This is a genomic window from Paenarthrobacter ilicis, assembly GCF_016907545.1.
Lineage (GTDB): Bacteria > Actinomycetota > Actinomycetes > Actinomycetales > Micrococcaceae > Arthrobacter > Arthrobacter ilicis.
This window is the reverse complement of record NZ_JAFBCD010000001.1, coordinates 1,316,466-1,374,136: the sequence shown is the minus strand read 5'-3', so window position 1 is coordinate 1,374,136 and position 57,671 is coordinate 1,316,466. Positions and strand designations below refer to the sequence as shown.

Sequence of the window (57,671 nt, the reverse complement as noted above, 5' to 3'; positions counted from 1 at the left end):
GCGCCAAAATGGTACCCACCGCAGTGATGAGCACACTGACGCCCAGAGATTGCAGGACCATGGGTCCCTTGAAGATCGTGGCGTAGGCCTCCAGCGTGGGCCTCTCCGGCCAGAGGACGAAGCCGCCGGCTTTGACCAGTTGTTCGGTATCGGCCAGGGAGGTCGACACCACCAACAGGATGGGCGTCAGGATGGAGATGCTGAAAACAATCAGAACCACTGCTTTGACTGTTTGATACAGCGCTGACGGTTTTTCCTTCCACACCGGACGCTTGGGGTTGTACGTCAACTCCCGCTGTTTCCTGCCTGTCAGAAGTGTTGCCATGGGGTTCTCCTTGGAGTTGGCCGCGTGGGTTGGCGTTGCATTCAGCGCACCTGCTTCGCGAAGATGCCGTCCTCGCCAAAGCGGTGGGCAAGTTTGTTGGCTCCGTAGATCAACAGGGCGCTCACCACTCCCTTGGCCAAGCCTGCGGCAGCTCCCGAACTCCAGCCGCCGCCCACCACGCCCGTGTAATAGGTAAAGGTGTCCAGCACTTCAGCCGCCCCGGCTCCGACGGCATCGCGCTGCAGGATGAACTGCTCGAATCCCACCGAGAGAATGTCCCCGATGCGCAGGATCAGGAGCAGGACAATGACGGGGCGAAGGCCCGGAAGGGTGATGTGCCACATCCTGCGCCAGCGGCCGGCACCATCTGCCGCCGCGGCCTCGTAGAGGGAAGCGTCGATGCTCGCCAAAGCGGCCAAGAAGATGATCATGGCCCAGCCGGCGTCCTTCCAGATCATCTGGACCACCACCATCACCGGGAAAGACTCCGGGTTGGTCATGAACGGGATGGGATCCATCCCCCAGCCACGCAGGAGGTTGTTCACGAATCCGGCGCCGCCCAGCATCTGCTGGAAGAAGGCAATCACCAGGACCCATGACAGGAAGTGCGGCAGGTAGGCGATGCTCTGGAAGATCCTGCGGACCCGGGCGCTCACCAACGAGTCCACAATCAGCGCCAGGACCAGCGGCACCGGAAACAGGAACACCAGTTGCCAGGCCGCGAGGTAGAGGGTGTTCCAGAATGCGTGGATGAAGTCCGGATTGCCGAAGAGCTCCACGAAGTTCTGCCAGCCCACCCACAGGCTGTCGCCGATCCCCAGATACGGCTGGTAGTCCTGGAAAGCGATGACGTTGCCCAGGATGGGGATGTAAAAAAAGAGCAACAGGAACGCCAGCCCCGGGACCATCATCAGGAGCATCTGCTTGTCGCGCCGGAGCCGGGCACGGAAACTCTGCTGCGGGGGTTTGTTCGCCTTACCCTTCTTGCCCCGGGCGGCAGCGCGCCGTTGCGCCGTCGCCGTGACGCGGTGGGCTGCCGGGAGCGCCGGAGCCTGTTCCGTCGTCGTGTTCATACTGTCTCCTCAAGTGTTGAGCCGTTCACTGTGTGATTCAGGCCACGCTCGTTAACCGTTTAACAAAGATAAAGGTGAAGGCCGGTTAATGCAATAACTTGATCGAAAGTGCTCGCTGGAGTCACCAGTTGTCACTTTCGCGGCGCCGGGGTGGGATGTGCTTCGAGTCAGTGTGCGCGCAAGGCCCGGATTCTTGGGCTAAACCGTGGGATCGCCGCGGACGTTCCCGCCGGGCGCACCCGTAAGACCCGGAGCACACGGCGGAAAGGGGTGCGAGGTCACCGCCGAAGGGGTGCGGACGGCGGGAAAGGGTGCGGACGGCGGGAAAGGGTGCGGGGTTGGCCGCAGGGTCAGTGCGGCCCGTGTCCCCGACGGTGGCCGTGGCCCAAGAGTCCGCCTGGCAGTTCACCGACTGCGACCTTGGTGGCCGTCACGGTGTCGCCGTTCTTCACGCCACCCACGCGTACGGTGTCTCCAGTTTTGAGGTCGGCAACGGTTGCCGATGGCAGGGTCGGCTTGCCCTTGCCCTGCCGCTGCCCGGAAGCGTCCGCCGGCAGTTTGAGGATGCGGGTGTCACCGTTGATGACATAGCGCTGCGTGAATCCATCCGCGCTCTTCACGGTCAGGTCCGTGGCGTTCACGGATTCGATGGTGCCGGCCTGCGTCAGGATGGTCCGGAAACTCCCGTCCGCCTGCTTCACCACGTGCTCGCCGTGGATTGACTGGCCACGGCCCTCAGCGGGGTTGGCTTTGGCGGACGACGACGGGGCAGCACTGGGCAAGGTTGTGGAGCCCGACGGCGACGGGCTGGGCTGGGTGCCCGCCCACACGGCGGCGGCACCGCCACCGGTCAATGCCAGGGCGATCGCACCTGCGATCAGGCCCTGCCGAAGGCTTGGTGCAAGAGTGGCCATGCATCCATCCTGCGCCTGCAACCGGGCAGACCACAACAGGTACTTACACAACACAACAAGAGCAGGCCGCAGTGATCACTGCGGCCTGCTCCGATGGAGAGGGTTCAGCCCTGGACACCCAGCTTCTCAAGGATGAGTTCGCGGACACGTCCGGCATCGGCCTGGCCACGGGTGGCCTTCATGACACCGCCAACGATTGCGCCAATGGCCTGGACCTTGCCGCCACGGATCTTCTCAGCAACGTCCGGCTGTGCGGCGAGGGCGGCGTCGATGGCTTCCAGCAGGGGGCCGTCGTCGGACACCACGGCCAAGCCGCGCTTCTCGATGATCTCTTCCGGGGTTCCCTCGCCGGCGAGCACGCCATCCAGGACCTGGGTTGCCATCTTGTTGTTGATCTTGCCGTTTTCAACCAGCTTGTTCAGCTCCACGATGACCTGCGGGGTGACACCCAGTTCAGCGGGATCGACGTCCGCAACCTTGGCGCGGCCAACGATCTCGCCCATCCACCACTTGCGGGCGACGTCCGCCGACGCACCGGCTGCGATGGTCTCTTCGATGGAATCCATGACGCCGGCATTGACGACATCGCGGAATTCCAGGTCCGAGTAGCCCCAGGATTCCTTGAGTCGCTTGCGGCGCTCGGCCGGCGGCTCGGGAAGTGTTGCGCGGAGCTCTTCCACCCATTCGCGGGAAGCGACAACGGGAACCAGGTCCGGCTCCGGGAAGTAGCGGTAATCGTCAGCGTCGGACTTGGGCCGGCCCGACGTCGTCGAACGTGTGTCCTCGTGCCAGTGGCGCGTTTCCTGGATGACCGGCTCGCCGGAATCCAGAACGGCGGCGTGCCGCTGGATTTCGTAACGGACGGCGTGCTCGACGGCGCGCAGCGAGTTGACGTTCTTGGTTTCGGACCGGATGCCGAACCGTTCCCGGCCGTGCGGGCGCAGGGACACGTTGGCGTCGCAACGGACGTTGCCGCGCTCCATCTTGGCATCGGACACGCCGAGGTTCTTGACGATCTCGCGGATGGCTGCGACGTAGGCCTTGGCGAGCTCAGGCGCACGGCTTCCGGCACCCTCGATCGGCTTGGTCACGATTTCCACCAGCGGAACGCCGGAACGGTTGTAATCCACCAGGGAGTAGTCGGCGCCCTGGATACGACCCGCAGCGCCACCCATGTGGGTGAGCTTCCCGGCGTCTTCCTCCATGTGGGCGCGCTCGATCTCCACGCGGAACACCGTGCCGTCCTCCAGCTCGATGTCGATGTAGCCGTCGTAAGCGATCGGCTCGTCGTACTGCGAGGTCTGGAAGTTCTTGGGGGTGTCCGGGTAGAAGTAGTTCTTCCGGGCAAAGCGGCAGGACTCGGCGATCTTGCAATTCAGGGCAAGGCCGATCTTGATGGACGACTCCACTGCGGTCTTGTTGACCACCGGCAGAACTCCGGGCATGCCCAGGTCAACCTCGTTGACGTTGGTGTTCGGCTCGTCACCGAAGACGTTGGGCGCTGAGGAGAACATCTTGGTCTTGGTGTTGAGCTCCACGTGAACCTCAAACCCCAGGACGGGATCGTACTTCTCCATGGCCTCTTCGAAGCTCAGGGTTGCGTCGACGGACATTAGTTGGAACCTCCGGCGGTGTTGGATACTGCACCAAGAGCAGGTGCCTTGGAGAGCAGCGGGCCGCCCCACTTCTCTTCCAGCATGGATTCGAGGACGGCGCCCGCACGGTAAAGCCGTGCATCTTCGCGGGCCGGGGCCAGCAACTGGATGCCGACCGGCAAGCCGTCTTCGTCGGCCAGGCCGCCGGGCAACGACAGGCCGGGGATGCCGGCAAGGTTGGCGGGAATGGTGGCGACATCGTTCAGGTACATAGCCAGGGGATCGTCCAGCTTCTCCCCCAGCTTGAACGCCGTGGTGGGCGCCGTGGGCGAGATCAGGACGTCGGCCTGGGCAAACGCGGCGTCGAAGTCGCGCTGGATCAGGGTGCGGACCTTCTGGGCCGAACCGTAGTAGGCGTCGTAGTACCCAGCGCTCAGGGCATAGGTGCCCAGGATGATGCGGCGCTTGGCTTCGTCACCGAAGCCTGCGGCGCGGGTGGCGGCCATGACGCGTTCGATGGTCATGGGGCCGTCCTTGGGCAGGACACGCAAACCGAAGCGCACGCCGTCGAACTTGGCCAGGTTGCTGGACACCTCAGACGGCATGATCAGGTAGTAGGCACCCAGGGCGTACTTCAGGTTGGGGCAGGAAACCTCAACGATTTCCGCACCGGCATCCTTGAGGAGTTCAAGGGACTCGTTGAACCGGTTCTCGACGCCGGCCTGGTAGCCCTCGCCGTGCAGTTCCTTGATGATGCCGATTTTCATGCCCGCAACGTTGCCCACCCGCGCCGCAGCGACGAGGTTGGTGAACGGATCGGTCAAGGACGTGGAGTCGAAGGGATCGTGCCCGCCAATGACTTCCTGCAGCAGGGCAGAGTCCAGCACCGTGCGGGAAACCGGGCCGATCTGGTCCAGCGACGACGCCATGGCAATGGCACCGTAACGGGACACAGCACCGTATGTCGGCTTCATGCCGACGGTTCCAGTGACGGCACCCGGCTGGCGGATGGAGCCGCCGGTGTCCGTGCCAAGGGCCAGCGGAGCCTCGAAGGCTGCGACGGCGGCAGCGGAGCCACCGCCCGAACCGCCCGGAATGCGGTCCAGGTCCCACGGGTTGCGGGTGGGGCCGTAGGCCGAGTGCTCCGTGGAGGAACCCATGGCGAATTCGTCCAGGTTGGTCTTGCCCAGGATAGGCATTTTGGCCGCGCGCAGCTTCTTCACCACGGTGGCGTCGTACGGGCTGTGCCAGCCCTCGAGGATCTTCGAACCGGCCGTGGTGGGCTGGCCGATGGTGACGATCAGGTCCTTCACGGCGATGGGCACGCCGGCGAGCGCGTGCAGCTCTTCGGCGGCGGAACCTCCAGCGGCGCGTGCAGAGTCAACCTCGGCGGCAACAGCCAGGGCTTCTTCGCTGTTGACGTGCAGGAAGGCATTCACCTGACCATCCACCAGGGCGATGCGGTCAAGGTGCGCCTGTGTCACCTCGACGGCGGATACCTCGCGGGCGGCCAGCTTGGCCGCGAGGTCAGCAGCGGAGTGCCGGATGAGTTCGTTGTTCAGCTCAGTCATGGTGATTAGTCCTCATCCAGGATTGCCGGGACCTTGAAACGGTTCTCGTAAGCATCCGGAGCACCGGACAACGCCTGCTCGGCCGTGAACGTGTGGCCCACAACGTCTTCGCGGAACACGTTGGTCAACGGAATCGGGTGCGACGTGGCGGGCACGTCCTCCCCCGCGGCTTCGCTGACGGACTTCACCGAATCGACGATGACGGCGAGCTCGCCGGCCATCCTGTCCAGTTCTTCGGCACTCATTTCAATGTGAGCCAGACGCGCAAGATGCGCGACGTCGTCACGGTTGATCGCAGCCATGGATCTCCCCTGCAAAGTTCAAATGGTTTTCCGAACCAGTCTACTTGCCTTGCGTCGGCGCGCTGACGGTCCCGCCGCCGTCGCCAGTCCTCCCGGCGGTTGCCTCCTGGCCGAACTCCACTGGTTGGTCGCGGCCCGTATCCAGTGGTTGGTCGCGGCCGGTCAGGGTCTTGAACACGGTCCATGCCACAGCGGTGACGGGGACAGCAAGCAGTGCCCCGACGATCCCGGCGATCATGGTCCCCGCAGCCAGAGCCAAGAGGATCGCCAGGCCGTGGATGCTCAGGACGCGGCCCATCAGGACGGGTTGGAGGAGGTGGTGCTCCAGCTGGTTGGCCCCGATCACCACGGCCAGGACAATGAGCGCCGTCACCGGACCGTTGGAGATCAGTGCGACGGCCACCGCGAGCGTGCCCGCTGCCGTGGCTCCAATGATGGGAATGAACCCGCCGATGAACACGAATACTCCCAACGGCAGTGCCAACGGAACGCCGAGGATCGCCAGGGCAACGCCCACGATGATTCCATCGGTGGCCGCGACGATCGCTGTTCCGCGGACGTAACCGCCCAGCACCACGGCACTGTTGTCCATGGCCCGGTGAGCCGTGGATTGCCGGCTGACCGGCAGGAAACCGATCAGGAAATTCCGGATCTTTTGTCCATCTTTGAGGAAGAAGAACAGGATCACGGCCATGAGCACCATGCCGGCCAGGATCTCGCCGAGGGTCCGGGCACCCGTCAGTGCCTCCGTGCCGAAGGAACTGGAGAGGAAGAAATGCTGGACGGATTCGCGGGTCGCGTCGATCTGGGCGTCGCTGACGGGAACCGGCCCGGAGTTCAGGAATTCGTGCAAACGGTCGACGCCGGCAATCGCCTTCGCGGTGAGGTCTTTGGATTGCGCCCGGATGAGGAAAACGATGCCGGTGACGATGCCGCCGAAAACGGCCAGGATGCCCACGAACGACGCCAGAACGGCGAGCGCCCGGGGCCAGCCGTGGAGTGTCAGCCAACGCACCAGCGGGGCGATGGCGGCGGCAAGTATCAGTGCAAGAGTCAGGGGTATCAGTACCAGGGGAACCCGGGTCAACGCCCATACCGTGGCCCACGCCAAAGCGCCCACCATGAGTACTTGCAGGGATCGGATGCTGGCCCGGCCCAGGCTGTCAGCCCACACTGGCGGAAGTCCGGAGCGAAGATCAGGCATGGCGGACTCCTTTTCAGCGCCTGCGCAGGTGCGCGGCGTTCAATTCAGCCAGTTGTTGGTCAGTCAGGGTTTCGAAGCTGCGGGCTTCGCGTTTGTCGCTCCTGGAGAAGCGGATGAACATGAGGATGATGAGCGGCAGGTCAACTGCTTCGCAGATGAACCACAGGGCGTCCCCGGCCAGTTGCTGGTCCCGCAGGGCATCCGGGAACCACGCCAGCGGGGATGCTGTGCTCATGACGTTGTCCAGGACTTCCCCGTTGAGTCGCAGGAGGATTCCCGGGACTGCGTCCACCAGGAGTTCGATGAAGACAAACACGAATTCCAGCGTGATGAATGCGCTGGAACGCTGGAAATCAGCCTCTTCCACGATGGGAAGCGCCATGAGCAGGCCAACCAGGGGAACAAGAATCGTCACCAGTGCACTGGCGGTGGGGTCAGTCCGCAAGGTGTGGAATGCCGGCGTCAGGAAGGTGGAAAAGAGCGCCAGACCAATAAGCGGCGCGGCAAGTGAGTTACTGAAGAAGCGAAGTGCTGGATGGGCAAGGACGGACTTCAGCCGGCCTGCGCCTGCGGCAGGCAGTGCGGCCCGCGCCAGGGAGATGGGCCGGCCCATTCCGATCAGGAGGGGAACCACAAAGAGCAACAGGGAGACTTTCACGGTGAACGCCCACCGGAGTTCGCCACCGTAAACCCCTGTGAACCCGCAGGTGAGGATTGCCAGCGATCCCAAGCCCAGGAGGTAGAACGCGGTGGTCCGCCACCACGGCCACCGGTGGCCGGAGTGTGATGCCCGCCGGAGGCCCAACGCGTAGAGCACGCCGAAAACCACGATCATGCTCACGGCTGCCCAGTCGATCTGCCAGGCACTGAAAAGGACGTCAAGGGGCGGCACAGAGCCATGGTAGGCCCCAGCGGCGTCCTTGGGAATTTCCCAGATTTGGTCCGTAGCATGGTGCATTTGGTTCCCTAGGAAAGGCCAGCCTTGTGATCGGTCGCCACCAGAGCCCCGATGCCAGCTCCCCGGATGGCAGTCCAGCCCGCTACCCCGGACAGGGGAATCTGGTAGAGGGAAGCGCAGCGTCTCCCGCCCGGAGACGTCCACGCTGGCTCCGCATCGGCGTGATTGTGGTTGCCGCTGTGGTGCTGGGCGTCCTGTGCTTCGGGGGCTACTGGTTGTGGCGCCTTCAGTCGAACATCTCCACCACGTCCTTGGGCGCCGGCGGCCAGCGGACAGAAGGCCCTGTTGATGACCGGAAGGACCGCTTGCAGATCCTGGTGCTGGGCAGCGACACCCGCAGCGGGAAAAACGGCCAGTACGGCGGCGAGGACCAGTCCGCGGGCTACGGGCAGTCCGATGTGATGATGCTGGTGGATATCTCCGCGGACAACAACAACGTCAACGTGATCAGCTTCCCCCGGGACCTGTTGGTGGATGTTCCCGCGTGCAAGGACCAGTCAACCAACCAGCAACATGCGGAACGCCAGGACGCCATGATCAACAGTGCCATGGCGGAAGCCGGCATTGGCTGTGCCGTGGACACCGTCAACAAGCTGACCGGTTTTGAAGTGGACCACTTCATGATGGCCGACTTCAACGCCGTGAAGGAACTGTCCACTGCGGTGGGCGGGGTGGATGTGTGCGTCAATGCCGCCGTCTACGATCCCGACTCGGGCCTGCGCCTCCCCAAGGGGACGTCCGAGGTTGAGGGCGACCAAGCCCTGGCGTTCCTCCGGACCCGGCACGCCTTTGCCGACGGCGGCGATTTGGGCCGTATCCAGGCCCAGCAGTCCTTCCTTGGCTCCCTGACCAGGAAATTGAAGTCTGAGGGAACCCTGGGCGATCCCCAGAAGCTCCTGGGCATCGCGGACACCATGACCAAGAACCTCACGGTCGACACCGGGCTGGCTTCAGTGCCCTCTTTGCTGACCATCGCGGACCGCCTGAAGAACATCGACCCCGCCAAGGTCAACTTCATCACGGTTCCCACGGTGCCTGCGCCGTCGGATCCGAACCGGCTGGCGTTGGAAGAGCCCGCAGCCTCCAACCTGATCTCCGCACTCCGGAACAGCGCCGACCTGTCACAGGCCGGAACGCCATCGCAAGCGCCCCAGAGTCCCGCCGCCACGCCTGCCTATGACAAAGCCCTCCAGCCCATCAGCGTTGCCAACGGCACTGGCGTCACCGGCCGGGCCAACGATATTGCTGCCACACTCACCACGGCCGGCTATACCCAGACTGCACGCATCCAGGGCCAGACCCGTGCGCAGACCATGGTGTACTACCAGGCCGGATTCGAGGATGTAGCGGCCGATGTTGCCGCCATGTTCGGATTGCCGGCATCCAGCGTGCAGGAAGTGACCACCATCCAGGGTGTCCAGCTGTACGCCGGGGAGGACTTCGCTACCGGCGACAAACCAACTCCGGCCCCGGTGACGGTGCCCGCACAAACGGCAAATGACCAGACCTGCCAGGCTACTAACCCGCTGGGCTGACCATTTGCCGTTCTTGAGGCGGAACGTTTAGCCGATGCCGATGGCCCCGGTCAGGACACCCACAGCCAGCATCACCAGGGAGATGACCGCGGTGCGCCACAGGACCTTCTTGTGGTGGTCGCCCAGTTCAACCTTGGCCAGTGAAACCAGCAACAGGATGGCGGGGACCAGTGGGCTCTGCAGGTGGAACGGCTGGCCGGTGATGGAAGCACGGGCCATGTCCGCTGCGCCGACGCCGTAGTGGGCGGCCGTTTCGCTGAGGACGGGAAGTACGCCGAAGTAGAACGCATCGTTGCTCATGAAGAACGTCATGGGGATGCTGAGCACGCCGGTGATGATGGCCATGAACGGGCCCATGTCCGCGGGAATGATCTGGACGAGCCACTCGGACATTGCCTTGACCATGCCGGTGCCGTTCAGCACGCCCGTGAGGACTGCTGCTGCCATGACCATGCTGACAACCGCCACGATCGACGGTGCGTGGGCGATCAACTGGGCGCCCTGGTCCTTGACCTTGGGGAAGTTCACCAGCAGTGCGATCGCGGAACCGACCATGAAGACGAACGGCAAGGGAACAATGTTGGCTACCAACGTGACCATGACGGCAACCGTGAGTGCCAGGTTGAACCAGAACAGCTTGGGACGCAGCGTGGCGCGGTTGGGGTCCAGGGCGGTATCGGCCATGGCGGCATCGTGGTCGTCCACGAGTTCTTCGGTGCGTTCAAGAACAACGACGCCGGCGCCTCCACCCGTGACGGGCTTGCCGCTGGTGCGGGTTGAGCCGGTGCGGCTTACGCCGGAACCACTGCGGCCGGTGCCCGAGCCGCCGCGGCCGCTGCCGCCGTCGAACGAGTCTGCAGGATCGGCAACCTCGCCCCAGATCTCCGGGGCAACGGCGCGGAGGCGGTTGCGCTCCTGGAGGCCCAGCAGCCAGGAGAAGACCAGGACCACTATGAGGCCCACGATCAAGGACGGGATCATGGGAACAAAGACGTCGTTTACATCGAGTTTGAGGGCGGTGGCGGCGCGGGCCGTGGGGCCGCCCCACGGAAGGATGTTCATGGTTCCGTTGGCCAGGCCTGCAACGCAGGTGAGGACCACGGGGCTCATCTTGAGGCGCAGGTAGACCGGGAGCATCGCAGCGGTGGTGAGGATGAAGGTGGTGGAACCGTCGCCGTCCAAGGAAACGGCAGCAGCCAGGATGGCGGTGCCCAGGACAACCTTGGCGGGGTCGTTGCCGAGCTTGCGGAGGATGAACTTCACCAGTGGATCAAAGAGCCCAACGTCGATCATCAATCCGAAGTAGATGATCGCGAACATGAGCAGGGCTGCCGTTGACGTCATGGACTTCATGGATTCCATGACCATGGGCCCGATGCCGAGGCCTGCCCCGGCGAAGAGTCCAAAGACGGTGGGGACGATGATCAGCGCCAGAACCGGCGTCAACTTTTTGGTCATGATCAGGACCATGAATACCGCAATCATTGCGAATCCAAGCAAAACCAGCATGGCCGGCTCCTTTACTACTGTGAAGGGCACCACATCGATGTGATGCGCACTACAGACAATAGGGTGGCCCCGGTCACTCGAAGGGGTTTCGAGGAATTGTTGGAAGTAGTGCTCGTTACGAACGTTCTGCGCATTGTGCTCAGTGCTTCAATGGAGCTGGAGGAAAGGAGCAACGGTGCCACAGAACAGAAGGATGGGTGTGCGTTTTTCCACCCAGACACTCCTGCTCCAACTGGCTGTGGTCCTGTTGGTGGTTCTCCTCAGCGGCGCCGTCCATGCCTGGCTGGTGTACCAAAGGATCGGCGATGAAGCCGAAAACCAGGCCCTCACCCTGGCCCGGACCGTGGCGGCAGACCCCGATATCAGGACCGACGTGGAAGCCATCAGCAGGGAAGAAGGCACTCCGCCGCCCGAGGTACTGTCCGCCGGGCCGCTGCAGGCTGCCGCCGAGGCCGTGCGCACCAGGACGGGCGCCCTTTTTGTGGTGATCACGGATGAGACCGGGCTGCGTCTGGCACACCCGGACCTGGCCCGCTTGGGCGAAAGGGTCAGTACGGATCCTTCGGTAGCCCTGGCCGGGAAGGAAATCACCACCCGCAACACCGGAACGCTGGGGCCATCAGCCGGCGCAAAAGTCCCCGTTTACGCGCCCGACGCATCCGGGACCATCACCGGCGAAATCAGCGTGGGTTACTCCGTGGAGTCCCTCAGCAACAGCCTGGCCAGGGATATTGTGCCCATCGCGGTGACCGCAGCCGGTGCCCTGCTTGCCGGTGTCCTGGCCTCCTTCCTCCTGCGACGCAGGCTGCAACGGCTCACGTTGGGACTTGAACCCGAAGAAATCAGTACGCTGGTCCATGATCAGGTGGCTGTCCTGCAAGGTGTGGACGACGGCGTGATCGGCATTTCCGCCGATGGCAGGATCTCGGTCTACAATGCTGCGGCGTCGCGCATGCTGGACCTTCCCGATGCCACCGGGCAGGACTGGGATTCCGCAAACGTACCGGCCAAGCTCAAACAGTTCACCCAACCAGCCGCCCGCGACGCCGAGCCGATCGAGATCGTTGCCGGTGGACGGGTCCTGGTGGCCAGCGCCCGCAAAGCCTGGCACCGGAAAGAGGACCTGGGCTGGGTGGTGATGCTCCGGGACAGGACCGAGTTGCAGGAGCTGACCCAGCAACTGGACGCTGTGGGGACCATGTCCACTGCATTGCGCGCCCAACGCCACGAGTTCGCCAACCAGCTCCACACCATTGCCGGGTTCATAAGCATTGGCCAATACGATTCCGCCAAAGAGTACCTGGCCAGGATCTCAGCCACCGGTCCCCTGAAATTCCCCGTGGAGCAGGCCGAGCTCCTGCAGGACGCCTACCTCCAGGCCTTCGTGGGGGCCAAAGGCGTGGAAGCCTCGGAACGTGGAGTGAGCATCCGCATCGGACCGGAGACACTGGTGCGCGGACACGTGGCCGATCCCCAGGACGTAACCACCGTGCTGGGCAACCTGATCGACAACGCCGTCAGTGCCGCCGTCGCCGGTTCATCTCCTGACCGGTGGGTGGAACTGGAACTCCTGGACGACGCCGGAAGCCTGCACATTGTGGTGGGCGACTCCGGAGACGGGCTGGGTGCCGCGGACCCGGAGGATATCTTCACGGAAGGCTTCACGACGGCGGAACAACCGGTACGCTCGGGTGCTGGACAAGGATTGGGGCTGGCTTTGGTACGGCAGCTGGCGCGTCGACGCGGCGGTGATGTGCGGGTGCTCGAAGGCGGCAGCCAGGGTGGCCCCGGGGCGGTGTTCATGGCAACCATTCCGGGGGTCATGGATGCAACCCAACCGGCAGAAACCGGCCCAACCAGCAGGGAGGATTCCAGTGCCTGAAGACTTACGGGTATTGATTGTTGATGACGATTTCCATGTGGCCCGGCTTCATGCCGCCTACGTGGATTCCGTTGCCGGTTTCATGGCCTTGGCACCCGCGGGCTCCGTATCCCAGGCCCTGCAGGCAATCCACAGCCTCCGCCCGGACCTGGTGTTGCTGGATGTATACCTGCCCGATGGTTCCGGCCTTGACCTGCTGGGGCAGCTGGACGTGGACGCCGTGATGTTGACCGCGGCCTCCGACGCTCATTCCATCCGGGTGGCCCTGCGCCGCGGCGCCCTGGGTTACATGCTCAAACCCTTTACCGCCGAAACCCTGTCCCAGCAGTTGCGGTCCTACGCCCGGTACCGAAGGATTTTGGGCCAGCAGCCCGCCATTGACCAGGGCACCATTGAACGGGCCAAGCGTTCCCTGATCCCGGGCGATGTTGCCCCGTCCGCCAAACCCCGTTCCGCCACGGAAGCCGCCGTCCTGGAATCGCTGCTCCCCGGCGAGCAGTATTCCGCCGCCGAGGTAGCCGAGCGGGTGGGCGTTTCCCGGGCCACGGCGCAACGGTACTTGTCCTCGCTGGCCGACGATGGCGCCGTCGAAATCCAGCTCAGGTACGGGACCACCGGCCGCCCGGAACACCGCTATGGCATTCCGGGCTGACTCCCGATTGGATGATTAGGCAGGCTTGTGCGCCACCAACTCGATTTCCACCAGCATCTGAGGGTCCAGGAACGGCAGGACGTGAACCAACGACAGGGTGGGACGGATATCGCCGAAGACCTCGCCGTGGGCGCGGCCGGCGTCTTCCCACTTGCTGATATCGGTCAGGTAGAGCTTGGACTGCACAACGTCCTCGTAGGAGAAGCCGGCGTCTTTGAGGACCGTGCCGAGTTTTTCCAGGATGAACGCGGTCTGCGAGTAGAAATCATCGCCCACAATTCCGTTCTCGCCGGATGCCGCGGTGGCGGAAATGTAAAGAGTGTTGTCCACCTGGACTGCGCGGGAGTATCCCAACGTCTGTTCCCAGACCGAGCCCGAACCGAATGTCTTGCGCATGCCGCGCCTTTCCTGTCGCCGTACCCCGCCTGCTGGCCGGGCTTTACGAGGAAACTTTATGGCTGCGCGAGCTCCAGCCGATAAACGAACAGCTTTATGTCGGTTCCGGGAACGAACCAATCCCGGTGCGGTGCCCGGTCAAAGCCCGTGCGCGCGTACAAGGCATTGGCGCTTTCCCACGTGGCACCGGTGGTCAGGGACACGGCGCTGATGCCGTCCATGGCCTTGGCCTGGTCAACTACGGCCTGCACCAAAGCACGGCCCGCGCCGGAGCGCTGAACAGCCGGGTCAACCACCAGGGTTCGCAGTTCCAGCTCGTCCTCGAGCCCGATGTCCGAGAAGCCGCCACCCGCCGGTGCAGCCGTGACGGAGCCGATGACCTGGCCATTGCGCTCAGCCACCAGGATGTCCGCGTGCTCAGCCCTGCCGGCAACATCCTGCAGCTTCTGGAGGTAGGGGTGGTCGGCGGCGCCGTAGTACCCCGCTGTGACGTAGGAATCCTGCGTTATCCGGGCAACGGCGTCGTAGTCTTCCGGCAAGGCGGGACGGACAGTAATCGGCGAAAGCACCTGTTAATGTTAGTCGCTCCGCCGGTGCGGGAGCCGCCAAACGGGCCTTTCCGTGATGGAACTATCAGAAACGCCCGACGCCGGCCCGCACCTTGTGAGCCTCTGTTGCCGGCCGCTTGTGTTGCCCTGCGTGGCGTGTGGTTGAGCCGGATTGCGCGGGGTGTCCCCCGGTTTCGTGCTGTTGCGGGCATATGTCGGCCTGCTGGAGAACCGCTCCGGAGCCGTGTTTGAGTTGGCCCACACCGCTGCTTTGCCGTCCTGGAATCCTGCCCCTGAAACGAGGAACCATCATGACCACGCCGTCCCGCCAGCTTCACCTCAACGCCTTTCTCATGAGCACCGGCCATCACGAGGCATCATGGCGGCTTCCCGAAAGCGACCCCCTGGCAGTGACCAAAGTGGAACATTACAAGCACCTTGCGCGCACGGCGGAGAGGGGAAAACTGGATTCCATCTTCTTTGCCGACTCCCCTGTCCTTTACGGTGAGGTGGGCCGGCGCCCCGCCGGAAAGCTGGAGCCAACGGTGTTGCTGACGGCCCTGGCCGGCGCCACCGAACGGATCGGGCTGATTGCCACCGCCTCCACCACCTACAACGACCCCTTCAACCTGGCCCGGCGCTTCGCATCCGTGGACTGGGTCAGTGGTGGACGGGCCGGCTGGAATGTGGTGACCACGGCCGGCCTTGATGCCGCCAGGAACTTCGGCGTCGAGGACCAACCCGCCCACGCTGTCCGCTACGAGCGCGCCGCCGAATTCATTGAGGTGGCGGAGAAGCTGTGGGACAGCTGGGATGACGATGCGATCCTTGCCGACAAGGCGGAAGGTGTGTGGGGCGACGACACCAAAATCCGGGTGATCGATCACGCCGGAAAGCACTTCCGGGTGCGAGGCCCGTTGAACGTCCCCCGCTCCCCGCAAGGACGCCCACTGATTGTGCAGGCAGGATCTTCGGAGGACGGCAAAGACCTGGCCGCCCGCTACGCCGAGGCTGTGTTCACGGCGCATCAGACCTTGGCCGGGGCCCGGGAGTTCTACGCTGATCTGAAAGCCCGGACTGCAGCTGTGGGCCGCGACCCCGAGGGCATCAAGATTTTGCCGGGGATCGTACCCGTGATCGGCTCCACGGAGGGCGAGGCCCTTGCCCTGGAGCGCGAATTGGATGAGTTGATCAGGCCCGAGTACGCCCGCGATCAACTCGCCAAAACCCTGCGGCTTTCGCCGGACGATCTTCCGTTGGACCGGCAATTGCCCGCGGATCTTCCTTCCGAGGACCAGATCGAGGGCGCCAAGAGCCGCTACACCCTGATTGTGGAACTGGCACGAAGCGAGAAGCTGACCGTCCGGCAGCTCATCGGCCGGCTGGGCGGGGGCCGTGGCCACAGGACCTTCACCGGCACTCCGGAGCAGGTGGCCGACGCCATCGAAGAATGGTTTGTTGGCGGGGCCGCTGACGGCTTCAACATCATGCCGCCCGTGCTGCCCTCAGGCTTGGACATCTTCGTTGACCAAGTGGTGCCTGTTCTCCAGGCGCGCGGGCTGTTCCGGACCGAATACACGGCCAGCACCCTTCGGGGGCACTACGGATTGCCCCGGCCTGAAAACCAGTACGCGGACGCCGACGTGCAGGAGCTGACGTCGATCGGATCAGCCATCTAGCGTTTGGGCCAGGCCCACGACGGACCCTCCAGGGCACCGAGGCCCTCGATTCTGGTTTCGCCGGTGTCCTTATAGAGCTGGTGCTCGTACGCCGATCCACTCTTTCGGAGCTCCGTGAGCAAGGCCTCGGAGTGGGTCACCACAATCATCTGGCTGGTGGCACTGGCCTGGACGATCAGTCCGGCCAGTGCCGGCATCAGGTCAACGTGGAGGCTGGTTTCCGGTTCATTGAGCACCATCAGTTCCGGGGGCCGCGGCGTCAGCAACGCTGCGGTCAGGAGGAGGAACCTCAAGGTCCCGTCGGAAAGCTCGGCAGCCTTCATGGGCCGCAGCATGCCAGGCTGCAGCAACTCCACGCTGAAGCGCCCGTCAGCAATAGCCACATCCAAACGACTCCCAGGAAACGCATGGCGGACAGCGGCATCCAGCTGGCGCTCGAAGCCCACCTCCCGGATGGTCTGCAGCGCCGCCGCAAGGTCCTGCCCGCTGTGGTGCATCACCGGCGTGCGGGTGCCGATCCGGGCCTGTCGGGCCGGGGCATCAACGTCGGTCCGGAAGTGATCATAGAAGCGCCATGAACGCACGGCGTCACGGACCCGCATCACCTCCGGTGCGCGATCCTGGTCCGATACCTCGGTGAGCATGCTCTGGTATGTGTCCAGCCTTCGCGACAGCTCGGTCCACTCTCCATCGGGTCCGCGCAGCTTGGCCAGGGCCCCTTTGCGGTCCACCAACAAGGATCCCGGCCTCGCCACAGGGCCGGAGAAGATCTGCTCGCGCTTGATTTCCGGGTCCAGGCTGAAGGCGGACGCCCGCGGCCTTCCGGTATCGGGGTCGTAGCCTGCACTGCCTGAAGCGGGCAGACCCAGATCCACCAGGTAGCCGAAGTCGTCGCCGGAGTACCCCAGTTTAAGATTGACCGGCGCGCGCCGGACAGTGCCCTGCACCGGTGCTTGTCCGCCGCGCATACCCCTGCTGATCGATTCCGGTCCGGCCCACAACGTGGAAGACAAGCCTCCGTCCCTGGCCAACGAGCCCACCACATTGGCAGAGCCCGCACCGGCGCACTCGGACAGCAGGCGGAGAGCACGGTACAGGGAGGATTTGCCACTGCCATTGGCCCCCGTCACCACATCCAGACCGTGAAGTTCCATGGTCAGGTCCCGGATGGATCGGAAGTTGGCGATGGCCAGCGTACGGATCATGGGTAATTCACTGTCCTGGGTAAGTCCGTCCTGGAGATGTCACGGTCATGGATTTTTCACAAGGGGAACTTGCCGGACAACTCCAACGTTCCGGCACACATCCACGACGCCAGCCGGTCATCGGAAGCCGGTCCGCCGTCGAGGGGGCTCCTCAACCGGGGACGGCGCACCCAACAACCGGCTTCTTCGGCGATCAGGGCTCCTGCGGCAAAATCATGCTCGTTCAAGCCACGCTCACCGTAGGCGTCAAAGGTGCCGTCAGCTACCAGGCAAAGATCCAACGCCGCGGAACCCAGCCGCCGCACATCGGCAAAACCCTCCATCAACTCAGCCAGCCCAGCGGACTGGCTGGCCCGTGTTGCCGGGTCATAGCTGAAGCCCGTGGCCAGGAGAAGGCCGGTACGTCCGGAAACCGGGCCGGAAAGCCGGGTCCGTACCCCCCGCGTTTCGAGCCATGCACCGTGTCCGCGCGCGGCGGAGTAGGTGCGTCCCAGCGCCGGAGCGTCCACGACGCCGGCCAGCCAGACGCCGTCGGCATCCGCTACCGCAACCGACGTCGCGTAGTAGGCGATGTTCCGGATGAAGTTCGTGGTGCCATCCAACGGGTCAATGGACCACCTGTAGCCTGACGGAACGGACGGACGGGTAGTCCCGTGCTCCTCCCCCGTGATGGCGTCGTGCGGCCGGGCAGCCAGAAGCGCCTCCCGGACAGCGTTCTCGGCAGCAACGTCGAAGGCTGTGACCCAGTCCCCGGCTTCGCCCTTGTTGGTGGTCTCCAGCCCCTCGCCACCGGTACCTGTGGCGGACCGTCCGGCGAGGACAGCAGCACCGGCCGCCGCTGCTGTTGTGGCGATGGCGAGCAGTTCCAGCGGATCCGTCACGTGGTTTCTGCTTCCTCTGGGGATTCCTCGGTGATTGCTGCGGCGGTGTCTGGTGCGGCCGGTCCGTTGGCCAGGAGTTCCCGGAAACCATCCTCGTCCAGAACGGGGACGCCCAGTTGCTCCGCCTTGTCCAGCTTGGTGCCGGCGCTTTCACCAGCCACCAGGTAGCTGGTGTTCTTGGAGACAGACCCGGAAGCCTTGCCTCCCCGGATGATGATGGCTTCCTTGGCCTCGTCCCGGCTGTAGTTGGGCAGCGTCCCGGTGACCACGACGGTAAGGCCTTCGAGTGTCCGCGGCACGGACGTATCGCGTTCGTCTTCCATCCGGACCCCGGCCGCCGCCCAGCTGTCCACGATTTCGTTGTGCCAGTCCACCGCGAACCATTCCTTGAGCGCCACCGCGATGGTGGGGCCAACGCCATCCACATGTGCCATTTGCTCTTCCGTGGCGTTCCGGATGGCGTCCATGCTGCCAAAGGCCGTTGCCAAGGCCCGTGAAGCTGTTGGTCCAACGTGCCGAATGGACAACGCCACCAGCACCCGCCACAAGGGTTGCTTCTTCGCCTTTTCCAGCTCCGCAAACAGCTTCTCGGTGGTTGCCGTGGGTTTGGACGGCGACTTTGCCGAGCCCTTGGTATAGAAGTACGGCACCAGCTCATGCTGGCCCGTGCCCACGCCCTTGGACTTCTTTTCCCGGCGGATCAGGACATTGGACAGATCCTCGCGTGTGAGGCTGAACAGCCCGGCCTCGCTGGTCAAAGGCGGCACTTCCGGCTCAGCGGGCTGCGTCAAGGCAACCGCGGCCTCCCATCCGAGGGCCTCAATGTCGAACGCTCCCCTGCTGGCCACGTGGAACACACGCTCGCGCAACTGGGAGGGGCAGGACTTTGCGTTGGGGCAGCGGATGTCCACGTCGCTTTCCTTGGCCGGAGCCAGGGGCGTACCGCAACTGGGGCACTCGGTAGGCATCACAAACTCGCGGACCGGCGGCTCCTGCTTGTCCCGCAATGCCAGCACCGGACCCACGATTTCCGGGATGACGTCTCCAGCCTTCCGAAGGATCACGATGTCGCCGATCATCACGCCCTTGGCCTTCACCACCTCCTGGTTGTGGAGAGTGGCCATCCCAACCGTGGAACCGGCAACCTTCACCGGCTCCATCAGGCCAAAGGGGGTAACCCTTCCCGTACGGCCAACGTTGACCGCAATGTCCAGCAGCTTGGTGTGGACCTCTTCCGGCGGGTACTTGTAGGCGGCCGCCCACCGGGGAACGCGGGAGGTGTAGCCGAGGGCCCGCTGGGTGGCGAAGTCATCGATCTTCACCACAATCCCATCGATTTCGTGGGTGAGGTTGTGCCGTCGCTTGCCGTAATCGGCAATGAATTCCAGGACACCTTCAAAGGAATCCAGCACCTTGAGGTAGGGACTGACGGGCAGTCCCCAGCCTTCAAGGAGTTTGTAGGTTTCCGATTGGCTCTTGGCGTCCAGGCCTTCCCGGGCACCGATGCCGTGCACGTACATGCTCAGGGGGCGTTTGGCTGTTTCTGCCGGATCCTTTTGGCGCAGGGACCCGGCAGCAGCGTTGCGCGGGTTGGCCAGCGGCGCCTTGCCGGCCTCCACCAATGTCTCGTTGAAGGCCACGAATGCCTTGGAAGGAATGAAGACCTCGCCCCGGATTTCAACTTCGGAGGGGTAGCCGCTGCCGTGGAGCTCCCGGGGGATCTCCTTGATGGTCAATACGTTGTGGGTGATGTCCTCGCCGGTAGTGCCGTCCCCACGGGTGGCGGCGCGGACCAGCTTGCCGTCCCTGTAGAGCAGGTTTACTGCAAGACCATCGATCTTCAGCTCAGTGAGCCATGAGATCTCCGGAACCCTGTCCCCCAGCTTTGCCACCGAAGCCTCAGCCTTGCGGACCCATGCTTCGAGTTCGTCCAGCGAGAAGACGTCATCCAGGCTGTACATGCGCTGTAGATGGGCAACCGCGGCGAAGGCGGAGGAGACTTCCCCGCCGACTTCCTGCGTGGGAGAGTCATTGGACACCAGTTCCGGGTGCAGGGCTTCCATCTCTTCGAGGCGCCGGTACAGTTCATCGAACTCGGCGTCGGAGACCGTTGGGGAATCCTCTTGGTAATACGCATACCTGTACTTGCGGACAAGATCCGCCAGATGCTCGTACTCGTCCCGCAGGGATTCCGAGGGAGGCGTGCCCTCCTCCGCTTTAACCGCTTGGGCGGCATCCTGCGTTGTGGTGTCTACCGGATCCGGATTCTCTGGTGTGCTCACAGTTCTATCTTGCCGTAAGCCACCGACATTAAAGCCCTGCTAGTGCGAGGAGAGCCGGTTCTTGCTCCACAAAGCGAAAGCCAGGCCGCCGAGCCCCACCAGGAGGACACCGCCCAGGATGCCGAACAAACCCATGAGGTTGGGGCCATTGAAGGAACTGGGGACCATGGCAGCGGCCTGGGTTTCCCTGCCCTTGTCCACGGGAGTGTTCCAGTTGGACGACGCCGATGGCTGCGGGCTGGCTGTGCTTGTGGAGCTCGCGGAAGGAGTGGCCGATCGCGTCGGATCCGCGGGGGTGCTCTCCGTTGCGGGCTCCGGAGCCACTACGTCGGGCGCCGGCTCTTCGGCCACCTTCGGCTGCGCGGGAGCCTGCTGTGGTGGAGCCTGCCGTTCGGGTACGGGCTGTTCCTTGGCCGGTTCCGGGGCTGCGGGCGCCGGAGCCTCCGGGACGGGCGGCGCCTGCTGTTCCCGGGTCCGGGTGGGCTTGGGGGCCGGCTTCTGGTCCGGTTCAGGAGCCAGCGAAGGCTGTGTGGGCAGGGGGTTCTGCGCTCCCTCGGTGGGGAGGCAGGAGACCTTGCCATCGCACGGAGCAGCCTGGACAGCAGTGGCCGGTGCCAGGATCAAACCGGCGGCCAGTAAAAGGGCAGGGACAGCAGAATGTCGCATCAGAGAACCTCAGCCCGGGCGTTGGGGTGCCCGAAGTTTGGGGGATGTTTGATAAAAATCCTCCTACATCCCCCGCGCCCCGGCAAATTCAGCTGCGGTTCTCCGGCGGCATGGCGATCTGCAGCTTCCTGACTTTTCCGCGCCCAACGATGTAGCCGCGGCCCGGAATGAAGTCCGGGCTGATGCGTCCCAGGGAGGTGTTGAGCAGCGTATCGCCCTCCACATCCCCCGGGTTGAGCAGGAGTCCCCGACGACCCGATTTGAACGGTTGCGCCAGTGACCATGCCTGTGACCACGTGGACGTTTCAGACTCACCAACAACCCACTGATCCGCCTTGATGGCGGCGGTGACCAGCCGGCCCACGCCCGATTCCGCCAGGGTATCGGTGAACTCGGTGAGGCCCTCAATGAAGATGGCCATGGTTCCAGGGTTGTCCGATGCTTTGTCGATCAGGTCATCAATGACGTCCGAAACCTCGTCCGGTCCCACCAGGGACCTGCTCCAAAGATTCAGGTTGGCTACCGTGGACCGGCGGGATCCGATGTAGATCAGGTCCGTCCGCGGGTTGGACCGCTTCAGTGCGTATGCCAGGGTCACCAAGGCCACAGTGCGTCCGGCGCCCGGAGGACCGGCCAGCAGCAAGGAACCCTTGGCTGCGATCGCGGCTGGGCCGAGTGTTTCGTCGTCCACGCCAATGACCGGGTTGTCGGTGGAGCCACTGGGCAGGATGTCCAGATCCACCAGTTCGGGCAGACGCTGGATCTGGGGTGCAGGTTCCAGGCCCTGCCTGACCATGGCCTGGCTGAGCTTGACCACTTCACGGGCCTGCAAGGCCAGGTTGGAGTTGCCGCCAAGAACGGCGAGCTGGACTTCCAAACCATCCAGCAATCCACGGCCCGGGGGTGACGCTGCATTGAGGACGTCTTTGGGCACATCCAGTGTCATGTAGTCGTCTTCGGAGCTGAGGCGCAGGACCAGGCGCTTCTGGATTGAGGCCAGCAACGACGCCGGTACCGAGTTGGTGCGGTCTCCGCTGACAACCAAGTGGATACCCAGGGGCCGCCCATCCGTGGCAAGGGTCAGGAAGATGTCCCACAGCGCAGAAAGCTTGCTGTACTCGTATCCTTCACGGAACGCGGACATGCCGTCCACCAGGATGAAGATGCGCTTCTCATCAGGCCTGTTGGCCAACTGCCGGTACTCCACAATGGTGGAGGCCCGCACTTCCGCGAACCGGGCGGCCCTGTCATCGGCCACTTCCTTGAGCCAGCGCAACAACCGGCCCACGCGTTCCACGTCATCGCCGTTGATGATCTCGCCAACGTGCGGCAGGCCATCCAGCATCTTCAATCCCGAAGAACCACAGTCAATGCCGTAGATGTGGACCGGACCACCACGGGGAGTCACGGCAGCAGCGATGGCAATGCTGCGCAACGCCGCTGACTTGCCTGAACCGCCGGTGCCGTAGACGGCCATGTTGCCGTCCTTGTCCGGCTCGTAAAACACCGTGGGCTGGTCCTGGTGCGCAGGGTCGTCAGCCACGCCCAACAGCAGGCGCTCGTCACTGCGGGGATTGGGCAGCTTGGAGAAATCGTAGGTGGTGGCCAGTTCATTGAGCCACGGCTTCCTGGGCGGTTCGATGGACAGGACGTCAGCAGCCCGGATGATGTTCTCCGTCATCCTGGCGATGTCGTTGGGACCCGCCGGTTCTTCTTCCATCTGGGACTCCAGGGGCGGTTCCCATGCGGGTCCGGAGCCGAAGGCCATTTCCACAATGTCGATCCGCGGCCGCTGTGGCTTGTCGGTGGTCCAGCCACCGGCGTATCCGGTCTGGAAACCCTGGATACGGCCGGGACCGGTCTTCGCGGCACCGCGGCCGGGAATCGAGGGGTCAAAGTAGGCTGCGGTAGGCACACCAAGGATGTCCACCGCGTCCACTTCATCGGCCATGCGCAGGGCCACGCGGAGGTTGGTGTTGGCCCGCAGGTTGTCCTTGATGACACCCGCCGGCCGCTGGGTGGCAAGGATCAGGTGGAGGCCCAGGGAACGGCCTCGGGCGGCCACATCCACCACTCCGTCCACGAACTCCGGAACCTCGGTGGCCAGCGCGGCGAACTCGTCCACAATGATGATCAGGTACGGCGGCGCCTCGGGATCAGCTTCGCGCTGCAGCGCCAGCAGGTCCTTGGCTTTCTTCCGGTTCAGGAGCCGTTCGCGGTAGTGGAGCTCGGCCCGAAGGGACGTCAAAGCCCGGCGGACCAAGTGGGGCGAAAGGTCCGTCACCAGGCCAACGGTGTGGGGCAGGTGGAGGCAGTCGGCAAAAGCGGCCCCACCCTTGTAGTCCACAAACAGGAAGCTGACCCGGTCAGGGCTGTAGGCAGCAGCCATGCCCATCACCCAGGACTGCAGGAACTCGGACTTACCGGCACCGGTGGTTCCGCCTACCAGCGCGTGCGGTCCCTCGTTTTTGAGGTCCAGGTAGAACGGTTCCACACCTTTGGACCCCACCAGGGCACGGAGGCTTCCGTTGTCCTTGCGGTTGGGTACTGCCGTGGCGTGCACTGAGTTGTTTTCCTGCCACCGCTCGGCAACGGCCTGCGGCTTGTCCATCAGGTCCTTGCCGATCAACGTGGCGTAGGAGACAGCGCGCGGGAGGTCGGAATCGTCCTCGAGCGGATTTCCCACATCCACCAGCGGCGACATCATGCGTGCCAGCTGGGTGGCCAGATCGGCGTCGAGGCTTTCGCAGCTGACGGGGTAGGTGTGGCGGCCCAGGCGGACTTGGCCGGTGGTGGTGCCGTGGTCCCCATCCACCGACAGGAAGTCACGGCAGGCAGCCGGCAGTGATTGCACGTTGGCCGCCACCCACATGATGTGCACGCCGTAATCCGGACCACGCTCCACCAACCGGGTCAAACGGCCCCGGTCCACGGGAGCGTCGTCTTCCACGATCACCAGAACTGCAGGAACCACGGGCCCCGGCAGTTCCTCATGCTCGTCCTTGAGCCCCGGACGAAGCTGCGGACCAGGCTCCTTGGCCATGGACTCGCGTTCTTCCACCAGGTTTTCCAGGCGGGACAGCAATGCCGCGCCGGCGCCCGGTCCGGCGGCCAAATGGTCGCCGGAAAGGGGGCTGTGGCCGGAGCCAACGTGGGGAAGCCATTGCAGCCAGTCCCACCGCTCGCGGGAGCGCGCCGAGGTCAACGAGGTGAGGACAACTTCTGCCGGCGAGTGGAGGGCCACCAGCTGCAACACCATGCCGCGGGCCACGTCATCCACCACGCTGCGATCCCCTGCCACGCCGAACGAGCCGGAGGTGCGCAGCTGCGAGACAATGGGGACGCCTTCGATCACGCGGACCTGCTGCAGGCATTCCTGGATTTCGCGCATGTACCGGGGTTCGGTTTCGTTGGCCCCAGGCTCTTCGAACTGGATACGGGAAGGAGCCGAGCCGATCCCGAAGCGCACTCCCATGAAGTGCTGGTGTTCGGGCCGGTTGGTCCACAGCAGCGGGCCGAGTTTGTAGATGGCGTCCACGGTGTCGCTCACGGACGGCGCTTCCTGCAAGCGGACGGCGCGCTCGATGTTCTGCTGGCGGTCAATGTCTTCACGGAACGCCAGCATGGCGGCCTGGAACTGCTTGTGGCCTTCCTTGGCCTGCCGCTTGCTTTGCATCTTGTGGTCCACATAATGGCCCACGATAAAGAGCGGCATCATGGCCATGAACAGGACGGACAGCAGGTTCTGGGTCACGGCGAACAGCACGCCACCCATGAGCAACGGGGCCACCAGCATGATGTACGGGAACGGCTGGTGTTCGGGTCGCTTGGGTCCGGCCGGCGGAACGCGCTTGGGTGACTCGAACCTTGGCAAAACCCGCGGCGAACGGTTGAAGTCCACCAAGGGCGACGACGGTCCGCCAGTGTGGTTTCTCGACAACGCGACCACGCCAACGCTGGTGTCGCCCAGCGTGACGGTGTCGGATGACTCCAACGTGGCCCTGGTGACGGGAAGCCCGTCCATCAGCAGGCCGTTCGCAGAGTTTGTGTCCACGATTTCCACTGTTTCGCCCACGGTGATCCGCGCATGGCGCTTGGACGTCAGCGGATCTGAAAGGCGGATATCGGCGTCCCTGTCCCGGCCGATGTAGCTGGTGCCGAAAGGCAGCGAAAATTCGCGTCCGACGTCGGGCCCTGACATCACCCGCAGGGTAGCCGCGGCGGGTCCACGGTTGTTTCCTTCGCCGTGCCCGTTGGTGGCGAACTGCTCACTGACCTGGGCCAGTGAAACCTTGGAGCCGGGCCGCAGGCCGGACTCCAACAGATTGTCCATTGGCCTGAGGACATGGCCGGACAGGCCGCCGCCAACAAACGCCTCGTCCACGCTGATGGAAAGGTTCGACGGCGGTTCGGTCCCCTTGCGGGCGGGGTCGGCAATCCACAGTTCGGTGGCGATGTCAGCTACCGTGGCACGGCCATCCACCGTGACGGCGAGGTCCTTTGCTTCAGCAGGGTCACGCCGCAGGGTCAAGCGGAACTTCATGCGTCGTCGGCTCCAGTCGTGGTGTCAAGGAGATGCAGGTCTGCTGCGGTCACCAAGTGTGATGTCACTGCGTGCTCTACCAGCCGGGCACGGCGGTTGGTGGCGAGTTTTCCTGCGCCGCCGCGGAGGCCAACCACCCCCACCCGGTCCAGCTTGTCGCACACGTTGTCCAGTTTGCGGTTGAAGCGGGTCAGTGCCCAGCCCAGGCGTTTTGCGGCCTCGGCAGAGGACGGAATGGCGCTGAAACCCGTGCCTTCGCGCCTAAGCATGGGCTCGGCCAACGCGACGATGAGGGCTTTCTGGGAGTCCGTAAAGATCACGGGGCCAATGGTGGTATCCCCCGCCTGATCGTCCTCCCGCGCTTCATGCCGGAAGGACGGCGTTTTCAGGTGCACGGCGAACTCGTAGGTAGTGGGTCCGGCCGTGAAGATCACGTTCGTGTGGCTGAACACCAGCGGAATCCTGGCCCCGGGAGCCAGCCATGCCTGCATTCCGCCGGAACCGTCGGCGATCGTGGCGGACAACATGCTGCCCACGTTGCTGAGCCACCAAATGCCGTCGTACCGGGCAATCTGCAGGAACCGCCGGTGCAGGTAGGGGTTGTCATCGACTTCGAGGTCGCCCTCGCGGCCGATGTCGAACACGTCCTCGTCGGATGGTTCGTACCATTCGCCACAGAAATCTATTGCTAGATCCCCCATGATCTGTGCCTCCTCAGTGCGGTGTGTGTTCGTTTCATGTGCCGGCTACTTGTCCAGGCAGGCGATGGAATCCGGCCCACCTGGCGATGCCGATCCGTCGGCCCTGACAACAATGACCTGGATGCATACCGGTGACGGGGTGGTGCTGGACACCACCGCGTTGGTGGCGAGCGTGGACTCGTAAGGGCCATCGGACTTGGCCGACTTTGTCCGCCATTTGAAAGTGTCCCCCGGCTTCAGCTCCAAGTAGTCCCACCGGAAAATGATGAGTGCGGGTCCGCCGCCGCCGGATTGCTGCTCCGCGCGCAAGTTGGTCACTTCGGGGACACCGCCATCACCCAGCGCGTCCACGGGTGGTTTGCTGCTGGTGGGGGTGGGTGCTGCCTTGGGTTGGGCATTCGCGCCCAGGACCACTCCCACCACAATGGCTACCACCAGGACCGCTGCACCCGTTGCTGCCAACCAGAGGTTTCGCTTGCCGTGATCTGCCGGCCGGGGCTCAACTGCCGTGGCACCCGCAGGCGCGTTGGAACGGCTGACCGTGGCGTCGACGTCGTCCTGTTTCCCGGAAGGCTGCCAGCCACGGAGGACCGTGGACTCCCCGGTTTCCTCCGCAGGGCCGCTGGCTCCGGCGGGCGGAGTGTGGAACTGGGGCGCGGGCGGGCTGAAACGCGCCGGCGGCAGCTGGGGCGCTGTTTGCGGCGCTGCGGGCTGCCGGTTGGCGCCAGGCATGGTGGACGGGAACGTCCGCGCCGGGAAGGTGGGAGCGGACCCTGTGGTGGCAGTTCCGGAGGCATCCGGGTCAATGGCGGCGATGCTCCTGACCCGGGTTTCCTCCACGTTGTCATCAGGGTGTTCATCCGGGTGCCCCTGCTCTTCAAGGACTTCAAAGGGTGTGACGGAGAGGTTGAGTTCCGTCTGGATCCGTTGAAGCGCCAACGCAAAGGCGTGGGCTGAGGAATACCGCGAATCCGACGACTTCGCCATGGCTGTTGCCAAAACCAGTTCCAGGGACTCCGGTACATCGGCACGTCCCAACCGCGGAAGGGGCGCATTGGTGATGCGTGAAATGAGTTCCCTCTGCGAGTTGTCCTGTCCCGGGAGGACGAACGGGGAACGCCCCGCCAGCAGGGTGTAAAGGGTTGCTCCCAGCGCCCAGATATCAACGGGCACGCCGTCCACCGAGCCTCCGCGGAACTGCTCCGGCGGGGACCACGGAATGGACATGCCGGCGTCGTCCTCGGTGTCCGCGCCGATGGTTCCGGAAATGCCGAAGTCGGTCAGGGCCGGACGGTTGTAATCCGTCACCAGGATGTTGGCCGGCTTGATGTCGCGGTGGACGATGCCTGCCCGGTGGGCGGTTTCGACGGCGGACGCCACCTGGATGCCGACAGCGAGTACCTCGTCAACGCTGAAGCGCTGGCGCCGGTAGCGGACATCGAGGCTGGGCCGCGAGCAATACTCCATGGCCAGGTACGAGTGGCCGTTTTCGGTAATTTCGGCTTCGAAGATCGTGACGATGTAAGGGTGTGACGACAACTGCGCCATCAGGTTCGCTTCGGATTCGAAGCGACGGCGCGCGCCCTCGGTCTTCAGGTCTGACAACAGCACCTTGACGGCTACTTTTCGGCGGGGCCTGTCCTGCTCATAAAGGTAGACGTCGGAAAAGCCACCGGATCCCAGGAGACTGATGTACTTGAACCCCGGGATGGGTGGTGGTGGTGCGGGTGGCCGCTTGGAACTCAAAGAATCTCCTCGAAACGCAACGAAATATCGTCGCCCAGTTCTGCAATGTCGCCGTCCAGCAGGATCGCCATCTCATTCTGCGCAAGCCTGCGGGGTGCCTGGCCTTCACGGATGAGCACAGTGCCGTTGGTGGCTTTCAAATCGCACAGCATCACATGCCACCCCTCAAGGCGGACCTCCACATGTGACCTGGAAATATCCCCGCCAGGGCTTTCCACCTGGACAAGTCGCGGCATGGTGCCGCCCTGGACCCTGGAAACCGACGGCTGCCTGCCGATGATGAGCGAGCGGTCCAGGTCAATCAATTCCCCGGTGGACAAACGCATCCGGCCCAACCTGGGGCGCGGGACGTGCACGGCGTCACCGGACAGTGAAATCCCGCACACCGAGCATTGGGGGTAGGTAGGCGGGTTTGCGTGGCCTTGGGAGCACACCCGGGCCAGGACACTGGGACCCTGCTGGGCTTCGGTATCTGCGGCCGGTGTGTTGACCGGGCCCCCTTCCACCGGGAGGCTGCTCTTCATGATGGTCTGCCCATCATGATCGGCGTCCTCCGCGTCGTTCACCTGCGGTTGGGCCGGAACCGCGGGCGGCCAGACCGATGGGACCTGGGGGGCGCTGCCCATACTCACCGGCGCCGCGGGTGAGGCACCGGCGGCCGGCCCAACAGGGCTGCTGCGCAGCCATGGCACGGAGTCGATCAACCCGCTGGACTGCACGGACTGCACCTGTCCGACGGCGGACTCCCCCTGGGCGGCCACGTCGCCGGACGCCGGGGACGCCGACGTCGGGAGCGGCGCCGCGGAAGTGGCGGGTGGTTCGTCCGGCCGGGATTCATCTGGCTGGGATTCGTCTGGCTGGGGCTCTGCGGCCGGCGTTCCCTGGCCGGAGGGCGAGTGCCCGTGGTTGTCGTCGCCATCGCTGTCCAGGCGCACCGCGGCGTCCTCGATGTTCCGCATCACCGTTTTGTCCCACAGGTGGTCATAGTTGGTGGTGTTTTCCAACGACGGAACCAAAATATCCGTGGTGCTGGTGTGGACTACGCCATCTGTTGACCCGGACGTGGCCGGTTCGTCAGCCGGCTCTGCGGGCGCCTGCTCTGCGGTCTCGGGGTCTTCTTCCATCGCCGGCTCGGGTTCTTCCACGACTGGCTCGGCTTCGTCTTCCACGACTGGCTCGGGGTAACCGATCATGGTCTCATCGGACACAGGCTCGGCTGCCGCCACCGGCTCTGGTGCGGACACAGGCTCGGGTGCGGACGCAGGCTCGCTGGCGGACACTGGTTCCGGAGCAACGGCGTTCTGCTGGGGTTCATCGTCTATTGGTGCGGCTTCCGTGGCCGTTCCGCCCACCAAGTCCACCTCGATCGAGGAGAGCAGCACGACGCCCTCCCCCACCGGCAGCCCGTTCAGTGCAGCACTTTCCATGACCGCAGCGGTATCAAGGGCAGCGGAAACCTGCGCGGTGTCGCCGCCGCCAATCCGGACGGAGAAGGAACGGGCGTGCATGAGGCGACGCTCAGTCCAGGTGGTCACATCGCGTCCAGTGAGCTCTTCCTGGCCGCCCTCCAGCTGGACCAGGAGTTCAAGGTCTCCACGGAGGAACACCCTCAGCGCGTCCTTCGCATCAATGATTCCAAAAGGCGGGATGCGGCTCAGGGAGACGCCGAATGCCTCAGTCACCTCATGGAGGACTTCGTGGGCCTCGGGCTCCGAAGCAAGAAGGTCCCACACAGTGTCAAGGAGGGCATGGGGGGTTTCAGGTCCCAGCAGCACCAAAGTTCCGCCACGCACCACGCCGAACCAATCGCCCTGCTGGTAACGCGCTGACGACGGCTGGTTACCGCTCATCGCCATCCTCCTGGTCCGCATTGTTCGTCTGCTCCACACCGTTGACCCAGGCCCGCGGAAGGGTGTCTTCCTCAACCTCGGAGGAGACTTCCGGCCGGGGCGCGGTGGTGGCGATACCGGCGTCGTTCATGACGTTCTTGGCGTCCACCACAATCACCGTGACGTTGTCCCGCCCGCCGCTGCGCAAAGCAGCCTGGATCAGTGCGTCCACGGCGTCCTGCGGGTGCGCCACGGTGCTGAGGATCCGGAACATGTGCTCGTCCCCCAGCTCACCGTTGAGCCCATCCGAGCACACCATGATCCGGTCACCTTCCTGGATGGGCAACAACCAGAAATCGGCTTCGGTTTCATCCCCGGTACCCAGCGCCCTGGTGACCACATGCCGGCGCGGGTGGACCGCGGCCTGCTCAGGAGTGATGTCGCCCGAGTCCACCAACTCCTGGACTTCAGAGTGGTCGACGCTGACCTGTGAGAACTCGCCTTGGCTGAGCCGGTAGGTCCTGGAATCGCCGATGTTCATCACCAGCCAGTACGGCAGGCCCATTTGTTCCACCACAACCACACCGGACAGAGTGGTGCCCGCTCTTGCGCCGGTGGCCTCACGGATGCCGGCATCCGCCTTCAGCAGGCAGGCCTGAAGATCAGCCGCAGAGGCTGTGCGGACACCTGCCGAGAGCACTGGAGCGCTCCCCAAGGTGCGCACGCACATCCCGCTGGCGATCTCTCCGGCTTCATGACCGCCCATGCCATCGGCCACAGCGAACACCGGATCCGAGGCGATGAACGAATCCTCGTTCAGCTCCCGCCGCAGGCCTCGGTCGGTCCCGTACCCGTAGCTGAGCCCGTAGGTTGAACCAGTGGGCACCGGTCCGGTGTTGGCGGGAGTGGCCGGCTGTGAATTCATGCTTGTCCTAGGTGGAAGGAACGGTCTCCGAAGTGGACTGTTGATCCGGGGCGGACCAGGACAGCCTCACCGGCGTGAAGCCTGGTTTGGATGCCATCGGGAGTGGTGACTGCGCTCCCGTTGGTGGAATTGCGGTCCGTCACCCACACGCCGTCGCCGTCGACGCGCAAGTGCAGGTGCGTCTTGGAAATGGACCGGCCGGGGTCGGACACGGGCAGGAGCTGCTCCACGTTCTCTCCGGGCTGGGGCGCCGGATTCCGGCCCAGGAGCACCGAGCCGCCAAGCTGGACATCCTGGCCGTCGTCCACCCTGATACGCAGGACGGCCAGGGCCCGCGCAGCACCGGGCCGCATCTGGGTCCGCTCAACGTCGTCGTCAGGGTGGGCTGCCGCGCCCGGAGCCGACGGAACAACGTGGGGAGCCGACGGAACAACGTGGGGAGCCGACGGAACAACGTGGGGAGCCGACGGAACAACGTGGGGAGCCGACGGAACAACCTGGGGTGCCGACGCTACCGGAGTGGCCGAATTGGCTGGGGCTGGCGCTGGGGAAGCCTGGACTGTAGTGGCTTGGGACGGCGTGCGCGGCTGTGCGGGCGGGCGCCACTGGTTGGGGTCGTGCGAAGGCTGCACTGCAGCGGGGGGCATGACTGCAGCGGGGGGCGTGGCGGCGGCTGCAGGCCGAACCGTTCCAGCAGCCTCGACGGGCGCGGATACCCGGGCAGGGCTGTTCGCCTGTCCACCGGGAACAGGCGAGGCCACGGGCAGCACGGGCGGCAGGTTCATGGGCGCGAAGCTGTACGGACCCTGGATACCGCCGCTGGTCACGGGGTTACGGCCGGCGTTGACATCAAAAACCAGTGCCTTCGCTGCCTTATCCTGCCAACCGCGCAGCTTGCCCTCTTTATCCCATGCATTGGAGACCACCACCAGGATGGCCCACACTGCCCCCAGGACCATCAAGGGAAGCCCGATCCACATCACCAGGTTGATCAAACCCAGTGCAGACAGGATGACCGACGCCAGGATACCCAGCAGAAGCAGACCGCCGGTGATGATTCCCCGGACGAAGACTGCCCCTGCACCGGGCGCATAGCCGTCAGCATCAGTGCTGCGGATGCCCATGAGCTTGTTGCCCACTGTGGTGCCGCTCTTGGCTTCCATTCCAAGGATCACAAAGATGTAGACCACGGTGACGCCCAGTCCGATGCTGCCCAGAAGGACCAACAGACCGGTGTCGTACACAATGAATCCGTTTTTGCGGGTTTGGGTGATCCCGGCTATGCCAATGGAAAAAGTGGTGGCCAGCACAACGATGGGGCCCAGCCAGTCCAGCACCGCAGCACCGAGGCGTTTTCCCGCAGAAGCAGGCACCAACTCCAGCTTGGTGGTCATGGTGCCGCCTCCCCCTGGACCCGGAACTGACTCCGGTGTGGTTGTTGTTCCCGTTTGCGTCTGGCGCGCCGGAGCCACCGGCCCCGACACTACCGAGATACTACCGGGATCGGGCGTTCCTTGCCGGTTGGCGGTTTCCAGCGCGGCCTTTTGGGCGTGGTTGATGTTGCCTTCCCTGCGGGCGCCCCTGTTGTTCAAAGGCGATCCGCACTGGGTGCAGAACGTGGCCCCAGGGCGGACTGGGTGTTTGCAGGCCGGGCACAGCTCCGCATCACTGCTCATCGGATGCATCCTTCTTCTTGCCGATCAGCGGAAGTCGCGGCTGGGCTCCGTTGGAAGGAGACTGCCGGCGGCGGAGGAGTGCGGCCCGCCCGTCAGAGAGCAGGGACCGTGGCGAGAACCTTGCCTGTTGGCGTTTCCAGAACCCCACGCTGCCGGTGATGTCCGTCAACGACGAATCCACGATCTTCCAGTACTCCTTGACCTCGTCCTCGCTGGGTTGGCCTGCCCCGAATACCGCGGCATCTGCCCGGTGTGCCAGCTTGGTGGTGGTGGTTCCCGCAGTGGGGAACGCTTCGGCGATGACAGTGGCGGATTCCCGGCGGGTGGACTTCGTGTCGATCGAAGCTCCCATGTCGGTAGCCAAACTCATTACCTCGTTCCATCCACCGCCAACCCGCTGGGCGGGGTGGCCGTCACGGAAACGTGCCTTCCGGCGTCGTGCCTTCAAAAGGAGGATAAGCAGCAACGGGATGGCCAGAATTCCCAAGGGAATCAGGGCAACACCGATGGCGGCCAGCAGCGGTCCCCAGAACAACCAGGGGTTGTTCTTCTTCTCGTCCGCATCCAGCGCATCGGGAGTGGAGTCCGGCGGCAAGTCCGCGGGCTCCTGTGGCGGGGGCGGCGGCTGCAGCACCTGCGGCTTGGGTTTGGACTTGTTCTCCGGGTCCGGCGGGATGGGAACGTTGTCCTTGGGCGGGGTGGGATCGAACGACACCCAGCCAACGCGGTCGAAGGCAACCTCCACCCACGCATGCACGTCCTTGCCGGTGATCTTGAGGTCTCCGGCACCGTTCTCGGGGCTCTTGGGATCAGGGTAGAAGCCCATGACCACCCGGGAGGGAATGCCCAAATGGCGCAGCATGAGGGACATGGACACTGCATACTGTTCGTCGTCGCCCAGCATCTGCTTGGCTGAGAGCATGTTCCTGACGCGCGCCGCGCTGTGACCGGGGAGGCTGGGAAGTTGTCCGTCAGCCACCAGGCCGTTGCTGAAGGCGCCGCTCTTTTGGAAATGCGCTTCAATTTGCCGGACACGGTCAATGGCGGTGGGGGCGTCCGCTGAGATCTCGTTGGCCTGCGATGCCACAATCGGCGGTACTTCCTGGGCGTCAGGCAACGTCATCTTGGCGAAGTCGTACTGGGTCAACTGCCCGTGCTCCAAGGTTCCGGGGTCCGAAACCTGGACGGTGTAGCTGTCTCCCTTGACCAAGCCGTTGGTGGTGACTGCGGTATCCGTGCCGGAGTTGAAATAGAGGCCCGAGGCAGCACCTGAGTTGTCCGCGAAGCTCATTCCGGTGGTGTGCCGGCCACCGGGAACGAAGTAGCCCTGGTAGTCCTCAATGGTGATGCCCAGCGTGTAATTGGTGTCCTTCACCGGGCTCCCGGAGTCGGCCAAGGTGTTCAGAGACTTCGCGTCGCCCACCTTGCTGAAGTTGCCTGAGCTGTTGGGGTCCATGGTGTAGTTCATGCCGTTGAAGGCATCCAGGGCGGCCAAGCGCACCCGGGCGTCCTTCGGCAATCCCTTGACCGTGAAGAGCGTCTTGTCCTTCTCGTCCTTCACGAAGTTCCGGAAGCTTGCCAACGGCGTGACGTAGTCGCGCGGGTCGAACGGCGGAACGATCGTGTTGCGCAGGACCTTTCGGTCATCGCTGGCGGTCACCAGGGGAGATACGACGGCGGTGAGCCCCACGGCGACGGCGATCACGGCCGCCGCGGTTCCCAGGCGTCGAAGCTGACCGCGGCGTGCTGCACTGGTATCGGCATCCGGACGGTTGGCCGAGACGGTCTTGGTACTGCGCTGGCGGAGCACGTCACGGCGGAGGGTGGCCCACACGATCGCGATGATGGTGAGCGAGACGCCCCGCTCCACGTTGAGGAACCCGGCACTGGTACTGAAGGCGATGCCGGTAACGAACAACACCAGGACGGGCAGGAGCGGCCAATAGGGGCTCTTCAAGCGCCATGTCAACAGGCCAGCGGCCAGCGCCATCAGGAGGGAACTGAGGAACGGCACAATGAGCGTGCCGTTGGCAGTGCCCACAGGGACTCCAACGGTCAGCATGTCCTTCCAGGCGAACACGATACCCAGCAGCAGGGTCCGCAGGGAGTCCAGGCTGGGCAGGAATCCCAGCACCGCAGAGTCCGGGACAGCCAAGGCCGATCCGAACAGCATGTACGCACCGAAGGCCATGGCCGTTGTAATCAGCATGCCCAGCCGCAGGTGGGCATTGAGGATCGAGATGCCCAGGCCCAGGATCACGCCACCCAGCCCGGCCAGCAAATAGTGGGCATCCCCACCGAAGCTCAGGCTGAAGCCGAGGATGCCCAGGAACAGGAGCGCTGTCAGGGCACCGCAGTCAACGGCGAAGTGCCACAGCGGGCGGCCATCTGCGAACATCGATTCGCCGGCGGCAGTGCGGGAACGGCCCACGGACCCGTTCCGGCCGGAACCTTTTCCGCCGGGCGATGCAGCCCGCTTTGCCGCTTTGGTTGCGCGGGGCCGCACGCGGAGATTGGGCTCGGAGCTCATGCGGACGCCTTTCTAAGAACAATGGCCAGGTCATCCAGATCGCCGACGGTCAGCACCGTCAGGTCCGCGATGTTGGCACGGGCCGGGGCAGCGCCAGGCTGGACACGGACTGCCAGGCTGCGTACACCAGGGGGAACGGAGGCCGCGCAGGTCCGCAGCTCGGTGGCGGTGACGTGGCTTCCCACCACAAAGAACACCACGGACGCGTTGGGGACGGCGTCCGCCAGGTTCCGGGCGAGGTCGACGGCGGTGCGCCGCATGGGTGCGCCGACAATCCTGGTGGTATCGTCCAGCAGGTTGCGGCCGGTTTCACAGCGAAGTGGACCCTTTTGGGTCAAGACATCCAGATCCCGTTGCTCACTGATCGCTTGGCGGCCGATGGAAGCGGCCACGGAAATTGCCATCTCAAACTCAGCCTCGGAATCGTATTCGTCGGTGTTGATGGACAGGGCGATGGCAAGGTGGGCACGTCGGGTTTCTTCGAACTGGCGGACCATGAGCTTGTTGGTGCGGGCCGTCGTCTTCCAGTGGATGTGGCGGCGGTCGTCGCCGGGCACGTAATCGCGCAGGGCGTGGAACGAAACGTCGGCGCTGGAAAGTTCGGTGGTAGGCATGCCCTCGAGGTCGCGGATGAACCCTGCAGCCGAGCTGCCAAGCACCACGGTCCGCGGGTGGACAAAGAGGTCCACAGGCTCTGTCCACAGCACCCTCCGGCGCAGCAGGTGCAGGGGGTCGGCGCGGACCGAACGTACCGGCCCCACCACGATCACCGCACGCCGGGCCGTGGGAATTGTGAAGAGATCCTCATGAACCTGGGCCGGTTTCATGCGCGGCAGGTGGAAAACGGCAGTGTTGGCGCCGACCGGCAGTTCAAGCGAGGCCGGCAAGAGCGGCCGGGCCGAGACGTTGGATACCGCGATGCTTCCTACGGCATCATCCCCCACCGCAACGCGGGTTCTGGCCAGGTCGAGGACCACGCCGTATGCCGAGCGGCCCACAATGAACACGATGGCCAGGACGAACAACAGGAAGGCCACCAGCGCAGCGGACTTTGCCTCCTGCCAGCCCCAGGCCTGTCCTGCCCACCAGAGCGCAACAGAAGCAGCCAGGACAACCCAGCCCAGCAAACTGACCACGGACAGCACGGGCCACACGTACGCGAGCCATAGGGACGTGGCTTTACGCCAGGCAGGACCCAGTGCTTCCCCGGCTGTTCCCATGGCTTCGGACCATACGGCTGCCGGATGCAGCTTGCTGCCGCCCCCGGCTTTTCCTGGACGGCCCGGGCGGTTCCGTGGCTGGCCGGACGGACCGCGCACCGAGCGGACCTTACCGGCCACAGCGGACGTTGCGCGCTTGAGCGATTCAGCAGCCCTGTTCAGGGGTGTGCTGGAGGACATGTGTGGACCTTTGTTCGAACCGAAGGAAGTAGGCGGGGGGGATCGCCGGGTGGCGATCCCCCTCCGTGTGCTGCGACGAGCGCTGCCGTGAATAGTGAGGCGTTGGCTGGCCGTCAGGCGTTGGCGCGCTGCTGGGGAGCTGCGACATCACCCAGTACGCGGCTGAGGACAACCTCAGGCGTGGCTCCGGAGAACTCTGCCTCAGGATCCATGACCAAGCGGTGGGTCCACACCACAGGAGCGAGTTCCTTGATGTCGTCGGGAAGCACGAAGTTCCTGCCCTGGCCGGCAGCCCAGACCTTGGCGGCGCGGACCATGGCCAAGGCGCCACGAACAGACACACCCAGGCGGGTTTCCGAGGCATTGCGGGTCTCTTCGCACAACCGGGAGATGTATTCCAGCACTGCTGTGTCCACGTGCGTGGTGGCCGCGAGGTCCGCCATGTCTGCAACAGCCTGCGTGGTGATGATGGCGGTGAGGTCCTTGGAACGGTCCTTCAAGTTGGCGCCACCCAGGAGGCGGACGGTGGACGCGTGGTCCGGGTAGCCGATGGAGGTCTTGATCAGGAAGCGGTCCAGCTGGGCCTCGGGAAGCCGGTAGGTACCTGCCTGCTCAATGGGGTTCTGGGTGGCCAACACCATGAACGGACGGCCGGCGTCGTATGTTGTGCCGTCCACCGTGACGCGTGACTCTTCCATGACCTCCAGCAACGCGGACTGCGTCTTCGGCGAGGCACGGTTGATTTCATCGGCCAAGACGATGTTGCTGAAGACCGGGCCCTTGTGGAATTCGAACTTCTGGGTCTTCTGGTCATAGATGGTTACACCCGTGACGTCGGACGGCAGAAGGTCGGGGGTGAACTGGATGCGGTTGTGCGAGCCCTGCACGGTGGCCGCCAACGCGCGGGCCAGGGACGTCTTGCCGGTTCCCGGAGCATCTTCAAACAGGACGTGGCCTTCGGCCAGCATCGCTGTGAACGTCAAGCGGATGACGTGTTCCTTGCCCAGCACGGCCTGGCCCACGTTGGCAACGAGCTTGTCGAACGTTTCTGCAAACCACGCGGCTTGCTCGTTTGTCATGGTCATCGGTTGATCCTGTTCGTTGTGAAGGTGGTGAGGGGAATGTCGAATTGAATGGTCAGTGCCATGGCTTAGCAGCCTCCCGGCCGGGAGCCGTAAATGTCCACGGTGGTGGACTTGACGAACCAGCCCGGGTGGCTGCCCTCAGTGACGCGGAACCAGGCTGTGCTGCCGCCATAGATGTTCTTGGTGCAGTCAATCTTCAGCCGGCCCTCGGAGCGCGACACCCAGCCGGCGCCACATGAGGGGCCGCTCGGGTTGAAGGTATCGGGCTGTCCGGGCTTTCCGGGGCACGTGTTGTTGTGGGCCTGGATCTCGGTGGATGGCGCCGGCGGTGGCGGTGGCGGAGTAGGGTCCGCGCCGGAGGTCGACGCGACGTTTCCGCTGGCCGGTCCGGCAACTACAGTAACCGCCCGTACCTGCAACCTGCGTGTCTTGTCCCAGCCGCCGCCCGCGGCGTCGTAGCTGTTGGCCTTGCCCACGCTGGCCCATCCCCCACCGTCCAGGCTGACCTCGAAGTGGTCCAAGGGGCGGCCGTTCATGGCCGGGTTGTTCCACGTCCAGTGGACCTGGCCGTCGCCCTTGCCTGACTTTCCGCCACTGACGTTGGGCGCATTCGGGGGCCCGTACGGGTTCCCCGAACCGATCGCCTTGGCGTCACCCGCCATGCCGTTCTTCACGGACGTGGCGATGATGTTGACCACCACATCGGTTCCATTCGGCTGACCGCCGATGTCCCCGCCGCCACGCCCGATCGGACCCGAACCGCTGGCGGTCTGCCATCGGTAGGTGATCTCGTTGTCCTGCGATCCATTGCGTTCGGCTGCAGTCAGCGGGGTAAAGGTGACACGCAACTGGCCGCTGGCTCCCGTGGCAGTCACAGAGCCGCTTCCCACGGTGCCGGGCTTTCCGGCGGCGCGGATAGCGGCGGATTGCTGGCTGACGCCGCTGACGCCCGCTTTGTTGGTTGCCGAGACCGTGAAGGTGTAGTCCGCTTCGGCATTGGCCACCGTGACGTTCTGCGACGTTCCGGCCACCGATTGGGTCCCGACGACGGCACCGCCACGGTAGGTGGTCAGCGTATAGGCGGACACTGCGTCACCGTTGTTGTTGGGCGCCTTCCAGCTGACCTGCAGCTGGCTTTGCGTGCCAACCGATTCGGCACCTGCAACCGTGGGTGCAGACGGCGTGGCCGGGACCCCCGCAGGAGTCTCCGCTGCCGAGTAGGCGCTCCACTCCGACGGTTCCTTGGCATCGTTACGGGCCAACACACGGACCTTATAGGCCACGCCATTGGTCAGCCCGGACCACACATGGCTGGAGCCGGTGAGGTTCTGGATCTGGGGATTCTGGCCGGCAGGGGCAGGCGAGATTTCCAGGTCGTAGGACTTCACGGGTGAACCCTTGCTGGCCGGGGGAACCCAGGCAATGGAGAGCTGCTTATCCCCGAACTTCAGGGTGGGAGCCACGGGGGTATCAGGCTTGACGTCGGGACGGACCTCCGCGGAGGCCGGTGAACGCTCGGACTCATCGATGGCGTTGGTGGCCGTGACGGCAAAGTGGTACTTCACGTTGTTCGTCAGGCCTGTCAGCGTGCAGGTGTTGGCAGGGCAGTCCTGCTTGAACCCGCCTTCTCCGTAAACGGTGTACTTCGTGATGGGTGACCCGCGGTCCGCGGGGGCGTTCCAGGTGAGCAGCGCCGTCTGGTCGCCAACGCTTTGGGCCAACGGAGTGGTGGGCGCGGCGGGCTTGTCCTTCACGGTCAGCCTGATGCGGGCTGTGGCGTAGCGGGACAGTTCGCCGGTTTTATCCGACACCGTGTAAGCCACCACCATGGTTCCGGTGAAACCGGAAGCCGGGGTGACCGTGACGTTGGAGCCACTTGCCTCCGCTGTTCCCTGCCCGGTCTCGGTCACTGCCGAGACGATTTTCAACGGAGTATCCGGGAACGGATTGGAGTCGTTGGCCAAGGCATTGACCGTCACGGGCTTCCCGGACTGCGCGTCCGGTTCCACGTCGTCGTTGGCCACTGCCTTGGGCCTGTTGGAGGCGGTCAGGGCCAGCTTGTAGGTGGCCACGGCTTCGAGTCCGCGGGGATCCTTGGCCTTGACCTGGACAGTTCCGGTTTGGCCAATCTGGACAGAGTCGTCGGCAGATGCCTTCAAGGTCTTGCCATCCAGGTTCACCTTGAACCCACCCGTGGCGCCGCCCATGAGCTCGTACTTCATGTTCTGCACATCGTCGGAGTCCGGATCGGACGTCAGCTTGCCCAGGTCCAGGCTGGACGAGTCGCCCTTGGGGACGTCGAGGTCGCTGCCCAACAGTGCCGGAGGATTGTTCTTGTTGGGGTCCGGCAGGACTTTGGTACGGATACTCAGCGTTGACTTCAGCCCGTTGGGATCATCGGGGCCAGTGCCATCGGTGACCTCAAAGCTGATGGAGCCAGGCCCCACATATTCGGCGCCCGCGGTGTACTTAATGGACGTGCCATTGTTGGCTACGGGATCACTGCCGTCGGAGCCGATCAGCTTGATCCGGTCAACCTGGGTCAGTCGCGGCGACTTTCCCTCACGGACCTTCACCCATTCGGCCAGGTCAACGGTGGTGGACTGCCCGGAGACAAGCTCCACCACTTCGTCCTTCGCCAGGGTCGGAACCTGCTGGCCGATGCCCGGGACCCAGATGATGGCCGTGGACTTCAAGCCGTCAACATCTTCCACCGTGTAAGGGACCAATTGCGGCTGTTCGGTCAGATCCACCACAACATTGCCCTCTGATCCGGGCCTCGCAGTGTCCAACCCGGTGGAGATCTTGAGGTTTTCCCCCACTCCGTCCGGGTCCTCGTCGTTCTTGAGGACGGGAACGTCCACGGCCGTCTTCCCCAGCGTCTGGGCTGAAGTCACCCGGTCGTCGCGGGCAATCGGAGCCTGCAGTGGAATGTCGTTCTTGACGATCACACGGATGGTGGCGTTGCCCACCGCATCGCGGTCATCTGCCACGGAGTAGCGAACGTTCACGGTTCCTTCGGTGTTCGGAGCCGTGACCAGGACACGGCCGCTGGTCTTGCTGACCTGTGCGTCCACTCCCCCGTCGGCCTCGATGCTGTCCGTCAGGATGCGGATGATGTCGCCGTCAGGATCGGTGTCGTTGGCGATCGCATCGACGGCGATCTGGCGTCCGGGACGGACCTTGACCTCGTCATCCACGGGGGCCGGTTTCTGGTTGTCCTCGCCACGCGGGGCCACACCAACGGTAACCGTTCCGGTGTTCACGGCGCCCTGGCGGTCGATCACCTTGTACCTGAACGAGTCCGTTCCTGCGCCGTCACCTGCGGCGACGAAGTCGATGAAGCTGCTGCCCGCCGTCGCGGTTCCCATGGTGGGAGTGCTGTCGATGCCGGTGAGCTGTACCGAGTCGCCATCGGGATCGATGCCGTCCAGGGGGACGGGGATGCGGACCGTGCCACCTGCCACCACCCGGGCGGTCAGGTTTTGCGGTTGGGGCCGCGTGTTCTGTGTTCCCTCCAACGGAAGGATGTGGATGGTGACCGCTGCAGCACTCTTCTGGCCCTGCGGATCCACTGCGTTGTAAATGGCCCGCACCGTTTTGGGTGTGGGGCCGGCGATGAACCGCAGGGTCTTTTCCGAGATGAACGCCTTGCCGTCTTCTTCCGGAATACCCTGTGCCAGCACGGGATCCAAGGACAGCTCCTCACCCTGCGGGTGGGTGTCGTTGTCCAGGACCGGGATGGTGACAACGTCGTTGACGCGGACGTTTACTTCGTCGGGTTTGGGCTGCGGAGCCTCGACGACGGCGGGCGCCGGCACCGGGACCACACCGACAGTGCCCGTGGCCGAGGCACGTCCGTTGGACATGGTGTAGCTGAAAACGAACGGTTCCTTGGCGCCGAGGACGTCCGTGACACGAAGGACGCTGTGGTCGATCACGCTGACGGAAGCCGACGAGCCGTCCGGAACGGTGACCGATTGGAGAACCAGTACGCCACCGGAGGGGTCGGAGTCATTGGCCAGTGGATCAACCAGGACACTGCCGCCTACAGGCAGGAGGGCGACGTCGTGAACGGCCACCGGCGCGCCGGCATCCTTTCCGGACTCAACGTCCACGCGGATCAGGCCCTGGCTGCTTTGCGGACCATTGCTGGCGATGTACGTCAAGTAGACCGGTCCAGGTGTGTTGCTCCGGAAAGTGAAGGTACCGCCGTCGGTCACGGGCCCCAATTCAGCCTGTCCCGCGGCTTCCACGTGGGCCACGCGCAACGCGCCGCCGTTGGGGTCGACGTCATTCTTCAACGGTGCGATCACCAGGTCCTGGCCCACCACGGCGGTGACGTGGTCGGCATTGACCACAGGGGCCAGGGCGCCCGGGGGCTGCACGTTGACAACTATCCTGCCGGTGGTGGTGGCACGGCCATCCCACACAGTGATGGTGACATTTTTCTTACCCGGAGCGGCACCGGAATCCTGGTAGGTCAGCAATCCATCACGCCTGACCTTCACTTGGTCCTGGTCGTTGTCCGACTTGGCATCCAGCAGGACCAGGTCATCACCATCAGGGTCCATCCAGTCGGTCAGGATGTTCTGGCTGACGGACTTACCTTGCTCCACCAGCATGGTGGTGGGTTCCCCGCGTTTGAAGAACGGAGGCTTGTTCTCGTCAGGTCCCACCACGCGGAGCGTGACCTGGCCACCCGCGGACAACCCACGGCCGTCCGAGGCGTTGTAGTCAAAAACCTCACTGCCGGGTTTGGCATCGGAAGGCACTTTCACTTGGAAAGCAGAGCCACCGTAGATGCTTTCCAGCGTTCCCGATTTGGGGCCGTTGGCGCCCACTGCTGCGGTGAGAACGTCACCATCCGGATCCGAGTCGTTGTCCAGGACGCTGAGGATGGTGGTGCGCCCGGGGCGGACCCCGAATTCATCCGGTTTGGTTTCCGGTGGACGGTTCGGCTTGGTACGGTCCGGGAGGACGTTGATGGTGTTATTGTCCGCGGACTCCTGGTCCTGATCGTCGGACTGGTTCTTGGGCGGGACAACATCGTCCCAGTTGTTCACCAGCTGCATGTTCTGGTTGACCAACCAGACGCTGCCGGAGTTCACGTCGTTGAGGACCACAAGGTCCCGGTTGACCCGGAAGACGTAGCTCGGTGAGGCGCTTGCCTTCGGAACATCGTTCTTCTTGTCATCGGCGTCGTTGTCGCAGTCCCGGATGTACTTGTTGGCCCCGGCCCATGCAGAGTGGACGCACTTGCTGACCTGGACAGGGGCGGCCGGCACTCCTTCGCCACCTGCGTTGACCGTGGCGGCGGTAGATCCGTCCAAGGGCTGCTTCAGCAGGGCCTTGCGGGTTGCGATGGCGACGTAGCTGCTTTCTCCGCTGCTCTGCTGGAGCTTGGCTTCGCGCGCGTCCTGGAGCTGGAGCTTCCGGCCGCCGGGCAGGAAGAGGTTCCCCGAGGCAGCATCCAGTACCACCGGTTTGTCGCCCACCACGGCCATCTGGAGATCCCCGGCTCCCTTGAGCTCATCCACCTTGGTGACGTCGGAGTTGGTGCGCTCACCGTTGGCGTCCACGGTGGTCACCGTGATCTCGCCCTTTCCAGGATCGGCAGTGTAGATGCGGTTGTCCTGCCCCACGGCGGACACAAGATTCTGGTTGCCGGTCAGGACCGGCTCTGTGCCTTCTTCATCGAAGCCGTTAACAGTGGACGGAGAGAGCGCCCACACCTTGCCGCGGGCAGGGTCGGTGACCGACAGCACTGTTGAGCCGTAACTGACTTGGGCGGACGAGGGGAGCTTTTTGTCGCCCCCAAGCTTCAGGTTGGCCGCTGACACCTGATTGATGGTGGAACCGGATTCGTCGTCCACAAACACATTGCCGTCGTGCTGCAGGACATCAAAGGTGGTGCTTGCCGGCGTGACGGCACCATCGAGTACGCGGGACGGATAGTTCAACCGGCCCACGGCGTTCTTCGTCTTGCTCACAACCCACACACCGCCGTCGTTCAAGTCCACCTCGGTGGTCTTGAACCCCGGATAGAGGATGGCGCCCGTCACGAGCAAAGCACCCGCAGCGGTCGCAGCGGTGCCCGCGAGAAGTTTCTTGTTACGACGCTTTTTTGGCCACAGCCGACCGAAGAAAGATGTCACAGCCCCAGAATTCCCTTTGTGTACTGCCGCCCACCAGCAGCGACTTCCAAGCCAACCGACACATGCCGGCAGCCGTGCAATCCGCAGTTCCCCCATACGGTGGCGGATTTTTCAGTCCCGAGGACCAACCCACGCACCCCACAGACAGCCAAGGGCCCCCGGGTCCGGGCAGCACCTTGGCTTGCACAGCCTACTGTGCATTGCCGGGGTCGCGCGATGGGGACATCTTTCGCCTCACCTCGCGAACGGACTGTCAACATGGCGGCGCTCCCAGCGGTCCGGGCTCGCCGATCGTGGTGTGGAAGGAGATGATGTACCGGCCCACGTTGCGGGCTGAGCCATCTTCGATGCGCCACCACGTGAACATCTGGTTCAAAGAGTCGCCCTGGACGATGTAGCACTTGACCACCATCTTTTGGTTCGGGTACTCCCACGGCGGCTGGTTTCCGCCCTTGCCGTCGCACGTAAAGGCGGGGTCCGGTTGGTAGTTTTTCCCACCTTGGGTGTAGGTGCATGACCTTCCAACAACGCCTGTGTTGAGCACACCCTCCCAAACGCCTTGCTTGCCGGACGCGGCGCTGGCCGAGGCAATGCCGCCACCTGTTCCCAAGGAGTTGAAGGTCTGCACCCTGATGCTGTGCCCTTCTTCCCATCCAGCAGTGTTGATGGTCCGGCTGCCGGAAGCACCAACGGTTTCCCATCCACCGTTGTCAATGCTGATCTTGGTGGTCTTGACGTCATTGGTGTTGGGACCGGGCGAGGACCAGTTGAACGTTACTGACTTTTGGTTCAGCGCACCGTTGGATCCGGAGGCCGACGGCGTTCCGGGGGCACCGTAGGGGGTGGCTGAAGCGGGAGCGCTGGCGTCCGAGCTCGGCGCCACGGACGAGTGTGCCGTGACGGTCACGTTGGTTGCTTGGCCATTGTTGAAGCCGCCGACGGTTTGTCCGGGCTGGATCGCTCCGGTACGGCCGGCTGCCGAATAGCTGTAGGTTACTTCGCTGGCCGACGAACCGTTTCTTTGCGCCGCACTCAGGACAGTGAAGTTGATGGTCAGCTGTCCACCCGCAGCGCCGGTATTGGCCGGCGTAGCGCTGACGTTGCCCACGGTGCCCAACTTGCCCGTGGCGCGGCGGGGCGCGGACGATGCGCTGACTGCACCCTTCCCGGCCTTGTTCTCGGCTTGGACGGTGAAGGTGTAGGCCGCCTCGGAGTTGCCGGCGGTGAAGGTGGCCGTGCGCACGGTGCCGGCAACAGTCTGGGTTTGGGCCGCGCCGCTGCCACCGCTCATGGTCACGTAATAGTTCTTGATGGGGTCGCCGTTGATGTTCGGCTCGGCCCAGTCCACCCGCAGCTGGTTTTGCGAACCCACGGAAGACACGACGGCGGTGCTCGGCGCCGCGGGGGCGCCTGGTAGACCGGCGGGGTGGTCTTCTGCCGAATAGAGTCCCCAATCCGAGGGGCCGAGCTCGTTGACGGCTTGGGCGCGCACTTTGTAGTTCACGCCATTGGTCAACCCGGGCCAGGTGTAGCTCAGGCCGGTTACCTCGTTCTTCACGGCGATGCCGTTGGCCGGCGGCGGGGAGATCTCAAGGTTGTAGTGCTTTACCGGGGAGCCCTCGGTTTTCGCCGGGGTCCACGTGATGGCCAGGTCCTTGTCTCCGGCCTTGATGGACGGAGCACCCGGGGGCGATGGTTTCTCGTCCGGGCGGATCTCGTTGGACGCCACCGACGGTTGTGAATCCCCGACCTCGTTGGTGGCAACAACAGTGAAGACGTACTTCACATTGTTGGTCAATCCAGTCAAGGTGCAGGTGGTGGTGGGACATTCCTGCTGGAATCCCGCTGATTTGACGGTGTATTTGGAGATGGGTGCGCCGTTGTCCGATGGCGGAGCCCACTTCAGCACCGCCGTCTTGCTCCGGACATCCGTTGCCGAGGGCGCGGACGGCGCATCGGGTTTGTCCCTGACGGTCAGCCGCAGCCGTCCAACGGCCTGGCGGCTTGGATCATCGGTTTTGTCTTTGATGGTGTACCGCACCACCAGGACGCCCTTGAATCCATCCGCAGGAGTCACGGTGATCGAGTCGCCACTGATCCCTGGCTGCCCCGAGGCCGATCCCGTCTCCACCACGGCGGAAACAATGGTCAAAGGCTCACTGAAGGGATTGAAGTCGTTGCCCAGGACATTGACGGTCTCCGTCTTGCCCGCATTGGCTTTGTCCACCACGTCATCGTTGGCAGCAGGCTTGGGCCTGTTGGAGGACACTACGGTCACGGTGACCGCCGCCTTGACGGGCTCGGAACGGCCATCGGTGACTTTCAACGGCAACGTCCCCCGGGCTCCGGGGTTGAGCGCATCCCCTGGAGTTACCTTCAGGACTGTGCCTTCAACCCGGGCATTGAACCCGGCCGGCAGGTCGCCGTCAACGCTGAAGGTGAGCTTTCCCTGGTCCTTCTCATCAACGTCGTTGGCCAGGTTGGCAAGATCCAGGTCTACGGTCTCGCCCTTCGGTGCCTCCATGGTGGCGCCGCTGAACGTGGGCGGATGGTTCGCGTCGGGATCCGGCAACACCTTGGTCATGATGGTGAGGGTGGATTTCAATCCATCCGCGTCATCAGGCCCGCTGCCGTCCGTCACCTCGAACGTCACGGAGCCCGGCCCGGCGTAGTCGGCCTGGGCTGCATACCTGAGGGCAGTACCGTCGCCTGCAATGACGTTGGTGGATTCCCCGCCCTGTACCCGGATGGTGTCGGCCACGGTAATCCGTGCCTGGCGGCCGTCCCTCACCTTCACGTAGTCCTGCAGCGGCAGTGTGACTTCCTTGCCGGCGGTCACCTCCACCACCGTGTTGTTCGAGAGCGTCGGGTACTGCAGGCCCTGCCCGGGAACCCAGATGACGGCAGTCGCGGACAGTCCGTCGATGTCGGTCACCGTATAAGGAATCAGTTGGTCCTGGGGTACCAGCGTCACCACTACATTGCCATCGGTCCCCACCCGGGCGTTCGGGTTGCCATCCGGCAGTGAGATTTTCAGGTCCTCGGCCACGCCATCCGGATCCGAATCGTTCTTCAGGACCGGTACGTCAACTGCCGTCTTTCCCAGTGTCTCGGCAAGCGTCACCCTGTCGTCGACGGCAATGGGCGCGTGCAGGGGGGCCGTAGGGCTCGTTTCGACACGGATAACAGCACTGGCCTCGGCCTTTTTGTCGTCCTGGATCCGGTAGCTGATGCTCTCGGTCCCGGCATTGTCCGGTGCGGTAAGAACAACTTTGCCGTTGATGGCCTCCGCTTGAAGTTCAGGCTTCGCCTCAAGCGTGGAGACCAGGCCGATCGGGTCGCCGTCAGGATCCGAGTCGTTCTTCAACGCATCCACTGCCACCCTGCGGCCGGGCCGCACCTCTACAGTGTCATCAACAGCAACCGGCTTTTGGTTGTCCGCCTCGGCCGGTGCGATGCCCACAATGACCGTGCCGGTGTTCTCGGCCCCGATGCGATCGCGCACCCGGTAGCTGAACGTGTCAGTACCTGCGGACTTGGCTCCGGCGGTGTATTCCAGGTAGCCGTCCCTGAGGACGGCAGTGCCACGTTCCGGTGCCTTGTCTATGCCCATGAGTTGCACCGAGTCGCCATCAGCGTCGATTCCGTCCAACGGCACGGGGATCTTGACACTCATTCCGGCCACAACGCGCGCGGTGAGGTTGCGCGGCTCCGGCCGGGTGTTGGTTGCGTCGTCACGGTCGCGGACCCGGATGGTGACTTGCTGGGAGTCGGTTTGACCGGAGGCGTTGCTGACTTTGTAGATGGCGTAGGCGGTGGTCGGCTCAGGGCCGGCAATGAACCGGAGGGTGTTTCCGGAGACGAAGATCCGGCCCTGGGCATCATCCGGTTGCTGTGCCAGGACAGGATCCAGCGTCAATTCGCCGCCGTTGGGATCAGTGTCGTTCTCCAGTACGGGAATGGTCACTACGTCGCCCACGCGAACGGTGGCTTCATCCGGCTTGGCCTGGGGTGCCTGGAGCTTGGCGGGGGCCGGGACCACCTGGACAGAGATATCTCCCGTAGCCGAGGCCTTGCCATTGGAAATGGTGTATTTGAGGGACAGTTGCCCCTCGGCCCGGATGTCGGTGATCTTGACCACCGAGTGATCCAGGACGGCCACGGATACGGGAAGCCCGTCCGCAGCGGTCACCGATTGGACCACCAGCACTCCCCCTGCCGGGTCGGAGTCATTGCCCAGGACATCCACCACTGTGCTTCCGCCGCTGGGAAGAAGGGCGATGTCGCGGACAGCAACCGGTGCGCCATCGCTGTTCCCGGACACCACGTCCACGCGAACCAGTTGTTGGGCGCTGGCAGGACCGTTGGTGACCATATAGGTGACGTAATGGGCGCCCACGGTGGTTGAGTTGAACGTGAAGGTCTGCTGATCCGGGCCCACCACCGCCGTGGATTGCTCGTCAGGTTGCGCCTGCGCCAACCGGAGGGTGCCGCCTTGGGGATCGGTGTCGTTCTTGAGCGGTGCAACCACGGTGTCCTGGCCCGCAACAGCCACCACGTGATCTGCGTTTGCAATGGGAGGGAGGGCCCCGGGTGCACGGACATCCACGCTGATTTGGCCCTGCATGGTCAGGGAACCGTCTGAAACGCTGACCGTCAGGGTCTTTCGGCCGGGGCCCGCCCCCGAGTCCTGGAAGGTGAGCAAACCATCGGGCCGGATCCGGACCTGGTCTGCCGGGTCGCTGCTGGAGACGGCGACGGCGAAGAGGTCGTCGCCGTCGGGATCCAACCAGTCGGTGAGAATAAACTGGCTGGCGATTTTGCCGCTCTGGACCACAAGGGCGTTGTTGCGGTTCGGCTTGGGTTGGGGCGCGTTGTTTTCCTCCGGCGGGACAACCCGGAGGCTCACGTCCGCGCCGCCGGTACCACCGCGGCCGTCGTCCACGGTGTACTTGAACGTTTCCGAACCGGTGGTGCCTGCCGGCACGGCGATCTGGAAGCCAGTGCCCCCATACACCGCGGACAGTGCTCCGGTCTTGAGTGGCCCGGCAGCGCTGACCGTCAAGACATCGCCATCGGCATCGGCGTCGTTGTCCAAAACCGGAAGGATGGTGGTTTTGCCGGCACGGACACCATAGGCATCCGGTTTGGCAACGGGGGCCGTGTTCGGCTTGCTGCGGTCCGGAAGAACGGTCTGCTGGACTTCGTCAGCGGAGTCTTTGTCGGCGTCGTCCGATGTTTGCTGCGGAGGAATGACGTCGTCCCAGTTGTTCACCAACTGCATGTTCTGGTTGACCATCCACACGTTGCCCGCGTTGACGTCGTTGAGAACCACCAGATCGCGGTTGACCCTGAAGACATAGGACGGGGAACCGCTGGCCTTGGGAATGTCGGTCCGCTTGCTGTCCGCCTCGTTGCTGCATTCGCGGACGTACTTATTGGCACCCGACCACGCGGAGTACGTGCATGTTCCCAAGCGGACCGGAGCGGCCGGAGTACCTTGACCGTCAGCGCTGACAGTCTTTGCCGTACCGCCGTCAAGAGGTTGCAGCAACAGTGCTCTGGGGGTGGCAATGGCTACAGTGTCGGCGGACGGTCCACTTTGCTGGAGCTTCGCGTCGCGGGCGTCGTCCAAGTGCACTGTGTTGCCGTTTGGCAGGACGATGTCCCCCGTGGATTCATTGAGAACCACGGCCTTGTCCCCCACCGCGGTGAGTTGGATCTTGCCATCGGCCTTGAGCCGGTCATCGTTGCGCACGCGGGAATCCACGGATTTGCCGTTGGCGTCCACCACTGTGGCGGTCAAACGGCCTGTCTTGGGGTCCAGGGTGTGGATGGTGTCATCCATACCCACCACGGAAACAACTCCAGGGGACTGCTCAAAAAGCGGCTCGGACTCTTCGCTGAATCCTCCGATCGACGTGGGCGACGATGCCCAGACCTTGCCCTTGGAAGCGTCCGTTACTGCCAGGACCTTGGTACCGAAGCTGACCGCTGCGGAGCCGGGAAGTTTCTGGTCGCCCCCCAGACGCATGTTGGCCGCATTGACCGGGTTGATGGTGCCGCCGTCCGAGTCATCGATAAAGATGTCGCCGGCCCGCTGGAGGATGTCGAAACTGGTGCTGGCGGGCGTCACGGCACCGTCCAGCGATTTGGAAGGGTAGTTCAGGCGCCCGGCGGCATTCTTGGACTTACTGACAACCCACACGCCGCCGTCGTTGAGGTCCACCTCGGTGGTCTTGAATCCGGGGTAGAGGATTGCTCCCGTCACCACCACTGCGCCTGCAACAGCAAAAGCGGAAGCGGACAGTATTCTGCGACGGCGGTTTCCGGCACGTTTAGTGCTGGACCTCTCCGGAAGACCCATCCGACGTTCCCCCACAACTCAGGTGACTGACACCGACCCCAAGGCGCCACAAAAAACAAACAACCCAAGAGTACCGGGTTAATCCATCGTTTTGCTAAGCAGGGTGGAGTGCGGCTTAATCCAAAACCAAGCCCTTGCCGCGGCCACGCGCCAGCATGACGGGGTGGATCTCGCCAAAACCGCGGACGTTTTCAGACTTCTGCGGGACCAGGACAAAGCGGTCGTCTTGTCCCAGGGCGGCAGCGGTCATGGCATCCACCAGCACAGTGCCTGGTTGGGCCAGCGTGGTCAGCCGTGCGGCGAGGTTAACGGTAGGCCCGTAGATATCACCAAGCCGCGAAAGAATACGTCCCCAAACCATGGAAACCCGGCATTGGGGCAGGATCTCGTCTTCCGTGAAGGCCTGGGCCAGCGCCAGCGAAATTTCCGCCCCCGCGGCCGGAGTTTCTGCAATGTAGAGGACTTCATCGCCCACGGTCTTCACCAGGCGCCCACCGCCCACGGAAATGATCTCCGCGCACTTGTTTTCAAACCGCTGCACCAATTGCGCCAGGGTTTTTTCATTCATGCGGCGGGAGAGGCTGGTGTAGGACACGAGGTCGGCAAAACCTACTGCACGGGCCAATGGCAAAGGAGAATCGTCCTCATCCCCTTCGCGGCCTTCCTCGCTGGCCTGCAGTCCCGCCTCGGCACGGACCGCCAAGCGCTGAACACCAGCGTTGAGTTGGCGACGGTACGAATAGACCAGGATTTCCTCGAGCGAATCCACCAGGGCCGGCAGCTGGGCCACCAGCTGCTTCCTGGCCACGGCATCAGGAATACCCTGCTCCGAGACCATGTCTTCAACCAGCGCTTCGATCTGCCAGACCACCATCCGGTCCGTCATCTGTCCGATGGAACGGGTCACCGAAATGGCGGCTTCCTCGGTCAAGAGCCCGGCACGCACCAAGTCCAGAATGCTGGAAAGCGCGGCCTGGTCCCGCTCGGTAAAAGCAACGTCCTCGTCATTGAAGTTCGGGAAGCCCAAAGCCCGCCACACTTTACGCGCGGACAGGATGGATACGCCCGCACCGGCGGCGACTTCACGACGGCGGAGCTTGCGTTCTCCGCCCAGCAACTTTGATTCGAGGGCCTTGATGGCAAGCCGTTCTGCGGACATCACTCCAGTGGGCGGGCCGGCGCTCACTGGAGCAGCCCCCGCCTTCGTATCTTCATCCACGGAAGGTTCGGGTACGGCGTCGAACTCCGGGTCCAGGTCCTCGTCGGCCTTCTGGTCCTCAACGCTCATCTCTTCCACCTTCTCTCAGCTCCCACGGCAATTCCACATACTCACCCAGCACTTCACCCTCCACGACGCCGCCGCGGGGCAGGTCGTCCATGGCATCCTGGACAAAGTCCCTGAATTTTCCCACCAGGGGGACATCGTTGAGAACGGCTGTTCCCGAGTGCCCGGTATCCAAGGATATATTCCCGGAGTGCAATGTCCGTTGGAGCAGGTTTTGCTGGATGCCCACGTTGCGGACCGCTGCCAAGGACACCTGCCAATCATTGCGCCGAAACATTCCGTACTTGGCAAGTATCCGCCGACTGGTCAGGATGTATCTCACGGAGCGCCAACGCAGGACCCTGCGCACGCAGTAGCCCAGCAACAGCCATCCTGCCAACACCAGCGTGGCCCCGATCAGCCAAGGGGTCCACTCCACTGTAATGAACGGCGCAAGCCGCTGGGCATTTCCTTTGACAAGCCAAGCACATATGTAGGCGCCTACTGCGGGAACAACCACAAACAACAGCACCGGGAAGAACAGGGACCGCGCTTGCTGCCGTGTCATGGCGATGACCTGCTCCCCGGGAAGCAGCTCTTTACGCATATCCACTATCGGTTGCGCGGAGGTGCACCACGTCCCCTGCTGTCACCACATGCTCCCTGCCCCCGTGATCCACCACGAGCAACGAGCCGTGCTCGTCCAAGCGGGAGGCATGACCCACGAGTTCGTTGTCACCGGGAAGGTGCGCGCGAACTTCCTTGCCCAACGTGACCATGGCGGATTCCACGCGCTTGTGAAGGGAAGGACCTCCCGCCAGCCCGGCAGTGGGGTCCCCCTCGGAGTTGCAGAAACTGCGGTAGAGGCGGGCAAAACGGGAAAGGTAGCTTTTCAGCAGCGCCGTGCGGTCCGTCGTCGTGGCCCCTTCCAGGGCCAACGACGTGGCCGTGGGAACGGGCAACTCGTCCTGGGCCAACGTCACATTGAGCCCCACGCCCAGGATCACTGCGGGCACAGTACCGTCGCTCAGCGGCGACATCTGGGCCAGGATCCCGGCAATTTTCCTGCCATTTACCAGGACATCGTTGGGCCATTTGATGTCCGCCGTGACGCCGGCCGTCTCCTGCAGTGCCTCACGCAGCGCCACGGCCGCAAGCAGCGACAACCACGAGTACGTTTGGGTGGGCACCGGCATGCCACCGGCCGTGACAGGGCGCAGCACGATGGAGACAAGGACCGAGGACATCTCCGGCGCCTCCCATTGCCTGTCCAACCGGCCACGGGCCGCAGTCTGGTGTTCGGCAGTCAATACAGCGAGGTCGGCCCACTTGTCAGGTTCAACCGTGACGGCCCTGAGCAGGTCCTGGTTGGTTGACCCGGTAGTTTGAGCGATGGTCAGCTGCGGGATGCCCGTTGCCGCCAGGAAGTCCGGCGCCACCAACGATTCCCTGTCCAGCCTGGAGCGGGACTGTTCAGGGTGGGACTGTGCAGGCTGGGACTGTCCACGGTGTGGCGAGGGGTCGCGGCTGGCGGTTGGTTCGGCATCCATAGCTGAATCCTATCGAGTCGGGACAGCCGCAGCCCCCTGCGGAGCTGGGAATACGCCGGAGCGTGGCTGGAAACTTCCTACAGGAAGATGTCCGGGACCAGATCCTGCTCCGAAGCTCCCAGGCTGTAGGAGGAAAAGTCCGTCACACCGGCGGCGCGAAGCACCTGCTCGTCCGTGAAGAAGTTTCCGCTGGCAGTTGCTCCGGTTCCAACGCCGGTGAGGACGGCATGGGCGGCATCCGCCATGATCTCCGGCCCACGGGCTGCCTGCACCATCTGCGTGCCACCGGGCATGTTGCGGATTGCTGCCGTGTCGATCAGGGTGCAGGGCCACAGCGAATTGACGCAGACACCGTCGTCCTTCAATTCTTCGGCCAGGCCCAGCGTGGTCAGGCTCATGCCGTACTTGGCCATGGTGTAGGCAAGGTGCATTCCAGCCCACTTGGGATCCAGGTTCAGGGGCGGAGACAGGGTGAGAATGTGGCCGTTGGTTGATGTCCGCAGGTGCGGGAGCGCCAGTTTGGACAACAGGAACGTGCCGCGGACATTGATGTCCTGCATAAGGTCGTAGCGCTTCATATCCACGGCATCCGTGCGGGACAGGTCGATTGCGGAGGCGTTGTTGACCACAACGTCAATTCCCCCAAAACGTTCGACGGCGGCGGCGACTGCTGCCTCGACGTCGGCGTCGTTGCGGACATCACCCACCAGCGGCAAGGCCTGGCCGCCCGCGGCCACCAGCTGCTCCGCGGCGGTAAAGACGGTGCCTTCCAGCTTGGGGTGGGGATCGCCGGTCTTGGCCATCAGCACAATATTGGCGCCATCCCGGGCAGCCCTGGTGGCAATGGCCAACCCGATGCCCCGGCTGCCTCCGGACATCAGCAGGGTCCTGCCCTGGAGGGAGCCGGAGGCCTGGTAAGGACTGGTGCTGTGCTTCCGCTCCTCGATGGGAGCGCCGGAAGCGTCGTTGCTTGAAGTCATGGGGACACTCTAACCCAACTATGTTACTGACGGGTAACATAGTGAAGGCTTTGGCTTGAAGGCTGAAAATTGTAGGGTTTCTACAGCGGTTCGCTGCAAAGGCGTCACTAGACTGGCATTCGGGGCCCGATCTTTGTGCGGAAGCTACTTAACTAGCTGCCTGACCAGCAACGGATCGCGCCAGCGAATATCAGCTACAGAGCCGGAGACACTTGATGAGCCACGATCTGACTACGACAGCGGGAAAGATTGCCGACTTCCGCGATCGCCAGGCACGTGCCGAGCAACCCTCCGGCCCGGAAGCGATCGAGAAGCAGCACGCACGCGGCAAGAACACCGCACGCGAACGCATCGACCTCCTGTTGGATCCGGAATCGTTCGTTGAGTTCGACGCCCTTGCCGTACACCGCTCCACCGCCTTTGGCATGGAAAGGAAGAAGCCCCTGGGCGACGGAGTCGTCTCCGGCTACGGCACCGTGGATGGACGCCTCGTAGCCATCTACAGCCAGGACTTCAGCGTTTACGGCGGCTCCCTGAGCCAGGTCAACGGCGAGAAAATCGTCAAGGTCCAGGAATTCGCCCTGCGCAACGGGTGCCCGGTGGTAGGCATCAACGACGGCGGCGGAGCCCGCATCCAGGAAGGCGTGGCCTCCCTGGCCATGTTCGCGGATATCTTCCGCAACAACGTCCATGCCTCCGGCGTCGTACCCCAGATTTCCCTGATCATGGGACCCTGCGCCGGCGGCGCCGCTTACTCCCCCGCACTGACTGACTACGTGGTGATGGTGGACAAGACCTCCCACATGTTCATCACCGGACCGGACGTCATCAAGACCGTGACCGGCGAAGACGTGGACATGGAAACCCTGGGCGGCGCCCGGCAGCACAACGCCACCACGGGCACGTCCACTTACCTTGCCTCCGACGAAGCCGATGCCATCGAATTCGTCCGGGAACTCCTGGACTTCCTGCCGTCCAACAACCTCTCCGAGGCTCCCGTGGTGGAGCACGACCAGGAGTTGGAGCTCGACGACGACGACCTCGCCTTGGATGCCTTGATCCCGGATTCGGCCAACCAGCCCTACGACATGCGCAAGGTCATCGAGCAGATCGTGGATGACGCCCACTTCCTGGAGATGCAGTCCCTGTACGCACCCAACGTCATTATTGGCTACGGACGCGTTGAGGGACACACCGTTGGCATTGTGGCCAACCAGCCCATGCAGTTCGCCGGAACGCTGGACATTTCCGCATCCGAAAAAGCGGCGCGCTTTGTCCGGCATTGCGATGCCTTCAATATCCCGATCATCACGCTGGTGGACGTGCCTGGATTCCTGCCGGGCAAGGACCAGGAGTTCCAGGGCATTATCCGCCGCGGGGCCAAGCTTCTTTACGCCTACGCAGAGGCAACGGTTCCCAAGCTCACCGTCATCACTCGCAAAGCCTACGGTGGCGCGTACATCGTGATGGGCTCCAAGAAACTGGGTGCCGATCTCAACCTGGCATGGCCCACGGCCCAGATCGGCGTCATGGGCGCCCAGGGTGCCGTGAACATCCTGTACCGCCGCGACCTCGCAGCGGTGGCAGAAGCCGGCGGAGACGTTGAAGGCAAGCGCGCCGAGATCATCCAGGGTTACGAGGAAGAGCTGCTGAACCCTTACCAGGCAGCACAGCTCGGCTACGTGGACGCCGTCATTGCGCCCTCCGATACCCGCCTGCAAATCATCCGTGGCCTGCGCGCACTTCGCGACAAGCGTGCCAGCCTTCCCACCAAGAAGCACGGGAACATCCCCCTGTGAGCACGCCGAAGCACCTTGCCAACGGCACATTGGGCGGCACACCGGACGCTGTTCCCGAGTCAGCGGAACCCGCGTTCTCTGTGATCAAGGGAGAGCCGACGGCCGAGGAGCTCGCGGCGCTTGCCGCCGTCGTGGTTTCGCTCGGAACGCCGCAGGAAAGCGAGGCGGCCAGGCCGGCGGCGCGCCACTGGGTGCGCCGCCAGCAGCTCAGGCTTGACCCCACCCCGGGTCCGGGTGCCTGGCGCCGCAGCCGGGGCTAGTTCGCTCTCCTGTAGAAAAGTTCAACAACCCTTTCACGTACGCTGAAGCGCGGCTAGGCTCGGTGGGTGACTACTGCAAACACCCCCGTACGCCCCAAGTCCGCCATCGATGCCGTTGCTGATGCGTACACAGAAAAGCTGATCGAACTCAACCCCAGCTTCGCCACCACGCTGGGGTTGCCGGGCCACGAAACCGAGTACCCCGACTACTCCCCGGCCGGGGCCGAGGCACACGCGGAAGCCACCAAGCTGGCCCTTGACGCCCTCGCCGGCCTTGAGCCTGCCGATGACGTGGACGCGGTGACCCTGGATGCCATGCGGGAACGCCTGGGCCTGGAACTGGAGATCCACAATTCCGGCTGGGACGCGGCCGACCTGAACAACATCGCATCCCCCTCCCAGGACATCCGCGCCGTCTTTGACCTCATGCCCACTGAGACAGTTGAACACTGGGAGCACATTGCCGGCCGCGCAGCCAACGTTCCCGGAGCGATCGACGGCTACATCACGTCGCTCCGGTCCGCTGCTGCGTCCGGGAAGGTGGCAGCATCCCGGCAGGTTCAGATCGTCATGGAGCAAACCGGCCGCTACGCAGCCGCCGACGGCTTCTTTGCGAAGCTTGCTGCCAACGCAACAGTGGACGGCACCCCGTTGCCGGCGGAGGTCCAGGACAAGCTCGACGCCGGCACTGAGGCCGCCCGGGCAGCGTACGGCACTTTGGGTGCGTACCTCCGGGACGAACTGCTCCCCCTTGCCCCGGAAAAAGATGCCGTGGGACGTGAGCGTTACGCACTGGCATCCCGTTCATTCATCGGGGCCGAGGTTGACCTTGAGGAGACCTACGCCTGGGGCGTCCAGGAGCTTGAGCGGCTCATCGGCGAGCAGGAAAAGGTAGCCCACCAGATCAAACCCGGTGCCTCGATCGAGGAAGCAAAAAGCCTCCTCAACAATGATCCGGCACGCCAGATCAAGGGCACGGACGCCCTCCAGGCATGGATGCAGGAGCTCTCGGACCGGGCAGTGTCGGAACTCGCCGACGTCCACTTCGACATTCCGGAGGTCATGCGGACCCTGGAATGCATGATCGCGCCCACGGACGAGGGTGGCATCTACTACACCGGACCCTCGGACGACTTCTCCCGCCCAGGGCGCATGTGGTGGTCCGTCCCTGCAGGCGAAGACACGTTCACCACCTGGTCCGAAACCACCACAGTGTTCCATGAAGGAGTTCCGGGGCACCACCTCCAGGTAGCCACGGCCACGTACCGCCGCGAACTCCTGAACAACTGGCGGCGCAATGTGTGCTGGGTTTCCGGACACGGCGAAGGCTGGGCACTTTACGCCGAGCAGCTCATGTTGGAACTCGGGTACCTGAAAGATCCGGGCGATCACATGGGCATGCTGGACGGGCAGCGCATGCGGGCAGCGCGCGTGGTGTTCGACATCGGCGTGCACCTGGAGCTCCCCGTCCCCGAGCGCTGGGGAACGGGCACTTGGACGCCTGACAAGGGCTTCGATTTCCTCAAGGCCAACCTCGACATCAGCGACGGGCAGCTTCAGTTCGAGTTCACCCGCTACCTCGGCTGGCCGGGCCAGGCTCCCTCCTACAAAGTGGGGCAGCGGTTGTGGGAGCAGATCCGGGCTGAGCTGGAAACCCGCGGGAGCTTCGATGTGAAGGCGT

At 63.9% G+C, this 57,671-nt stretch carries 37 protein-coding genes (2 of these 37 cut by a window edge); 7 read left to right on the top strand and 30 right to left on the bottom strand.

The features are described 5' to 3' along the window. The 8 genes from JOE60_RS06275 to JOE60_RS06240 form a co-directional block, all read right to left on the bottom strand. On the bottom strand, window positions 1-325 hold the 5' portion of the coding sequence (locus JOE60_RS06275; RefSeq protein ID WP_167264772.1) for a carbohydrate ABC transporter permease. The gene continues 599 nt to the left of window position 1, outside the view; only the first 325 of its 924 coding nucleotides appear in the window; its start codon is at window positions 323-325; its stop codon lies off the left edge, out of view. A gap of 41 nt (window positions 326-366) precedes the next feature. Beyond that, window positions 367-1,398, bottom strand: a complete 1,032-nt coding sequence (locus tag JOE60_RS06270; protein ID WP_167264771.1) for an ABC transporter permease — start codon at window positions 1,396-1,398, stop codon at window positions 367-369. Window positions 1,399-1,748: 350 nt separating this feature from the next. Then, entirely contained in the window at window positions 1,749-2,312 is a 564-nt protein-coding gene (locus JOE60_RS06265) for a hypothetical protein (RefSeq protein WP_167264770.1), read from the bottom strand. 104 nt (window positions 2,313-2,416) lie between these two features. Next, entirely contained in the window at window positions 2,417-3,925 is a 1,509-nt protein-coding gene (gene gatB, locus JOE60_RS06260; protein WP_167264769.1) for an Asp-tRNA(Asn)/Glu-tRNA(Gln) amidotransferase subunit GatB, read from the bottom strand. Next, entirely contained in the window at window positions 3,925-5,478 is a 1,554-nt protein-coding gene (gatA, locus tag JOE60_RS06255; RefSeq protein ID WP_167264768.1) for an Asp-tRNA(Asn)/Glu-tRNA(Gln) amidotransferase subunit GatA, read from the bottom strand. The genes gatB and gatA overlap by 1 nt, the downstream gene beginning before the upstream one ends. A 5-nt stretch (window positions 5,479-5,483) precedes the next feature. Beyond that, window positions 5,484-5,780: an Asp-tRNA(Asn)/Glu-tRNA(Gln) amidotransferase subunit GatC gene (gene gatC, locus JOE60_RS06250; protein WP_167264767.1), complete on the bottom strand. Its 297-nt coding sequence runs from the start codon at window positions 5,778-5,780 to the stop codon at window positions 5,484-5,486. Between the two features lie 40 nt (window positions 5,781-5,820). Beyond that, window positions 5,821-6,984 carry an AI-2E family transporter gene (locus tag JOE60_RS06245; RefSeq protein ID WP_167264766.1) on the bottom strand — a complete coding sequence of 388 codons (1,164 nt, stop codon included), beginning with the start codon at window positions 6,982-6,984 and terminating at the stop codon, window positions 5,821-5,823. A gap of 13 nt (window positions 6,985-6,997) precedes the next feature. Further along, window positions 6,998-7,942, bottom strand: a complete 945-nt coding sequence (locus JOE60_RS06240; protein ID WP_208381270.1) for a cytochrome c oxidase assembly protein — start codon at window positions 7,940-7,942, stop codon at window positions 6,998-7,000. Window positions 7,943-7,968: 26 nt separating this feature from the next. Here JOE60_RS06240 and JOE60_RS06235 point away from each other — a divergent pair, with 26 nt between their 5' ends. Further along, window positions 7,969-9,477 carry an LCP family glycopolymer transferase gene (locus JOE60_RS06235; protein ID WP_167264765.1) on the top strand — a complete coding sequence of 503 codons (1,509 nt, stop codon included), beginning with the start codon at window positions 7,969-7,971 and terminating at the stop codon, window positions 9,475-9,477. 27 nt (window positions 9,478-9,504) lie between these two features. On the opposite strand, the gene JOE60_RS06230 is transcribed toward JOE60_RS06235, so the two are convergent. Beyond that, window positions 9,505-10,986: a CitMHS family transporter gene (locus tag JOE60_RS06230; protein WP_167264764.1), complete on the bottom strand. Its 1,482-nt coding sequence runs from the start codon at window positions 10,984-10,986 to the stop codon at window positions 9,505-9,507. Between the two features lie 193 nt (window positions 10,987-11,179). On the opposite strand from JOE60_RS06230, the gene JOE60_RS06225 reads away from it, so the two are divergent. Together JOE60_RS06225 and JOE60_RS06220 are read left to right on the top strand one after the other, a co-directional pair. After that, window positions 11,180-12,868: a sensor histidine kinase gene (locus tag JOE60_RS06225; protein WP_204814989.1), complete on the top strand. Its 1,689-nt coding sequence runs from the start codon at window positions 11,180-11,182 to the stop codon at window positions 12,866-12,868. Beyond that, the gene (locus tag JOE60_RS06220) at window positions 12,861-13,520 is read left to right on the top strand and encodes a response regulator (protein ID WP_167264762.1); all 660 of its coding nucleotides are present in this window, start codon (window positions 12,861-12,863) and stop codon (window positions 13,518-13,520) included. The genes JOE60_RS06225 and JOE60_RS06220 overlap by 8 nt, the downstream gene beginning before the upstream one ends. A 15-nt stretch (window positions 13,521-13,535) precedes the next feature. Here JOE60_RS06220 and JOE60_RS06215 read toward each other — a convergent pair whose 3' ends face one another. Both JOE60_RS06215 and JOE60_RS06210 read right to left on the bottom strand, forming a co-directional pair. Next, on the bottom strand, window positions 13,536-13,916 hold the full coding sequence (locus JOE60_RS06215; RefSeq protein WP_167264761.1) for a RidA family protein: 381 nt from the start codon (window positions 13,914-13,916) through the stop codon (window positions 13,536-13,538). A gap of 56 nt (window positions 13,917-13,972) precedes the next feature. After that, window positions 13,973-14,485 carry a GNAT family N-acetyltransferase gene (locus JOE60_RS06210; protein WP_167264760.1) on the bottom strand — a complete coding sequence of 171 codons (513 nt, stop codon included), beginning with the start codon at window positions 14,483-14,485 and terminating at the stop codon, window positions 13,973-13,975. A 290-nt stretch (window positions 14,486-14,775) separates the two neighbouring features. Between JOE60_RS06210 and JOE60_RS06205 the strand changes: the two genes are divergently transcribed. Beyond that, a complete protein-coding gene (locus JOE60_RS06205) occupies window positions 14,776-16,143 on the top strand; it encodes an LLM class flavin-dependent oxidoreductase (RefSeq protein WP_167264759.1) in 1,368 nt (455 codons plus the stop codon). Here JOE60_RS06205 and JOE60_RS06200 read toward each other — a convergent pair. The 19 genes from JOE60_RS06200 to JOE60_RS06110 form a co-directional block, all read right to left on the bottom strand. Further along, entirely contained in the window at window positions 16,140-17,348 is a 1,209-nt protein-coding gene (locus JOE60_RS06200) for an AAA family ATPase (protein ID WP_167264758.1), read from the bottom strand. The genes JOE60_RS06205 and JOE60_RS06200 overlap by 4 nt on opposite strands. Window positions 17,349-17,404: 56 nt before the next feature. Beyond that, window positions 17,405-18,229 carry an inositol monophosphatase family protein gene (locus tag JOE60_RS06195; RefSeq protein WP_167264757.1) on the bottom strand — a complete coding sequence of 275 codons (825 nt, stop codon included), beginning with the start codon at window positions 18,227-18,229 and terminating at the stop codon, window positions 17,405-17,407. Continuing rightward, the gene (ligA, locus tag JOE60_RS06190; RefSeq protein WP_167264756.1) at window positions 18,226-20,511 is read right to left on the bottom strand and encodes an NAD-dependent DNA ligase LigA; all 2,286 of its coding nucleotides are present in this window, start codon (window positions 20,509-20,511) and stop codon (window positions 18,226-18,228) included. The genes JOE60_RS06195 and ligA overlap by 4 nt, the downstream gene beginning before the upstream one ends. Before the next feature lie 39 nt (window positions 20,512-20,550). Further along, a complete protein-coding gene (locus JOE60_RS06185; protein ID WP_167264755.1) occupies window positions 20,551-21,177 on the bottom strand; it encodes a hypothetical protein in 627 nt (208 codons plus the stop codon). 88 nt (window positions 21,178-21,265) lie between these two features. Next, window positions 21,266-25,720, bottom strand: coding sequence for an FtsK/SpoIIIE domain-containing protein (locus tag JOE60_RS06180; protein ID WP_167264754.1), 4,455 nt, complete (start codon window positions 25,718-25,720; stop codon window positions 21,266-21,268). Next, window positions 25,717-26,421 (bottom strand): hypothetical protein, encoded by a 705-nt coding sequence (locus JOE60_RS06175; protein WP_167264753.1) that lies wholly within the window; start codon window positions 26,419-26,421, stop codon window positions 25,717-25,719. Before JOE60_RS06175 ends, JOE60_RS06180 begins: the two co-directional genes overlap by 4 nt. Window positions 26,422-26,466: 45 nt before the next feature. Next, a complete protein-coding gene (locus JOE60_RS06170) occupies window positions 26,467-28,167 on the bottom strand; it encodes a serine/threonine-protein kinase (protein WP_167264752.1) in 1,701 nt (566 codons plus the stop codon). Then, window positions 28,164-30,017 carry a hypothetical protein gene (locus tag JOE60_RS06165; RefSeq protein ID WP_167264751.1) on the bottom strand — a complete coding sequence of 618 codons (1,854 nt, stop codon included), beginning with the start codon at window positions 30,015-30,017 and terminating at the stop codon, window positions 28,164-28,166. The genes JOE60_RS06170 and JOE60_RS06165 overlap by 4 nt, the downstream gene beginning before the upstream one ends. Continuing rightward, on the bottom strand, window positions 30,007-30,921 hold the full coding sequence (locus tag JOE60_RS06160) for a PP2C family protein-serine/threonine phosphatase (RefSeq protein ID WP_167264750.1): 915 nt from the start codon (window positions 30,919-30,921) through the stop codon (window positions 30,007-30,009). The genes JOE60_RS06165 and JOE60_RS06160 overlap by 11 nt, the downstream gene beginning before the upstream one ends. Continuing rightward, window positions 30,918-32,597: an RDD family protein gene (locus JOE60_RS06155; RefSeq protein ID WP_167264749.1), complete on the bottom strand. Its 1,680-nt coding sequence runs from the start codon at window positions 32,595-32,597 to the stop codon at window positions 30,918-30,920. Before JOE60_RS06155 ends, JOE60_RS06160 begins: the two co-directional genes overlap by 4 nt. Beyond that, window positions 32,587-35,127: a transglutaminase-like domain-containing protein gene (locus tag JOE60_RS06150; RefSeq protein WP_167264748.1), complete on the bottom strand. Its 2,541-nt coding sequence runs from the start codon at window positions 35,125-35,127 to the stop codon at window positions 32,587-32,589. The genes JOE60_RS06155 and JOE60_RS06150 overlap by 11 nt, the downstream gene beginning before the upstream one ends. After that, window positions 35,124-36,527, bottom strand: a complete 1,404-nt coding sequence (locus tag JOE60_RS06145) for a DUF58 domain-containing protein (RefSeq protein ID WP_167264747.1) — start codon at window positions 36,525-36,527, stop codon at window positions 35,124-35,126. The genes JOE60_RS06150 and JOE60_RS06145 overlap by 4 nt, the downstream gene beginning before the upstream one ends. Window positions 36,528-36,640: 113 nt before the next feature. Beyond that, on the bottom strand, window positions 36,641-37,612 hold the full coding sequence (locus JOE60_RS06140) for an AAA family ATPase (protein ID WP_167264746.1): 972 nt from the start codon (window positions 37,610-37,612) through the stop codon (window positions 36,641-36,643). Between the two features lie 65 nt (window positions 37,613-37,677). Beyond that, window positions 37,678-43,866, bottom strand: coding sequence for an Ig-like domain-containing protein (locus JOE60_RS06135; RefSeq protein WP_208381268.1), 6,189 nt, complete (start codon window positions 43,864-43,866; stop codon window positions 37,678-37,680). Between the two features lie 157 nt (window positions 43,867-44,023). After that, window positions 44,024-50,137 carry an Ig-like domain-containing protein gene (locus JOE60_RS06130; RefSeq protein WP_167264744.1) on the bottom strand — a complete coding sequence of 2,038 codons (6,114 nt, stop codon included), beginning with the start codon at window positions 50,135-50,137 and terminating at the stop codon, window positions 44,024-44,026. Between the two features lie 115 nt (window positions 50,138-50,252). Continuing rightward, window positions 50,253-51,425, bottom strand: coding sequence for an adenylate/guanylate cyclase domain-containing protein (locus JOE60_RS06125; RefSeq protein WP_167264743.1), 1,173 nt, complete (start codon window positions 51,423-51,425; stop codon window positions 50,253-50,255). Further along, window positions 51,415-52,008, bottom strand: coding sequence for a PH domain-containing protein (locus tag JOE60_RS06120; protein WP_167264742.1), 594 nt, complete (start codon window positions 52,006-52,008; stop codon window positions 51,415-51,417). The genes JOE60_RS06125 and JOE60_RS06120 overlap by 11 nt, the downstream gene beginning before the upstream one ends. Beyond that, entirely contained in the window at window positions 52,001-52,951 is a 951-nt protein-coding gene (locus JOE60_RS06115; RefSeq protein WP_167264741.1) for a biotin--[acetyl-CoA-carboxylase] ligase, read from the bottom strand. Before JOE60_RS06115 ends, JOE60_RS06120 begins: the two co-directional genes overlap by 8 nt. Window positions 52,952-53,028: 77 nt before the next feature. Continuing rightward, on the bottom strand, window positions 53,029-53,931 hold the full coding sequence (locus tag JOE60_RS06110) for an SDR family oxidoreductase (RefSeq protein ID WP_167264740.1): 903 nt from the start codon (window positions 53,929-53,931) through the stop codon (window positions 53,029-53,031). Window positions 53,932-54,146: 215 nt separating this feature from the next. Between JOE60_RS06110 and JOE60_RS06105 the strand changes: the two genes are divergently transcribed. The 3 genes from JOE60_RS06105 to JOE60_RS06095 all read left to right on the top strand — a co-directional run. Continuing rightward, complete coding sequence (locus tag JOE60_RS06105; protein ID WP_167264739.1) at window positions 54,147-55,730, top strand: acyl-CoA carboxylase subunit beta; 1,584 nt, start codon at window positions 54,147-54,149, stop codon at window positions 55,728-55,730. After that, window positions 55,727-55,990 carry an acyl-CoA carboxylase epsilon subunit gene (locus tag JOE60_RS06100; RefSeq protein WP_420851376.1) on the top strand — a complete coding sequence of 88 codons (264 nt, stop codon included), beginning with the start codon at window positions 55,727-55,729 and terminating at the stop codon, window positions 55,988-55,990. The genes JOE60_RS06105 and JOE60_RS06100 overlap by 4 nt, the downstream gene beginning before the upstream one ends. Window positions 55,991-56,056: 66 nt before the next feature. Beyond that, on the top strand, window positions 56,057-57,671 hold the 5' portion of the coding sequence (locus JOE60_RS06095) for a DUF885 family protein (protein WP_167264738.1). 68 nt of this gene lie beyond the right edge of the window; 1,615 of the gene's 1,683 nt are visible here — the first part of the coding sequence; the start codon lies at window positions 56,057-56,059; its stop codon lies beyond the right edge, outside the window.

Bases quoted from the DNA above. Each gene is read 5' to 3' on its own strand.
- JOE60_RS06140 (WP_167264746.1), bottom strand. From the start codon at position 37,612: ATGACCATGACAAACGAGCAAGCCGCGTGGTTTGCAGAAACGTTCGAC.
- gatC (WP_167264767.1), bottom strand. From the start codon at position 5,780: ATGGCTGCGATCAACCGTGACGACGTCGCGCATCTTGCGCGTCTGGCT.
- JOE60_RS06240 (WP_208381270.1), bottom strand. From the start codon at position 7,942: ATGCACCATGCTACGGACCAAATCTGGGAAATTCCCAAGGACGCCGCT.
- JOE60_RS06205 (WP_167264759.1), top strand. From the start codon at position 14,776: ATGACCACGCCGTCCCGCCAGCTTCACCTCAACGCCTTTCTCATGAGC.
- JOE60_RS06185 (WP_167264755.1), bottom strand. From the start codon at position 21,177: ATGCGACATTCTGCTGTCCCTGCCCTTTTACTGGCCGCCGGTTTGATC.
- JOE60_RS06265 (WP_167264770.1), bottom strand. From the start codon at position 2,312: ATGGCCACTCTTGCACCAAGCCTTCGGCAGGGCCTGATCGCAGGTGCG.
- JOE60_RS06245 (WP_167264766.1), bottom strand. From the start codon at position 6,984: ATGCCTGATCTTCGCTCCGGACTTCCGCCAGTGTGGGCTGACAGCCTG.
- JOE60_RS06180 (WP_167264754.1), bottom strand. From the start codon at position 25,720: ATGAAGTTCCGCTTGACCCTGCGGCGTGACCCTGCTGAAGCAAAGGAC.
- gatA (WP_167264768.1), bottom strand. From the start codon at position 5,478: ATGACTGAGCTGAACAACGAACTCATCCGGCACTCCGCTGCTGACCTC.
- JOE60_RS06175 (WP_167264753.1), bottom strand. From the start codon at position 26,421: ATGGGGGATCTAGCAATAGATTTCTGTGGCGAATGGTACGAACCATCC.
- JOE60_RS06150 (WP_167264748.1), bottom strand. From the start codon at position 35,127: ATGAGCTCCGAGCCCAATCTCCGCGTGCGGCCCCGCGCAACCAAAGCG.
- JOE60_RS06270 (WP_167264771.1), bottom strand. From the start codon at position 1,398: ATGAACACGACGACGGAACAGGCTCCGGCGCTCCCGGCAGCCCACCGC.
- JOE60_RS06165 (WP_167264751.1), bottom strand. From the start codon at position 30,017: ATGAGCGGTAACCAGCCGTCGTCAGCGCGTTACCAGCAGGGCGATTGG.
- JOE60_RS06145 (WP_167264747.1), bottom strand. From the start codon at position 36,527: ATGTCCTCCAGCACACCCCTGAACAGGGCTGCTGAATCGCTCAAGCGC.
- gatB (WP_167264769.1), bottom strand. From the start codon at position 3,925: ATGTCCGTCGACGCAACCCTGAGCTTCGAAGAGGCCATGGAGAAGTAC.
- JOE60_RS06200 (WP_167264758.1), bottom strand. From the start codon at position 17,348: ATGATCCGTACGCTGGCCATCGCCAACTTCCGATCCATCCGGGACCTG.
- JOE60_RS06215 (WP_167264761.1), bottom strand. From the start codon at position 13,916: ATGCGCAAGACATTCGGTTCGGGCTCGGTCTGGGAACAGACGTTGGGA.
- JOE60_RS06125 (WP_167264743.1), bottom strand. From the start codon at position 51,425: ATGAGCGTTGAGGACCAGAAGGCCGACGAGGACCTGGACCCGGAGTTC.
- JOE60_RS06160 (WP_167264750.1), bottom strand. From the start codon at position 30,921: ATGAATTCACAGCCGGCCACTCCCGCCAACACCGGACCGGTGCCCACT.
- JOE60_RS06110 (WP_167264740.1), bottom strand. From the start codon at position 53,931: ATGACTTCAAGCAACGACGCTTCCGGCGCTCCCATCGAGGAGCGGAAG.
- JOE60_RS06130 (WP_167264744.1), bottom strand. From the start codon at position 50,137: ATGGGTCTTCCGGAGAGGTCCAGCACTAAACGTGCCGGAAACCGCCGT.
- JOE60_RS06115 (WP_167264741.1), bottom strand. From the start codon at position 52,951: ATGGATGCCGAACCAACCGCCAGCCGCGACCCCTCGCCACACCGTGGA.
- JOE60_RS06135 (WP_208381268.1), bottom strand. From the start codon at position 43,866: ATGGGGGAACTGCGGATTGCACGGCTGCCGGCATGTGTCGGTTGGCTT.
- JOE60_RS06155 (WP_167264749.1), bottom strand. From the start codon at position 32,597: ATGAGCAGTGATGCGGAGCTGTGCCCGGCCTGCAAACACCCAGTCCGC.
- JOE60_RS06120 (WP_167264742.1), bottom strand. From the start codon at position 52,008: ATGCGTAAAGAGCTGCTTCCCGGGGAGCAGGTCATCGCCATGACACGG.
- JOE60_RS06105 (WP_167264739.1), top strand. From the start codon at position 54,147: ATGAGCCACGATCTGACTACGACAGCGGGAAAGATTGCCGACTTCCGC.
- JOE60_RS06230 (WP_167264764.1), bottom strand. From the start codon at position 10,986: ATGCTGGTTTTGCTTGGATTCGCAATGATTGCGGTATTCATGGTCCTG.
- JOE60_RS06225 (WP_204814989.1), top strand. From the start codon at position 11,180: ATGGGTGTGCGTTTTTCCACCCAGACACTCCTGCTCCAACTGGCTGTG.